The 56,350-nt window shown below is 72.4% G+C and carries 54 protein-coding genes (2 of these 54 running past the window's edge); 27 read left to right on the top strand and 27 right to left on the bottom strand.

Features of this window, described 5'->3' with window-relative positions; translation table 11 throughout:
• From ACRAKF_RS18900 to ACRAKF_RS18890, 3 genes are all read right to left on the bottom strand, one after another.
• A protein-coding gene (locus ACRAKF_RS18900) for a serine/threonine-protein kinase (protein WP_447038336.1) crosses the window boundary here: on the bottom strand, positions 1-1,447 show its 5' portion. It extends 563 nt beyond the left edge of the window; 1,447 of the gene's 2,010 nt are visible here — the first part of the coding sequence; it begins with the start codon at positions 1,445-1,447; the stop codon falls past the left edge of the window.
• A gap of 79 nt (positions 1,448-1,526) precedes the next feature.
• Positions 1,527-2,111 carry a MarR family winged helix-turn-helix transcriptional regulator gene (locus ACRAKF_RS18895; RefSeq protein ID WP_447038335.1) on the bottom strand — a complete coding sequence of 195 codons (585 nt, stop codon included), beginning with the start codon at positions 2,109-2,111 and terminating at the stop codon, positions 1,527-1,529.
• Positions 2,108-2,704: a DJ-1/PfpI family protein gene (locus tag ACRAKF_RS18890; RefSeq protein WP_447042058.1), complete on the bottom strand. Its 597-nt coding sequence runs from the start codon at positions 2,702-2,704 to the stop codon at positions 2,108-2,110. Before ACRAKF_RS18890 ends, ACRAKF_RS18895 begins: the two co-directional genes overlap by 4 nt.
• 192 nt (positions 2,705-2,896) lie before the next feature.
• Here ACRAKF_RS18890 and ACRAKF_RS18885 point away from each other — a divergent pair, with 192 nt between their 5' ends.
• The gene (locus ACRAKF_RS18885; protein ID WP_447038334.1) at positions 2,897-3,577 is read left to right on the top strand and encodes a DUF4956 domain-containing protein; all 681 of its coding nucleotides are present in this window, start codon (positions 2,897-2,899) and stop codon (positions 3,575-3,577) included.
• Positions 3,574-4,386: a VTC domain-containing protein gene (locus tag ACRAKF_RS18880; protein WP_447038333.1), complete on the top strand. Its 813-nt coding sequence runs from the start codon at positions 3,574-3,576 to the stop codon at positions 4,384-4,386. Before ACRAKF_RS18885 ends, ACRAKF_RS18880 begins: the two co-directional genes overlap by 4 nt.
• Here the strand turns inward: ACRAKF_RS18880 and ACRAKF_RS18875 are convergent.
• The 3 genes from ACRAKF_RS18875 to ACRAKF_RS18865 all read right to left on the bottom strand — a co-directional run bounded on the left by ACRAKF_RS18875 (position 4,319) and on the right by ACRAKF_RS18865 (position 7,113).
• Complete coding sequence (locus ACRAKF_RS18875) at positions 4,319-5,692, bottom strand: sensor histidine kinase (protein ID WP_447038332.1); 1,374 nt, start codon at positions 5,690-5,692, stop codon at positions 4,319-4,321. The genes ACRAKF_RS18880 and ACRAKF_RS18875 overlap by 68 nt on opposite strands.
• The gene (locus ACRAKF_RS18870) at positions 5,692-6,459 is read right to left on the bottom strand and encodes a response regulator transcription factor (RefSeq protein ID WP_447038331.1); all 768 of its coding nucleotides are present in this window, start codon (positions 6,457-6,459) and stop codon (positions 5,692-5,694) included. The genes ACRAKF_RS18875 and ACRAKF_RS18870 overlap by 1 nt, the downstream gene beginning before the upstream one ends.
• A gap of 255 nt (positions 6,460-6,714) precedes the next feature.
• The gene (locus ACRAKF_RS18865; protein WP_447038330.1) at positions 6,715-7,113 is read right to left on the bottom strand and encodes a hypothetical protein; all 399 of its coding nucleotides are present in this window, start codon (positions 7,111-7,113) and stop codon (positions 6,715-6,717) included.
• 16 nt (positions 7,114-7,129) lie between these two features.
• Between ACRAKF_RS18865 and ACRAKF_RS18860 the strand changes: the two genes are divergently transcribed.
• The 5 genes from ACRAKF_RS18860 to ACRAKF_RS18840 all read left to right on the top strand — a co-directional run bounded on the left by ACRAKF_RS18860 (position 7,130) and on the right by ACRAKF_RS18840 (position 13,144).
• On the top strand, positions 7,130-7,363 hold the full coding sequence (locus tag ACRAKF_RS18860; RefSeq protein ID WP_447038329.1) for a hypothetical protein: 234 nt from the start codon (positions 7,130-7,132) through the stop codon (positions 7,361-7,363).
• Between the two features lie 146 nt (positions 7,364-7,509).
• Positions 7,510-8,868 (top strand): aminotransferase class III-fold pyridoxal phosphate-dependent enzyme, encoded by a 1,359-nt coding sequence (locus ACRAKF_RS18855; RefSeq protein ID WP_447038328.1) that lies wholly within the window; start codon positions 7,510-7,512, stop codon positions 8,866-8,868.
• A gap of 282 nt (positions 8,869-9,150) precedes the next feature.
• Positions 9,151-9,849 carry a GntR family transcriptional regulator gene (locus tag ACRAKF_RS18850; protein ID WP_447038327.1) on the top strand — a complete coding sequence of 233 codons (699 nt, stop codon included), beginning with the start codon at positions 9,151-9,153 and terminating at the stop codon, positions 9,847-9,849.
• Complete coding sequence (locus tag ACRAKF_RS18845; RefSeq protein WP_447038326.1) at positions 9,846-12,257, top strand: dolichyl-phosphate beta-glucosyltransferase; 2,412 nt, start codon at positions 9,846-9,848, stop codon at positions 12,255-12,257. The genes ACRAKF_RS18850 and ACRAKF_RS18845 overlap by 4 nt, the downstream gene beginning before the upstream one ends.
• A gap of 236 nt (positions 12,258-12,493) precedes the next feature.
• Entirely contained in the window at positions 12,494-13,144 is a 651-nt protein-coding gene (locus ACRAKF_RS18840; RefSeq protein WP_447038325.1) for a hypothetical protein, read from the top strand.
• A 72-nt stretch (positions 13,145-13,216) separates the two neighbouring features.
• Here ACRAKF_RS18840 and ACRAKF_RS18835 read toward each other — a convergent pair whose 3' ends face one another.
• Entirely contained in the window at positions 13,217-13,978 is a 762-nt protein-coding gene (locus ACRAKF_RS18835) for an SLATT domain-containing protein (protein WP_447038324.1), read from the bottom strand.
• A 288-nt stretch (positions 13,979-14,266) separates the two neighbouring features.
• Here ACRAKF_RS18835 and ACRAKF_RS18830 point away from each other — a divergent pair, with 288 nt between their 5' ends.
• The 8 genes from ACRAKF_RS18830 to ACRAKF_RS18795 all read left to right on the top strand — a co-directional run bounded on the left by ACRAKF_RS18830 (position 14,267) and on the right by ACRAKF_RS18795 (position 20,910).
• On the top strand, positions 14,267-14,608 hold the full coding sequence (locus ACRAKF_RS18830; protein WP_076685220.1) for a YbaB/EbfC family nucleoid-associated protein: 342 nt from the start codon (positions 14,267-14,269) through the stop codon (positions 14,606-14,608).
• A gap of 77 nt (positions 14,609-14,685) precedes the next feature.
• Entirely contained in the window at positions 14,686-15,285 is a 600-nt protein-coding gene (recR, locus tag ACRAKF_RS18825) for a recombination mediator RecR (RefSeq protein WP_125514107.1), read from the top strand.
• Positions 15,278-15,937 carry a DUF5063 domain-containing protein gene (locus ACRAKF_RS18820; protein WP_447038323.1) on the top strand — a complete coding sequence of 220 codons (660 nt, stop codon included), beginning with the start codon at positions 15,278-15,280 and terminating at the stop codon, positions 15,935-15,937. Before recR ends, ACRAKF_RS18820 begins: the two co-directional genes overlap by 8 nt.
• Positions 15,938-15,967: 30 nt before the next feature.
• A complete protein-coding gene (locus ACRAKF_RS18815; protein WP_447038322.1) occupies positions 15,968-16,090 on the top strand; it encodes a hypothetical protein in 123 nt (40 codons plus the stop codon).
• A gap of 202 nt (positions 16,091-16,292) precedes the next feature.
• Positions 16,293-17,564 (top strand): aspartate kinase, encoded by a 1,272-nt coding sequence (locus ACRAKF_RS18810; RefSeq protein WP_447038321.1) that lies wholly within the window; start codon positions 16,293-16,295, stop codon positions 17,562-17,564.
• Positions 17,561-18,628, top strand: a complete 1,068-nt coding sequence (locus tag ACRAKF_RS18805) for an aspartate-semialdehyde dehydrogenase (RefSeq protein WP_447038320.1) — start codon at positions 17,561-17,563, stop codon at positions 18,626-18,628. Before ACRAKF_RS18810 ends, ACRAKF_RS18805 begins: the two co-directional genes overlap by 4 nt.
• Positions 18,629-18,940: 312 nt before the next feature.
• Positions 18,941-19,606 carry a SigE family RNA polymerase sigma factor gene (locus ACRAKF_RS18800; protein ID WP_447038319.1) on the top strand — a complete coding sequence of 222 codons (666 nt, stop codon included), beginning with the start codon at positions 18,941-18,943 and terminating at the stop codon, positions 19,604-19,606.
• Positions 19,603-20,910, top strand: coding sequence for a hypothetical protein (locus ACRAKF_RS18795; protein ID WP_447038318.1), 1,308 nt, complete (start codon positions 19,603-19,605; stop codon positions 20,908-20,910). The genes ACRAKF_RS18800 and ACRAKF_RS18795 overlap by 4 nt, the downstream gene beginning before the upstream one ends.
• Before the next feature lie 17 nt (positions 20,911-20,927).
• Here the strand turns inward: ACRAKF_RS18795 and ACRAKF_RS18790 are convergent, their stop codons facing one another.
• Together ACRAKF_RS18790 and ACRAKF_RS18785 are read right to left on the bottom strand one after the other, a co-directional pair.
• Complete coding sequence (locus ACRAKF_RS18790; protein WP_447038317.1) at positions 20,928-21,707, bottom strand: SURF1 family protein; 780 nt, start codon at positions 21,705-21,707, stop codon at positions 20,928-20,930.
• A gap of 56 nt (positions 21,708-21,763) precedes the next feature.
• On the bottom strand, positions 21,764-23,596 hold the full coding sequence (locus tag ACRAKF_RS18785) for a prolyl oligopeptidase family serine peptidase (RefSeq protein ID WP_447038316.1): 1,833 nt from the start codon (positions 23,594-23,596) through the stop codon (positions 21,764-21,766).
• Positions 23,597-23,666: 70 nt separating this feature from the next.
• Here ACRAKF_RS18785 and ACRAKF_RS18780 point away from each other — a divergent pair, with 70 nt between their 5' ends.
• Positions 23,667-24,491, top strand: coding sequence for a class I SAM-dependent methyltransferase (locus ACRAKF_RS18780; protein WP_447038315.1), 825 nt, complete (start codon positions 23,667-23,669; stop codon positions 24,489-24,491).
• Positions 24,492-24,516: 25 nt separating this feature from the next.
• On the opposite strand, the gene ACRAKF_RS18775 is transcribed toward ACRAKF_RS18780, so the two are convergent.
• Complete coding sequence (locus tag ACRAKF_RS18775; protein ID WP_447038314.1) at positions 24,517-25,050, bottom strand: GNAT family N-acetyltransferase; 534 nt, start codon at positions 25,048-25,050, stop codon at positions 24,517-24,519.
• Positions 25,051-25,630: 580 nt separating this feature from the next.
• On the opposite strand from ACRAKF_RS18775, the gene ACRAKF_RS18770 reads away from it, so the two are divergent.
• From ACRAKF_RS18770 to ACRAKF_RS18760, 3 genes are all read left to right on the top strand, one after another.
• Positions 25,631-25,879 (top strand): hypothetical protein, encoded by a 249-nt coding sequence (locus ACRAKF_RS18770; protein WP_447038313.1) that lies wholly within the window; start codon positions 25,631-25,633, stop codon positions 25,877-25,879.
• Between the two features lie 212 nt (positions 25,880-26,091).
• On the top strand, positions 26,092-26,388 hold the full coding sequence (locus ACRAKF_RS18765; protein WP_447038312.1) for a hypothetical protein: 297 nt from the start codon (positions 26,092-26,094) through the stop codon (positions 26,386-26,388).
• Between the two features lie 376 nt (positions 26,389-26,764).
• Entirely contained in the window at positions 26,765-27,640 is an 876-nt protein-coding gene (locus tag ACRAKF_RS18760; protein ID WP_447038311.1) for a chaplin, read from the top strand.
• Between the two features lie 210 nt (positions 27,641-27,850).
• Here ACRAKF_RS18760 and ACRAKF_RS18755 read toward each other — a convergent pair whose 3' ends face one another.
• Positions 27,851-29,293, bottom strand: a complete 1,443-nt coding sequence (locus tag ACRAKF_RS18755; RefSeq protein WP_447038310.1) for a carboxylate--amine ligase — start codon at positions 29,291-29,293, stop codon at positions 27,851-27,853.
• A 129-nt stretch (positions 29,294-29,422) separates the two neighbouring features.
• On the opposite strand from ACRAKF_RS18755, the gene ACRAKF_RS18750 reads away from it, so the two are divergent.
• The gene (locus ACRAKF_RS18750; RefSeq protein WP_447038309.1) at positions 29,423-30,640 is read left to right on the top strand and encodes a glycoside hydrolase family 26 protein; all 1,218 of its coding nucleotides are present in this window, start codon (positions 29,423-29,425) and stop codon (positions 30,638-30,640) included.
• On the opposite strand, the gene ACRAKF_RS18745 is transcribed toward ACRAKF_RS18750, so the two are convergent.
• The 8 genes from ACRAKF_RS18745 to ACRAKF_RS18710 are packed head-to-tail and all read right to left on the bottom strand — an operon-like array spanning position 30,634 to position 40,180.
• On the bottom strand, positions 30,634-31,737 hold the full coding sequence (locus ACRAKF_RS18745) for a GNAT family N-acetyltransferase (protein ID WP_447038308.1): 1,104 nt from the start codon (positions 31,735-31,737) through the stop codon (positions 30,634-30,636). The genes ACRAKF_RS18750 and ACRAKF_RS18745 overlap by 7 nt on opposite strands.
• Positions 31,734-32,441: a lipopolysaccharide biosynthesis protein gene (locus ACRAKF_RS18740; RefSeq protein ID WP_447038307.1), complete on the bottom strand. Its 708-nt coding sequence runs from the start codon at positions 32,439-32,441 to the stop codon at positions 31,734-31,736. The genes ACRAKF_RS18745 and ACRAKF_RS18740 overlap by 4 nt, the downstream gene beginning before the upstream one ends.
• Positions 32,438-33,583 carry a glycosyltransferase gene (locus ACRAKF_RS18735; RefSeq protein WP_447038306.1) on the bottom strand — a complete coding sequence of 382 codons (1,146 nt, stop codon included), beginning with the start codon at positions 33,581-33,583 and terminating at the stop codon, positions 32,438-32,440. The genes ACRAKF_RS18740 and ACRAKF_RS18735 overlap by 4 nt, the downstream gene beginning before the upstream one ends.
• Complete coding sequence (locus tag ACRAKF_RS18730; protein WP_447038305.1) at positions 33,580-34,368, bottom strand: polysaccharide deacetylase family protein; 789 nt, start codon at positions 34,366-34,368, stop codon at positions 33,580-33,582. Before ACRAKF_RS18730 ends, ACRAKF_RS18735 begins: the two co-directional genes overlap by 4 nt.
• The gene (murJ, locus tag ACRAKF_RS18725; protein WP_447038304.1) at positions 34,358-36,055 is read right to left on the bottom strand and encodes a murein biosynthesis integral membrane protein MurJ; all 1,698 of its coding nucleotides are present in this window, start codon (positions 36,053-36,055) and stop codon (positions 34,358-34,360) included. Before murJ ends, ACRAKF_RS18730 begins: the two co-directional genes overlap by 11 nt.
• Positions 36,052-37,488, bottom strand: a complete 1,437-nt coding sequence (locus ACRAKF_RS18720) for an O-antigen ligase family protein (protein WP_447038303.1) — start codon at positions 37,486-37,488, stop codon at positions 36,052-36,054. The genes murJ and ACRAKF_RS18720 overlap by 4 nt, the downstream gene beginning before the upstream one ends.
• A gap of 5 nt (positions 37,489-37,493) precedes the next feature.
• Positions 37,494-39,026 (bottom strand): exopolysaccharide biosynthesis polyprenyl glycosylphosphotransferase, encoded by a 1,533-nt coding sequence (locus tag ACRAKF_RS18715; RefSeq protein ID WP_447038302.1) that lies wholly within the window; start codon positions 39,024-39,026, stop codon positions 37,494-37,496.
• Positions 39,023-40,180 (bottom strand): glycosyltransferase, encoded by a 1,158-nt coding sequence (locus tag ACRAKF_RS18710; protein WP_447038301.1) that lies wholly within the window; start codon positions 40,178-40,180, stop codon positions 39,023-39,025. The genes ACRAKF_RS18715 and ACRAKF_RS18710 overlap by 4 nt, the downstream gene beginning before the upstream one ends.
• A gap of 402 nt (positions 40,181-40,582) precedes the next feature.
• Here ACRAKF_RS18710 and ACRAKF_RS18705 point away from each other — a divergent pair, with 402 nt between their 5' ends.
• From ACRAKF_RS18705 to ACRAKF_RS18690, 4 genes are all read left to right on the top strand, one after another.
• Complete coding sequence (locus ACRAKF_RS18705) at positions 40,583-40,822, top strand: chaplin (RefSeq protein ID WP_447038300.1); 240 nt, start codon at positions 40,583-40,585, stop codon at positions 40,820-40,822.
• A gap of 299 nt (positions 40,823-41,121) precedes the next feature.
• Positions 41,122-41,736 (top strand): hypothetical protein, encoded by a 615-nt coding sequence (locus ACRAKF_RS18700; RefSeq protein WP_447038299.1) that lies wholly within the window; start codon positions 41,122-41,124, stop codon positions 41,734-41,736.
• Between the two features lie 146 nt (positions 41,737-41,882).
• On the top strand, positions 41,883-42,185 hold the full coding sequence (locus tag ACRAKF_RS18695; RefSeq protein ID WP_447038298.1) for a hypothetical protein: 303 nt from the start codon (positions 41,883-41,885) through the stop codon (positions 42,183-42,185).
• 144 nt (positions 42,186-42,329) lie between these two features.
• Positions 42,330-43,061 (top strand): vitamin K epoxide reductase family protein, encoded by a 732-nt coding sequence (locus ACRAKF_RS18690; protein ID WP_447038297.1) that lies wholly within the window; start codon positions 42,330-42,332, stop codon positions 43,059-43,061.
• Positions 43,062-43,126: 65 nt separating this feature from the next.
• Here the strand turns inward: ACRAKF_RS18690 and ACRAKF_RS18685 are convergent, their stop codons facing one another.
• Positions 43,127-43,399 (bottom strand): chaplin, encoded by a 273-nt coding sequence (locus ACRAKF_RS18685; protein ID WP_447038296.1) that lies wholly within the window; start codon positions 43,397-43,399, stop codon positions 43,127-43,129.
• A 126-nt stretch (positions 43,400-43,525) separates the two neighbouring features.
• Complete coding sequence (locus ACRAKF_RS18680) at positions 43,526-43,741, bottom strand: hypothetical protein (protein WP_447038295.1); 216 nt, start codon at positions 43,739-43,741, stop codon at positions 43,526-43,528.
• A 196-nt stretch (positions 43,742-43,937) separates the two neighbouring features.
• Here ACRAKF_RS18680 and ACRAKF_RS18675 point away from each other — a divergent pair, with 196 nt between their 5' ends.
• Together ACRAKF_RS18675 and ACRAKF_RS18670 are read left to right on the top strand one after the other, a co-directional pair.
• Positions 43,938-45,152, top strand: coding sequence for an FAD-dependent monooxygenase (locus tag ACRAKF_RS18675; protein ID WP_447038294.1), 1,215 nt, complete (start codon positions 43,938-43,940; stop codon positions 45,150-45,152).
• Between the two features lie 281 nt (positions 45,153-45,433).
• Positions 45,434-46,333, top strand: a complete 900-nt coding sequence (locus ACRAKF_RS18670) for a DUF2382 domain-containing protein (protein WP_447038293.1) — start codon at positions 45,434-45,436, stop codon at positions 46,331-46,333.
• Positions 46,334-46,433: 100 nt separating this feature from the next.
• On the opposite strand, the gene ACRAKF_RS18665 is transcribed toward ACRAKF_RS18670, so the two are convergent.
• On the bottom strand, positions 46,434-47,060 hold the full coding sequence (locus ACRAKF_RS18665; RefSeq protein ID WP_447038292.1) for a hypothetical protein: 627 nt from the start codon (positions 47,058-47,060) through the stop codon (positions 46,434-46,436).
• A 120-nt stretch (positions 47,061-47,180) separates the two neighbouring features.
• Between ACRAKF_RS18665 and ACRAKF_RS18660 the strand changes: the two genes are divergently transcribed.
• Positions 47,181-48,440 (top strand): amidohydrolase family protein, encoded by a 1,260-nt coding sequence (locus ACRAKF_RS18660; RefSeq protein ID WP_447038291.1) that lies wholly within the window; start codon positions 47,181-47,183, stop codon positions 48,438-48,440.
• A 26-nt stretch (positions 48,441-48,466) separates the two neighbouring features.
• On the opposite strand, the gene ACRAKF_RS18655 is transcribed toward ACRAKF_RS18660, so the two are convergent.
• The 5 genes from ACRAKF_RS18655 to ACRAKF_RS18635 all read right to left on the bottom strand — a co-directional run.
• Positions 48,467-49,399 (bottom strand): FkbM family methyltransferase, encoded by a 933-nt coding sequence (locus ACRAKF_RS18655; protein ID WP_447038290.1) that lies wholly within the window; start codon positions 49,397-49,399, stop codon positions 48,467-48,469.
• 66 nt (positions 49,400-49,465) lie between these two features.
• Entirely contained in the window at positions 49,466-50,227 is a 762-nt protein-coding gene (locus ACRAKF_RS18650; protein ID WP_447038289.1) for a glycosyltransferase family 2 protein, read from the bottom strand.
• A gap of 3 nt (positions 50,228-50,230) precedes the next feature.
• Complete coding sequence (locus ACRAKF_RS18645) at positions 50,231-51,019, bottom strand: GntR family transcriptional regulator (protein WP_447038288.1); 789 nt, start codon at positions 51,017-51,019, stop codon at positions 50,231-50,233.
• A gap of 442 nt (positions 51,020-51,461) precedes the next feature.
• Positions 51,462-55,463 (bottom strand): nSTAND1 domain-containing NTPase, encoded by a 4,002-nt coding sequence (locus ACRAKF_RS18640; RefSeq protein ID WP_447038287.1) that lies wholly within the window; start codon positions 55,461-55,463, stop codon positions 51,462-51,464.
• Between the two features lie 619 nt (positions 55,464-56,082).
• On the bottom strand, positions 56,083-56,350 hold the 3' portion of the coding sequence (locus ACRAKF_RS18635) for a PIN domain-containing protein (protein WP_447038286.1). It continues 158 nt past the right edge of the window; only the last 268 of its 426 coding nucleotides appear in the window; its start codon lies off the right edge, out of view; the stop codon is at positions 56,083-56,085.

The following is a 56,350-nucleotide window of genomic DNA, read 5'->3' as shown; positions in this document are numbered from 1 at the left end:
AGCGGCCGTTGCGGCGCGGTGGCTCGGGCTGGCCGAAGGAAACGTACCCGGGGCCGTAGGGAGGCGTCGGACCGTACGCGGGAGGGGGCTGCTGTTGCCCGTGGCCATGGCCGGCCGGCGGCGGCTGGTGCTGCTGCGGATAGCCGTACGCCGGGGCGCCGGCCGGCGGCGCCGGCGGCGGGGCCTGGCCCGAGACCATGGTGGGCAGGTGGTCGAGAGGCGCGGCGCCGGGTGCGCCCGGGGGCGGGGGCGTGTGCCCGTCGGCGGCGGGCGCCCCGGCGGCGTTGCGGGCGCCGTTCTGCGCGGCTGTCGCTCCGGCGGCGGCCGCAGGGGAAGTCGCGGGCGGCCGCGGCGGCACCCCGCCGGGCGGCGCACCCGCGGAGGGACTCCTCCCCGGAGCCGCGCCCTGCGAGGAACCCTGCGGCGGCACGGAACCCGGCGCGGAACCCGGCACGGAACCCTGCGGCGATGACCCGTCCGGCGAGGCGTCCGCGGAGGCCGCGCCCGCCTGAGCCCTCGGCTCGTCCGGGTCCTCCGCGTCCAGCAACCGCACGGCGTGCCGCCCCAGTTGCGCGACGAGCGCACCCGGCAGCCACGGGTCGAGCGTGTGGCCGGCCTCGCTCAGCGTGTCCTGCGCGCCCGTGAGCCCCAGGACGTCGTCGAGGGAGGGCCGGGACGCGGGGTCCTTGCGCAGACAGGCGGCGATCAGCTCGGAGAGGCTCTCGGGGAGCCCCTCCAGGTCGGGTTCCTCCTGCGCGATGCGGAACATCAGCGCGTGCACACCGCTGTTGGCCGTGCCGAAGGGCAGCGCGCCCGACGCCGCGTACGCGAGGACGGAGCCGAGGCAGAAGACGTCGCAGGCCGGGGTGATCCGGTCGCCGCGCACCTGCTCGGGCGCCATGAAACCGGGCGAGCCGACGAGCGCCCCGGTGCGGGTCAGGCCGCCGTCGGTGACCGTCTCCAGGGCGCGGGCGATGCCGAAGTCGATGACGCGCGGGCCGTCGATCGTGATGAGTACGTTGGACGGCTTGAGGTCGCGGTGGACGATGCCCGCCGCGTGGATGTCCTTGAGGGCGTTGGCCAGGCCGGCCGCGAGGATGGTCACCGACCGCTCGGGCAGTGGCCCGTGGCCGTGCGAGACGACGCTTTGCAGAGAGGGCCCCGCCACATATCCCGTCGCCACCCAGGGGATGGCCGCCTCGGTGTCGGCGTCGAGCACGGGCGCCGTCCACGCCCCGCCGACCTGCCGCGCGGCCTGCACCTCCTGCCGGAAGCGGTTCCTGAACTCGTCCTGCTCCGCCAGCTCCTGGCGCACCAGCTTCACCGCGACCGTGCGGCCCCTGCCGGACCGCGCGAGGTACACCTGCCCCATGCCGCCGGCGCCGAGCCGTGCCAGCAGCCGATACGCTCCGATACGCTGCGGATCACCGGCCCCGAGCTTCTCCATCGCCGCACCATCCTCCCCCATTGGTGTGCAACACGGTGAGGATAGTGGGCGGGTACGACAGCGCGGACCGCTCCGCTCTCTACGGTTCCGTAACGGGTTCCGCCGCCAGGTCGGGGAGGGCGTCCAACGCCTCGGACAGGCGTTCCAACACCCGTACCGTTTCCCCTAGTTCGCGCCCTCCGAGCGCCGCCGAGAGCGAGGCCGCAAGCTCCGCGTGGCCCGGCTCGATCCTGGCCACGGCGGCCCTGCCCGTGGCCGTCGGCCGCAGCAGTTTGGCCCGGCGGTGTGCGGGGTTCGGCACGTACTCCGCGAGGTCCTCGCGCACCAGCAGATCCGCCACGCGCTGCACGCTCTGCCGGGTGATGCCCATCGCGCGGGCGATGCCCGCCACCGGCAGCGGCTCGCGCAGGACGGCGCCGAGCACCTGCCACCAGGCGGCGGTGAGCCCGGCCGGCCTGGCGAGCTCCTCGGAGCGCGCGAGGAACTGGCCGTTGAGACGGAAGACGGTGAGGGCCGCGCGGCTGAGCAGGTCCTGCTGCACGCGCCGCGCTTCGTCGGTCACGTGCTGCACTTCATCGGTCACGTGCTGCACTTCATCGGCCTCGTACTGCGCTTCGTCGGACACGCGCCGCGCTTCGTCGGGCATCCGCCGTTCTCCGCTCACGCGTTGAGCGTCTCGTAGGCCGCCGGGTCCGAGTCGTGGAAGAGCCGGTACCAGGCGTCGAGCTTCTCGCCGTCGAAGACGCCGCCGAGCCGCCCGAAGATCTCCCGGGCGAACGCGACCGGTTCGGTCGGGCCCGCCGTGATCAGGTCGCCGTCGGTGACCGCGTCCTTCTCCACGTACCGCTCGCCGCCCTTGTAGCCGGTCGCCGCCAGGTACATCGCCGCCGCGCTGGTGTGTGTCCGGTCGTCGAGCAGTCCCTCGCGGGCGATGCCCGCGGTGGCCCCGCAGATCGCGCCGACCGGCACCCCGGCGTCGAGGAAGGCGCGGGCGGTGCGCGCGAAGGGCGCGAGGTCGTCGCTGGTGTCCCAGAGGTCGGCGCCCGGCAGGATCAGCAGCGAGCTGTCCTCGGGACGCAGTCCGGCGAGCGCGAGGCCGGGCTGTACGCACAGGCCGCCGAGGGAGGTGACGGGCTCTGCCGTCAGGGCGACCGTGCGGATCTCGTACCCCGCGCGGGCGAGCCACGCGGTGGTGTGGCCGGTCTCCCAGTCGGCGAAGGTGTCGTAGACGGCCAGGTGTACGGGCTTGCGGGACATGGGGTCCTCCGTGAGGTGGATGTCGCTGCGGCTCATGGCGTCGTACGTAAGTATGCTGTCGTAATGGCAGCACGCTGTCAAGATGCGCTGTCAGGATGGATACCGCGCGGTGCGCTTCGTCATCCCGCGCGGTGCGCATCGTTAACGTCCACCAGGGGCGGCCTTAACCCGGCCCTCCCTAGCGTCCTGGGCATGGACAGCACACTGACCCTCAGCGCCCACCTGGCCCTCGATCTGGCCGCCGTCACGCTGCTGACCTTCGGCGTCTTCTATCCACGGCATCGGAGGCGGGAGCTGGTGCCGGCCTATCTCGCGCTGAACGTCGCCCTGTTCGCGGTCGTCGCGGGGCTCGGTACCGTGGGCGGCGACGGCGGCCTCGCGCTCGGCTTCGGGCTCTTCGGGGTGCTCTCCATCGTGCGGCTGCGCTCCGACGCCCTCCAGCACCAGGAGGTCGCGTACTACTTCATCACCCTGGTGCTCGGCCTGCTCTGCGGGCTGCCCGCCCTCGGGCTGCCCGTGGCCGCCGGTCTCGCGGCCGTGCTGCTCCTGGTCATGTACGGCGCCGACCACCCGCGCCTCTTCGCCGCCGACCGGCGGGCCGTCGTCACCCTCGACGCCGTGTACCGCGAGGAGACCGCCCTCCGCGCCGAGCTGGCCCGGCGCCTCGGCGAACCGCTCGGCTGGACCGTGCAGGAGATCGACTACGTACGCGATCTCATGGTGCTGGAGGTCCGGTTCCGCCAGCCGGAACCTTCCACGCGTGCCGGGGAGTTCACAGGGAAGACGTCACGACGCATCACGCACCAGGAACCACGACGACGCACGACCCGGTCCCGCACGCTCGCCCCCAGCCACCCGAAGGAGACCGTGTGAACCCCGCCGTACGCGCCATCGGCCGCGCCGCGCTCGCCGCGCACCCCATCGCGCTCGACGAGGTGAACGCACGGGCGGAGCTGCTGGCCCGCTTCGACAACAGCTATCTGGTGCCCGTCGACGTCTTCGGGGACCTCGCGGCCCTGCTGACCGACCCCCGGCGGCCCTGCGGTCCCTTCCGGGCGCTCAGCATCGGCGGGAAGCGCTGGTTCCGGTACCACTCGACGTACTACGACACCCCGGAGCTCGTCACCTTCCACGACCACCGCCAGGGCCGCCGCCTGCGCTATCGCATCCGGGAGCGGGTGTATCAGGACAGCGGCGAGCGGCAGTTCGAGATCAAGCTCAAGAGCGGCCGAGGCGAGACCGTCAAGCACCGGCAGCGGCTCGAAGGGGACGACCACGTCCTGGACGCGGCCCGCCAGGGGTTCCTCGCCGGGGTCCTGCGCGGTTCGTACGGCGTGGAGGCACCGGAGGGTCTCGTCCCCTCCCTGGTCACCGACTACCAGCGGGCGACCTTCGTGGCCGACGGCCAGCGGATCACGTGCGACGCCGGCCTTGTCGTACGGGACACCGCGACCGGCAGGACCGCAGAGGCCGACTCCGGACTCGTGCTCGTCGAGACGAAGACCAAGGGGCACCTGACCGAGGCCGACCGGATGCTGCACCGGTTCGGGGTGCGCGCCGCCGACTTCACCAAGTACTGCGGGGGGTATGCGGCGGTCCGCCCGGAGCTGGGCGTCAACAAGTGGGCGCGGGCGGTGCGGACGGCCTTTCCGCGCGGGGTGCGGGCGGGAACGCCAGGGTGACCTCGGCCCCGCCGTCCGTGCTCGCCGCCCCGAAGCGGCCGTGCGCCTCCTCGGCCGTGCGGCGGGCGATGTCCAGGCCGAGGCCCGTGGAACCGCCGCCGCTCGTGCCCCGGCCGGGGGAGGCGTGACCGGGGAAGCCGGGGCCCTCGTCGCGGACGGTCAGCACCGCCTCGCCCCCGGGGATGCCGCGCACGGTGACGTGGAAGGCCGTGCCCTGCGGGGTGTGGTCCAGGACGTTGCCGATGAGGGCGTCGATCGCCGCGGCGAGTTCATCGGCGGGGACGGGTACGGCGACCTCGTGCTCCGGGGCCGTGACGCCGGTGTTCCGCCCCTGGTCCTCGGCCAGCGGCCGCCAGAACGCGGCCCGTTCGCGGGCCACCGCCGCCAGGTCCGCGCGCGGCGCCTCGCGCAGGGGGCGCCTGGCCCGGCGGATCACGTCGTCGACGCTGCGTTCCAGGGCGGTGACGTCGGCCGCGATGCGCCGCGCCTCGTCGGTGTCACGGAGCGTCTCGGCGTCCAGGCGCAGGGCGGCCACCGGGGTGCGCAGGCGGTGGGCCAGGTCGGCGGCGTTCTCGCGCTCGGCGGTGAGCAGCTCGTCGATGCGGCCCGCCAGGCGGTTCAGCTCGCCCGCGATCAGGCGCAGCTCGGGCGGCCCCTCCGGGGTGGCGCGGGCGGTCAGGTCCCCGGCGGCCAGCCGGTCGGCCGTGCGGGCCAGGCGCCGGGTCGCACCGACGAGACGGGCCCCGAGCCGGTCGGCGAGCAGCAGCCCGAGGAGTACGAGGCCCACGCCGATGCCGGTGAGGACGAGCCAGGAGGCGAGCGTCCCGGCATGCAACTGCCGCTCGCTGAGCGTCACTTGTACGACCGCCGTGCCGTCCTTCGCGCCCTGCACGGGCACCAGGACCAGGCGCCCGCCGGACTCGGGCTCGTAGGTGAAGGCGCGGCCGGTCCGCGCGAGGCGGACGGGATCGGTGACGGCGGGGTTCTCCGCGTCCTTCGCGTCCTTCGCGTCGCCCGCCTTTGTTGTGTCGCGCGGCCCGATGACCGACCCGTCCGCGAGGACGAGCGAAGTGGCGGGCAGCCCTTGGCCGTTGACGCTCTCCACCGTCTGCTCGGCGGTCTCCCGCTCGTCGGCGGTGGCCAGGGAGGGCCCGATGGCATGGGCGACCCACTGGGCACGGGCGGTCGCCTCGGCCGTGGCGCGGTCGGCGGCGTGGGTCCGCGTCAGCAGGGTGAGCGGAACGAGCAGGGCGGTGAGGACGAGAGCGGTCGTGGCGGCAGTGAGCAGCAGCAGACTGCGGCGCATCAGGGGGCGCCTTGGGTGTTCGGGGGCGTGGGGGTGTTCGGGAGCGTGGGGGTGCCCGGGGGTGCAGGGGTGTCCGGCGGCGCAGGGGTGTCCGGGGGTGTCAGCTTTATGCCCACCGTTCGTACGGTGTGCAGGTAGCGCGGCTGCTGGGCCGTCTCGCCCAGTTTGCGGCGGAGCCACGACAGGTGGACGTCCACCGTCTTGTCGGCGCCGCCCAGCGGCTGCTGCCAGACCTCGGCCAGCAGCTCGCGGCGGGAGACGACCTGGCCCGGCCTCCGGGCGAGATGGGCGAGCAGGTCGAACTCGCGGGGCGTCAGGTCGACGGAGGCACCGTCCAGGGTGACCTCGCGGGAGGCCGTGTCGACGGTCAACGCCCCCACACGCAGCGGCTCCTCGGTCTCGGTCGCGCCGAGGCGGCGCAGCACGGCCTTGACGCGGGCGTCGAGCTGGGCGGCGCCGAACGGCTTGACGATGTAGTCGTCCGCCCCGTCCTCCAGCACCGCGACCATCTCCGGCTCGTCGTCGCGGGCCGTCGCCACGATCACCGGTACGTCGCTGACCGCACGCAGCATCCGCAGCACCTGCGCCCCGTCCACGTCGGGCAGCCCCAGGTCCAGGACGACCAGATCGGGCCTGCTGGTCACCGCCGCGTCGAGCCCCGCCATGCCGCTCGGCGCGGTCGCCACGGCGTGCCCCCTGTCGCGCAGGGCCCGCACCAGCGCGCCGCGCAGTTGGGGGTCGTCCTCGACGACGAGAAGATGTGCCATACAACCACCGTAGTCAGGGGCGAGCCCCGCTCCAAGGGTCCGTACGGTGGCCGTCCTCGGACAGCCGGCTGCCGTCCGAGGACGCCCTACCCGGCCGTCACTGGCGGGAACTGGAGCCCCACGGGCGCAATTACGCAATGAGCGCTAAACCGTATGAACGGCCCGCCGTCACTCTTTATCGACATACGACGGCGCACACTGATCGCGCCGTTCGCACCCGCTGTGACTCCGCCGCAGGGGCTTCTTAACCAGGCGTTAGGAAACGATGCTGCACAGTGGCGTCATGAGGAAGTGGCGGAGCGCCGCGGCGACGGCGGCGTGGGTGGCCGTGGGCACGGCGGCGGGGGCGCTGGGCGCCTGGCAGCTCGCCGGCGCGGACAGCGGGGGCGGCGCCGCGCACAGCAGACCGCTGGACGAGGCCGCGGTGGCCGAGGCGTTGGCGAGGGCGTCGGGTTCGGCCGGGCCCTCCAGCGGCTCCCCCTCGGGCGGTACGAAGGCTCCGCCCTCGCGGCAGCCGTCCGGCACGGCCTCGCACGGGCCGACGGGGGAGCCGCCGCAGTCGTCACCGAAGCCGCCGAAGTCCTCGCCGGAGCCGTCCTCGGAGCCGTCCTCGAAGCCGTCGCCGACCCCGGAGCGGTCGACCGTCCGTTTCACGGGCGGGGCGGCGACCGTGGAGTGCCGTACCGACGGCACGGTCTTCCTCGTCTCCTGGAGCCCGGCCGACGGTTTCCACATCGACGACGACGTGACCCGCGGTCCGTCGGCGGTGGCCCGCCTGGAGGCGGAACCGGCCGACGACGACGAACAGGACGACCTGCCGTACGAGATCCGCTGCACGGCGGAGGGCCCGCGGGCCCGGCTGGTCACGGACACGGAATCGGACACGGACACGGACGACGACTGAGCCCCGCCCCCGCCCGGGCGAACGGCACGACCCCCGGCGCAGGGCGGGCCCCCGGTGACCCGTACGACACTGTGTCGGGTTCCGGTTGGTCCGGCAGACAGGACGCCCATGTCGTGTCCACTCCGCGGACATTTACCCTCGGCCTCATGACCCCTCAGCCGAATCCCCAGGTCGGCGCCGCCGTGAAGGCCGCGGACCGCGCACATGTCTTCCACTCCTGGTCCGCACAGGAGCTCATCGACCCGCCGGCCATCGCCGGCGCCAAGGGCTCCCACTTCTGGGACTACGACGGCAACCGCTACCTCGACTTCACCAGCGGCCTCGTCTACACCAACATCGGGTACCAGCACCCGAAGGTCGTCGCCGCGATACAGCAGCAGGCCGCGACGATGACGACCTTCGCGCCCGCCTACGCCGTCGAGGCCCGCTCGGAGGCCGCACGCCTCATCGCCGAGCGGACCCCCGGCGACCTGGACAAGATCTTCTTCACCAACGGGGGCGCCGACGCCGTCGAGCACGCCGTCCGCATGGCCCGGCTGCACACGGGCCGGCCCAAGGTCCTCTCCGCTTACCGCTCGTACCACGGGGGCACCGAGCAGGCCATCAACCTCACCGGCGACCCGCGCCGCTGGGCCTCCGACAGCGGCTCGGCGGGCGTGGTCCGCTTCTGGGCGCCGTTCCTGTACCGCTCCCGTTTCTACGCGCAGAACGAGCAGCAGGAGTGCGAGCGGGCCCTGCGCCACCTGGAGGACACGATCGCCTTCGAGGGCCCGCAGACGGTGGCGGCGATCATCCTCGAAACCATCCCCGGCACCGCGGGCATCATGGTCCCGCCGCCCGGCTACCTCGCCGGAGTCCGCGAGATCTGCGACCGCCACGGGATCGTCTTCATCCTGGACGAGGTCATGGCGGGCTTCGGGCGGACCGGCGAGTGGTTCGCCGTGGACCACTTCGAGGGTGTCGTGCCGGACCTGATGACCTTCGCGAAGGGCGTCAACTCCGGTTACGTGCCGCTGGGCGGCGTCGCGATCTCCGCGGCCGTGGCGGAGACCTTCGCGCGGCGGCCCTACCCGGGCGGTCTGACGTACTCGGGGCACCCGCTGGCGTGCGGGGCGGCGGTCGCCACGATCCGGGTGATGGAGGAGGAGGGCGTCGTCGAGCAGGCGGCCCGGCTCGGCGCGGAGGTCATCGGCCCCGGCCTCGCGGAGCTGGCCGAGCGGCACCCGAGCGTGGGCGAGGTGCGGGGCGTGGGCATGTTCTGGGCGCTCGACCTGGTCAAGAACAGGGAGACCCGGGAGCCGCTGGTCCCCTACAACGCCACGGGCGAGGCGAACGCCCCCATGGCGGCGTTCGGAGCGGCCGCGAAGCGGCGCGGCCTGTGGCCCTTCATCAACATGAACCGCACGCATGTGGTCCCCCCGTGCAACATCACGGAGGCGGAGGCGAAGGAGGGCCTGTCGGCCCTGGACGAGGCCCTGACGGAGGCGGACGCCCACGTGGCGTGAGCCACAGGGGCGTGAGCCACAGGGGGGCGAGCCACAGGGGGGCGAGCCCCTACGTCCCCGCTCACCCGCCGAGTATCGGGCGGGCGAGCGGGTGAGCGGGTGAGCGGGTGAGCGGGAAAGCATCGCCGCGGAGCGGCGGGCCGGGAAAACCACAAACCGCCCAGGGGCGAGCCACCGCGTAGGCTGACGTGCCCGAAAGCTTTCGCAGCACGATCAGATACGACCACGCGAGGACCACTGGCCGGGCCCCAGGCCAGGCCACGCCAGGGGGAGGCCCAACCCATGCCCGGAAGCGACGGCCCCGCCGTCATCCGCAGCACGCTGCGCCAGCAGATCGCCGACGCCCTCCGCGACGAGGTGCTCGGCGGCCGCCTGGAGCCGGGCCAGGAGTTCACGGTCAAGGAGATCGCGGAGCAGTACGGCGTCTCCGCGACCCCCGTCCGCGAGGCCCTGGTGCACCTCACGGCGCAGGGCCTCCTGGACGCCGACCAGCACCGCGGCTACCGCGTCCACGAGCACACCCTCGCCGACTACCGCGCCATGCTGGAGGCCCGCGGCCTCATCGCGGACGGCGTCTTCCGCGTCCTCGCGGAGAACGGCCCGCCCCGCGAGGACATGGGCGACGCCCTGATCTCCGTACGCCGCCGCGGCGAAGAGGCGTCCCGCGCGGCCTGCGCGGGCGACCTGAACGTCCTGATCGGCTACGACCTCCGCTTCTGGCGCGAGCTGAGCGCCCTCTTCGGCAACCCCTACCTCTCCGAGTTCCTGCACCGCACGCGCGTGAAGTCCTGGGTCTGCGCGGTCACGCACCTGCGCCGCTGGAGCGAGAGCGAGGGCGGTGACCTGCGCGGCGTCCTCTGGTCGAGGCACACCGAACTCGTCGACGCCCTGGCCCGCCAGGACCCGTGCGGCGCCCACGAGATCGTGGTGGAGTACAACGTCCACTCCCTCGCCCTCATCGAGCGGCTGGCCACTGCATGAGCGTCGACCTGACGGTCGTGGTCCCCGCGTACAACGAGGAACAGCGGCTCGCCCCCACCCTGGACGCGATCCGGGACCACCTGGAGCAGACGTACCGCGGCGAGTGGGAGCTGATCGTCGTCGACGACGGCTCCACCGACCGCACCGCGGAGATCGCCGCGGAGGCGTCCGCCGCCGACCCCCGGGTCCAGCTCCTGAGCAGCGACCGCAACCGCGGCAAGGGGCACGCCCTGCGCGAGGGCGTCCTCGCCTCGTACGGCCGCCGCGTCCTGGTCACCGACGCCGACCTCGCCGCGCCCATAGAGGAGCTCGACCACCTCGACAAGGCGCTGGCCGACGGCCACACGGCCGCGATCGGCTCCCGCGCCCGCCCCGGCGCGAGCATCGGCGCCCACCAGCACCGCCTGCGCGAGCTCCTCGGCCGGACCGGCAACTTCCTCATACGTTCGGTCGCCGTGCCCGGCATCCGCGACACCCAGTGCGGGTTCAAGCTCTTCGACGGCGACCGCGCCCGCGAGGCGTTCGCCGCGTCCCGGCTGCGCGGCTGGGGCATCGACGTCGAGATACTGGCGTACTTCCGCCGGGCCGGCTGGCCCGTCGCCGAGGTACCGGTGCGCTGGTCCCACCAGGAGGGCTCGAAGGTCCGCCCGCTGGACTACGTACGGGTCCTCGCCGAGCTGACCGCGCTCAAGGCCCGCGCGGTCCGCGGCGCGGACGTCGGCGCCGCCCTGCTCTTCCTGGTCCTGGCGGTCATCCTCTACGCGGAGCGCTGGGTGGCGCCCGCCCACCGCTACATCCCGGACGCGCTCCAGGACCAGAACCAGTGGGAGTGGTTCTTCGCGGTGACGGCCGACAACGTCCGCCACCTGAACAACCCCCTCTTCACGACCCTCCAGAACTTCCCCGACGGCGTGAACCTCATGGCCAACACGGTCATGCTCGGCCTCTCCGTCCCCCTGGCCCCCCTGACCTGGCTCCTCGGCCCGGCGGTCGCCCTGAACGTGGCGATGACGGGCGGCCTGGCAGCCACCGCGTTCGCCTGGTACCGGCTCATCGTGAAGCGGCTCGTCGCGCACCGGGGCGCCGCCGCCGTCGGCGCGCTCCTCGCCGCCTTCGCGCCCCCGATGGTCAGCCACGGAAACGCCCACCCGAACTTCATCGTCCTGTTCATGATCCCGCCGATCATCGACAGGGCGCTGCGGCTCTGCGAGGGCACCCGTGTCGTACGGGACGGAGTCGTACTCGGCCTCTTCACGGCGTACCAGATCTTCCTGGGCGAGGAGCCGCTGCTGCTCGCCGTGCTGGGCATGCTGCTCTTCGCCGCCGCGTACGCGGTCGCCCACCGTGACGTGGCACGGACCGCCTGGCGCCCGCTCGCCCGCGGCCTCGGCATCGCCCTCGCGGTCGCGGTCCCGCTGGTCGCCTTCCCCCTGTACTGGCAGTTCTTCGGGCCGCAGAGCTACAAGAGCGTGCTGCACGGCGACAACGCGGGCAACAGCCCGCTGGCGTTCATCTCCTTCGCCGAGCGCTCCCTCGCGGGCAGTGAGCAGAGCGTCGACGGACTGGCCATGAACCCCACCGAGCACAACGCCTTCTACGGCTGGCCGCTGCTCCTGCTGGCCTTCGCGATCGTCGTACGGCTCTGGGACCGCGCGGTGGTCAAGGCGCTGGCGTTCACGGTGGCGGGCGCGGCGCTCCTGTCACTGGGGCAGAAGTTCCGCATTCCGCTGACGGACATCGTGCTGCCGGGGCCCTGGGCGGTGCTCGCCGACCGCCCGCTCTTCGAGTCCGTCATCGAGTCGCGCGTGGCGATGGTGTGCGCGCCCGCGCTCGGCATGCTCCTCGCGCTGGCCCTCGCCCGCCTGCCCGGGACCTCGCGCCCCCGCGCGTTCGCGGGCGGGGCCGCCGTGGCCCTCGCGCTGCTGCCGATCGTGCCCGCGCCGCTCGACGCCGTGGACCGGATCGACGTACCGCCGTTCATCGCGGACGGCACCTGGCGGAAGTACCTGGGCGAGGGCGAGACACTCGTACCGATCCCGGTGCCCAACCCCGGCGACGCCGAGGGCCTGCACTGGCAGACCACCGCGGACCTGGGCTTCCGTCTCCCCGGCGGCTACTTCAACGGCCCCTGGGGCCCGGACCGCGTCGGCATCTACGGTCCCTCGCCCCGCAACACCTCCAACCTCCTGCGCGACGTGGCCGACAAGGGCCGCATCGCGCAGATCACCCCCGCCTGGCGTGCGGCGGCCCGCGAGGACCTGCGGTTCTGGAAGGCGGGCGTCCTCGTGCTGCCCCCGCAGCGGCACGACGGCCAACTGCGCACCACGGTGGAGAGGCTCGTCGGCAGCCGGGCGCAGTGGGTCGACGGCGCCTGGGTATGGGATCTGCACAAGGGGGGAAGTAGCTAGGTCCTGGCGGGTCCTGGCGGGTCCTGACGGTCCTGGCGGGTCCTGTCATCAAGGGTCTGAGGAGCTCGTGGCCCGACTACGCTGCCTGCACACGCACGTACACGCACACGCACGTACACGCACACGCACGCACGCGAGGCACCGCACGGCATCACACCGCACCGCACGGCATCGCACCGCACGGCACCGCCCGTCCACTGTTCCGCCCCGCACCGACCCGATCCGAGGAGATCTACTTGGCCTGCGACCTGTGGCTGGTCCCGCTCGTCGACGTGTTGTGCCACAGCCCCGACAACCCCTTCGCGGAAGAGCTCGCCGTCTACGACAAGGCGCTGCACGAGGCCGGTCACCCGTCCGTCCCCGTCTTCTCGTACATGCCGGGCCTCTCCGGCGACGTGGCGCCGGTCGCCGGCTTCGACTACGACGCGCTGCATTTCCTGCGCCGCGCGTACCTGCTCCAGATCTGCGGCCTGGAGGTCACGCCGGTGGACGCGCTGGGCGGTGACTACGAACAGCTCCTGGAGATGTTCGACGCCACGGCCCAGCAGTCGCACCTGGTCTGGCACTACGACCACGCGGGCGCGTACGTCCCCGTGGACTTCCCGGTCCCGCTCTCCAACGACGAGCTCCTGGCGGGCGGCGGCCCGCTCGGCTCCTCCCAGGCACTCCTGCGCGAGCTGGAGTTCGTGGCCCCGTCCATCGGCATAGATCCCGCGAACCCGCCGCTGGCCCCGCGGCCCCCCGCGGGCCCGACGTCCCTGGAAGAACCGGCGGCCCCGCTGCCCCCGGACGAGAACCCCTTCGCCCGGGAACGCCACGTCTGGCTCGGCCTGCACGCGGCGACGACCCGGAGCCTGGCGCAGGGCTCAATGATCATCTACAGCTGAACAGCGGATACGGCTGAACAGCGGATACAGCTCAACAGCGGGGTGCCCGCGTCACCCGTCACTCGCTACTCGTCACCTGGGCTCCGGCGGCCGCTGCCGGGGCATGTTCGGCCGGGCCCCCGGCGGCAGCGGAATCCGGCCCGGCGAGGCGGGCGCCTCCCGGGCGGGCCCGGGGACCGTGGCCTGCATGACCAGCGGCACGGGCCCCGCCCGGAACTCCACCATCCAGTCCGACGTCTCCGTCCGGACGAGCTCGGTCACGTCCTCGGAGAATTTCCGCAGGACCAGCAGGCACCGCTCGGCGGCCTCTCCAGCGGTCCCCTCCGTGGGCCCGAGCACCTCACGGACACTCTCCGCCGCCCAGTCGAACTGAAGGGCCTGCAACCGCCGCTGCACGGCCTGCGCGGTCGCGACGTCCCGCATCCACCCTGACGTGAGCCCGAAGAACCGGTCACACCCCACGCAGGCCGCCCCGCCCAGGAGCGACACGAACCCCCAGGTGGCCACCCCGGCCACGGCCCCGGCCAGGTCGAGCAGCGGAAGCACCCCCGCGCTCACCGCGCCGAGCGCCGCCCCGCCCCGCAGCAGCCGGGCCCCCCGCCGCTTCCACCCCCGGTCGGTGAGGTACCACTCGGCGGTGTCGAGGGCCCCCCGCTCCACCCACCGGTACAGCTCGTCGAGCCGCGCGGCGGGCTCGCCCCAGTCGCCGAGGGGGAACGCCCGGCCGGTCAGATCCCCGATGCGCCGAGCACCGGCCCCCGCGCCCGTGCCAGGCTCCTGCCCGCCCTGCCCTTCGGGGGGCACCCCCTCGGGATGCATCTCCGGCTGGCTCACCCGGCACTCCTCTACGAGATCCCTGACTGTTCGCCGCGGCGGCGTAACGATCGGCGCTGCGGCACAGGTCGCTGCGGAGCCTCAGTACTACCGCCCAATGGGTGGCCCTCAGCACGCCTTCCCGGCTTTTCCGCTCGGATGGGCGCCTTGATCAGGTATAGGAAGACGCCTCGTCTCACTCGAAAGAGTGCTGGGGCGTGGCCTCCTCTGACCACGTAGGCTCGTTCCAAGCGGGTACCCCGCTTGTCGGCAGACGTTGATCGAACCGTGAGAACCCAGGAGCTGATCGTGATCCCCGGTGGTGGCCAGCCCAACATGCAGCAGCTGCTCCAGCAGGCCCAGAAGATGCAGCAGGACCTCGCGACCGCGCAGGAGGAGCTCGGCCGCACGGAGGTCGAGGGCCAGGCGGGCGGCGGCCTCGTCAAGGCGACGGTCACCGGCTCCGGCGAGCTGCGCGGCCTGGTGATCGACCCCAAGGCGGTCGACCCGGAGGACACCGAGACGCTGGCCGACCTCGTGGTCGCGGCGGTCCAGGCGGCCAACGAGAACGCGCAGGCGCTCCAGCAGGAGAAGCTGGGCCCGCTCGCGCAGGGCCTGGGCGGCGGCGGTATCCCGGGCCTTCCCTTCTAAGAACCCACCCGGCCAACTACCGTACGTATCAGGCAGCACCCAGCGGTACCCAGCAGTATCCCCAGAGAGGCGTTCCGTTGTACGAAGGCGTGGTCCAGGACCTCATCGACGAGTTGGGCAGGCTGCCCGGCGTCGGTCCCAAGAGCGCGCAGCGGATCGCCTTTCACATCCTCCAGACGGAGCCCACGGACGTCCGGCGGCTCGCGCACGCCCTCCTTGAGGTGAAGGACAAGGTCCGCTTCTGCGCGACCTGTGGGAACGTCGCGCAGGAGGAGCTCTGCAACATCTGCCGCGACCCGCGCCGCGACCTCTCCGTCATCTGTGTGGTGGAGGAGCCGAAGGACGTCGTGGCGATCGAGCGTACGCGCGAGTTCCGGGGGAAGTACCACGTCCTGGGCGGCGCGATCAGCCCGATCGAAGGGGTCGGCCCGGACGACCTGCGCATACGAGAACTCCTCGCGCGCCTGGCGGACGGCACGGTCACGGAGCTGATCCTGGCCACGGACCCGAACCTGGAAGGCGAGGCGACAGCGACGTACCTCGCTCGGATGATCAAGCCCATGGGCCTGAAGGTCACCCGCCTGGCCAGCGGCCTCCCTGTCGGGGGAGATCTGGAATACGCGGACGAGGTCACCCTCGGCCGCGCTTTCGAGGGGAGACGACTCCTAGATGTCTGACGCCACGCTGAACACAGTGACCGACAGCCCGGACGACTTCGCGGTGCAGATCTCCGACCAGGTCGCGAGCTTCATCGTCTCGGTCAGGGAGGTCGCGAAGGCCGACGAGCCGGAATCGGCCGTCCCCTTCCTCCTCCTGGAAGTCTCCCAGCTCCTCCTGGCCGGCGGCCGCCTGGGCGCGCACGAGGACATCGTCCCCGACGAGCGGTACGAGCCGGACATCGGCCCGGAGCAGGACGTCGACGACCTCCGCCAGCGCCTGGCGGCGCTCCTGGACCCGATCGACGTCTACTCCGAGGTCTTCGACCCGTACGAGCCCCGCAAGGCCCCGGTCCCGTGCCGCATCTCGGACGACCTGGCGGACGTCGTCGCCGACCTCGCCCACGGCCTGGCCCACTACCGCGCGGGCCGCACCACCGAGGCCCTGTGGTGGTGGCAGTTCTCCTACTTCTCCAACTGGGGCTCCACCGCCTCGGGCGCCCTGCGGGCCCTCCAGTCCCTGGTGGCCCACGTCCGCCTGAACCAGCCCCTGGAAGACCTGGACGGCCTGGACACGGACGAGGACCTCGCGGAGGAGACCCTCGAAGAGGCGGCGGGCAAGGTCATGGCCGAGGAGATCGCGGGCCCCCTGGGCCTCAGAACGGTGCAGTAGCCTTCGCGTTTTCGCAGGTCGGCCCGGAGCTTGAGCCTGCTGCCGCTCACCGGGCAGGCGGCCAAGGCGGCTGCCGCGCTCTGCCAGGACAACGGGCGGGCCCGGGGCGCAGCCCAGGCTCGGGTGCCCCGGGCCTCCGGCCGGATGCTGTGACGCGGCCCACTTTCCGGAGTGCGGTGCTCCGAAGCGGGCATGAGCCCAGCCGGGCGGCCGGGACGTACGTTCCGATCAGCGGGACGTATGCCGGGCCGATCAGGGAGTGGGCGGGACATCTCACCCTCTGATATGGGCCAGGCGAATTTCGGCCGCTCGTTAGACTGAGCCGACCGCACAACGGATTGAGCGAGGAGCGCACGTGGGCCTTGTCGTGCAGAAGTACGGAGGCTCCTCCGTAGCCGATGCCGAGGGCATCAAGCGGGTCGCCAAGAGGATCGTCGACGCCAAGAAGAACGGCCATCAGGTCGTTGTCGTGGTGTCGGCGATGGGCGACACGACGGATGAGTTGATCGATCTTGCCGGGCAGGTATCCCCGATCCCTGCCGGGCGCGAATTCGACATGCTGCTGACCGCCGGGGAGCGGATCTCCATGGCGCTGCTCGCCATGGCGATCAAAAACCTGGGCCACGAGGCCCAGTCGTTCACCGGTAGCCAGGCCGGCGTCATCACCGACTCCGTCCACAACAAGGCGCGGATCATCGATGTCACCCCCGGGCGCATCAGGACCTCGATCGACGAGGGCAACATCGCCATCGTCGCCGGGTTCCAGGGCGTCAGCCAGGAGGGAAAGAACATCACCACCCTCGGACGTGGTGGTTCGGACACGACGGCCGTCGCCCTCGCCGCCGCCCTCGACGCCGAGGTCTGCGAGATCTACACGGACGTGGACGGTGTCTTCACCGCCGACCCGCGTGTGGTCAAGAAGGCCCGGAAGATCGAACGGATCTCGTTCGAGGACATGCTGGAGCTCGCGAGCTCCGGGTCCAAGGTGCTGCTCCACCGCTGCGTGGAGTACGCCCGTCGCTACAACATCCCGATCCACGTGCGCTCGTCCTTCAGCGGACTGCGGGGCACCTGGGTCAGCAACGAATCGCAAGGGGACCTCACGGTGGAGCAGGCCATCATCTCCGGTGTCGCGCACGACACCTCCGAGGCCAAGGTCACGGTCGTCGGCGTGCCCGACAAGCCGGGCGAGGCCGCCTCGATCTTCCGCGCCATCGCGGACGCCGAGGTCAACATCGACATGGTCGTGCAGAACGTGTCGGCCGCCTCGACGGGCCTGACCGACATCTCCTTCACCCTCCCCAAGGCCGAGGGCCGCAAGGCCATCGACGCCCTGGAGAAGACGCGGTCGGCCGTCGGCTTCGACTCGCTGCGCTACGACGACCAGATCGCCAAGATCTCGCTCGTCGGCGCCGGCATGAAGACCAACCCCGGCGTCACGGCGACCTTCTTCGAGGCGCTCAGCGACTCGGGCGTGAACATCGAGCTCATCTCGACCTCCGAGATCCGCATCTCGGTCGTCACCCGCGCCGATGACGTGAACGAAGCCGTGCGCGCCGTGCACACCGCCTTCGGTCTCGACTCCGACACGGACGAGGCCGTGGTCTATGGAGGCACCGGCCGATGAGCCGTAAGCCGACGCTCGCGGTCGTCGGAGCGACCGGGGCCGTCGGCACGGTCATGCTCCAGATCCTGTCGCAGCACGCCGACATCTGGGGCGAGATCAGACTCGTCGCCTCACCGCGCTCGGCCGGCCGCAAGCTGACCGTGCGCGGTGAGGAGGTCGAGGTCCACGCCCTGGCGGAGGAGGTCTTCGACGGGGTCGACGTCGCCATGTTCGACGTACCCGACGAGGTGGCCGCCCAGTGGGCGCCGGTCGCCGCGTCCAAGGGCGTGGTCGTGGTCGACAACTCCGCGGCCTTCCGGATGGACCCGGACGTGCCGCTCGTGGTGCCCGAGGTCAACCCGCACGCCGCGCGCGTGCGGCCGCGCGGCATCGTCGCCAACCCCAACTGCACGACGCTCTCGATGATCGTGGCCGTCGGCGCGCTGCACGCCGAGTTCGGGCTGCGCGAGCTGGTCGTCTCCTCGTACCAGGCCGTGAGCGGGGCCGGACGCGACGGCGTGGAGACCCTGCGCCGGCAGATCGAGCTGGTCGCGGGCAGTGAGCTCGGGACCAGCCCCGGAGACGTGCGCAGAGCCGTCGGTGACGACACCGGCCCCTTCCCCGAGCCCGTGGCGCTGAACGTCGTGCCGTGGGCCGGGTCGCTGAGGGACGACGGCTGGTCGTCGGAGGAGATGAAGGTACGGGACGAGTCGCGGAAGATCCTCGGGCTGCCCGGGCTCCGCGTCGCCGCCACCTGCGTACGCGTTCCCGTCGTCACCACGCACTCCCTGACCGTCCACGCCCGCTTCGAGGACGAGGTCACCGTCGACCGCGCGCGCGAGATCCTCGCCACCGCGCCGGGCGTCGTCCTGTTCGACAACCCTGCCGCGGGGGAGTTCCCCACCCCCGCCGATGTGGTCGGGACCGATCCGACGTGGGTGGGCCGGGTGCGGCGCTCCCTGGACGACCCGACCGCCCTCGAACTCTTCGTGTGCGGGGACAACCTGCGCAAGGGCGCGGCACTGAACACCGCCCAGATCGCGGAGCTGGTGGCCAAGGAGTTCACGGCCCCCACCGGCCGGTAGCGACCCAGCGCGAAAGCGTTTGTGGGATCTGTGTAAGTTCTGTGTCCAACTTCGCGTCGCGGCGCCTTGAACTGGACCATCCCGGCGTTCGAAGATTCGCATGCGATCAATGCAACCGGCAGGGGGCGGGGGGCGTCTTTAGCGATCGCCTTCTAGGTGTGTCGTGAACGCCGCAGAAAAATGGGGCATAGGGGAAGAGCTGGTACGCATGGGGGCATTTGATGCATCGTCACGAGCGATGCCCGCGCGACTCGCCGCAAACGCGATGCCGGATGCGTACAACCCTGACTGGGGGAAGCGTGTCCAACAAGCGTGGCAGAGGTACTCGACTTCACAGCGGTACAGGCGAGAGGCGCGGCGGCGCTGCGTCCCCCTCGTCGTACCCGCGCGGCCGCCGGCGGCATGCCGGTGATCGCGCCCATGCCCGCTGCGCGGCCCGCCCGCATCCCGGCGCAGCGCGAGGGCGATGACTTGCGCGTGACCGCGGGCACCACCGTCGACCACCTCACCGAGACCTACCGCGCCCACTACAGGTCGCTGCTCGGCCTCGCCGCGCTGCTCCTGGACGACACGGCGTCCTGCGAGGACGTGGTGCAGGAGGCGTTCATCAGGGTCCACTCCGCGCGCAAGCGGGTGCGGGACCCCGAGAAGACGCTCGCCTATCTGCGGCAGACCGTCGTGAACCTCTCGCGGTCCGCGCTGCGGCGGCGCATCCTCGGGCTGAAGCTGCTCTCCAAGCCGATGCCCGACATGGCGAGCGCCGAGGAGGGCGCGTACGACCAACTGGAGCGCGACGAGCTGATCAAGGCGATGCGGGGCCTTCAGCGGCGCCAGCGCGAGGTCCTCGTGCTGCGTTACTTCGCCGACATGACCGAGGCGCAGGTCGCCGAGACCCTGGGCATATCGCTCGGCTCGGTGAAGGCGTACGGATCGCGTGGCATCGCGGCCCTGAGGGTCGCCATGGAGGCGCCGGCATGAGTGAGCGCGAGCGGGACGAGCAGGGCGGATCTGAGCGGCATGGCAGGAACGGCAACGTGAATCACGGCCCCGAAGAGACATCCGACGGGATCGCCTCCGGGGGTGCGCCCGGAACCGAGGGCGGGTCCGAAGCCGAAGGCGGGTCCGAAGCCGAGGCTGACTCCGGCGGCGCGGCCAGCTCCGGCGCGGCGGCCTCGGGGGAGGGCGACGGCTCCGCCGACCGGGTCCAGTCCCTGGAGAAGCACCTCGCCTCACGCGGCGCCGGCTCGGGCCCCACCACCGTTGCTCCCGCCTCGGACGGGGCGTTCGGCTCCGACGAGCTCGCCCTGCGGCGGATGATGCGGCAGGCCGTCGAGGAGATCGAGCCGAGCGAGCGCTCCCTCGATCACCTGCGGCAGGCCGTCCCGGCCCGCAGGGCCCGCAAGCGCCAGGCCGTCGTCGGCCTCGCCGCCGCCGCGCTCTTCATCGGCACCGCCGTCCCCGCGCTGCTGCACGTCACCAACTCCCGGGACGAGGCGGACGACCGGCCCGCGATCGCGGGCAGCAGCCAGGAGTCGCAGGGCGGCTCCGGCAAGAGCAAGAGCACCGAAGGCACCGCGAAGGGCTCGGGCAAACAGCCCGACAAGTCCAAGGGCAAGGAAAAGAAGGACAAGAAGGGCAAGAAGGAGAGCAAGGAGAAGGGCGGCTCGGGCAGCGGCGGCACCGGTTCGCCCGACCCCGCCACCTCCGAGGCCGCCACCTCGCCCGCCTGCTCGGCCGCCCAGCTCGGCGCCAGCGGTGTCGCGGGCACGGGGGACGGCAAGAGCGCGGTGTACGGCAGCTTCCGGGTCTCCAACACCTCCGACAGCAGCTGCACGGTCGAGTCCGCGGGTGCGGTCGGCGTGACGGCTCAGGGCGCGGCCGACCCCGCGCGGATCTCCGTCGTCGACCACACGGCGGGCGACGCGGCGAGCGACCTGCCGGACCCGTCCACGGAGGCGAGCCCGATCGTGCTGCGGCCCGGCGCCGCGTACGAGGTGCGGTTCGCCTGGGTGCCGTCGGACACGTGCCCCACCGACGGCGGCGGCGAGCCCACGCCGAACCCGACGCCCTCCGAGGACGGAGACGGCACCAGCACCGGCAGCCCGGAGGGCGGCACGCCCGACGGTACGGAGCCTCAGCTGGTCCGCACGGACGGCGGCGTGAAGGACGGCAGCGTCGTGGTCTCCCTGACCGCGGAGGCGGGCGCGCCCTCGGCGGGGGCGACGGTGCCCAACGCGTGCGCGGGAACGGTGTACCGCACGGGAATCCTCCCCGCGTCCTGAGCCCCGCGGCCCCCTCGCTAGGGGGCTTCTGTGGCCAGACCGAGGCGGGCGTCGCGGGCGAACTCCGTCTCGCGCCGGAACAGCCGGAACCACATGAAGACGACGAAGCCCGCGAAGACGAACCATTCGCCGGTGTAGCCGAGGTTCTGGAAGGCCTTCAGGTCCAGGCCGGTGTCGTTCGGGGCGGTCGCGGGGACCGACTTCATCCCGGAGTCCGCCTCGGCGAGGGTGACCCACGCGTCGTACACGTCGTCGCGTACGAGGTTGACCAGCGAGGCCGAGCTGATCGCGCCGAGCTGTCCGCGGGGGAGGCCGCCGGCCGCGCTGACGCCGTTCGAACCGGGGCTCTCGGAAGCCTGTAGGGCGCCCCGCACGGTGACCTCGCCCTTGGGCGCGGCGGGGGCCTTGGCGGTGCTCGCGTCGCCGGGGAGCCAGCCGCGGACCACCGGGAGTGACCTACCGCTGTCCGTGCGGAGCAGGGTGAGGACGTAGAAACCGGTCTTGTCGTTCAACTCCCGGTCGGGGACGAGGAGTTGCTGGCCATACCGGCCGGTGGCCGTGGTCTGCTCGCCCGAGGTGTTCTTGTCGACGGGCAGCAGCGAGTCGAGGGGGCGGGCCTTGGCCTCGGTGCCCGGTTCGGCCCGTGCCGCGGCCTGCCGCTCCGCGGACTCATGATCCTGTACGCGGTCCTCGAAGCGGCCGAGCTGCCAGGAGCCCATGAAGATGCAGAAGGGGATGGCCAGCACGACGAAGACGTTGATCCCCCACCAGCGGGGCGTCAGCAGAAACCGGTACACACCCCCACGGTACGGGGCCCTGCGGGCGGCCCGGCGGTGGGGGTGGCCCGCCGGACTCAGGCCGCCCGCGGGGGGAGATGGCGGGAGGCGAAGGCCAGCTCCAGGGAGACCTGCTTGATGCGTTCGTCCACGACCAGTGACCCGTGGCCCGCGTCATAGCGGTAGACCTCGTGGACCGCGCCCCGCGCGGCGAGACGGTCGACGTAGTTGTCGATCTGGCGGATCGGGCAGCGCGGGTCGTTGACGCCCGCCGAGATGTAGACCGGGGCCTTGACCTGGTCCACGTACGTCAGCGGGGACGAGGCCGCGAAGCGCTCGGGGACCTCCTCAGGGGTGCCGCCGAGGAGCGTGCGGTCCATGGCTTTCAGGGCCTCCATCTCGTCGTGGTACGCCGTCACGTAGTCCGCGACGGGCACGGCCGCCAGGCCCACCGCCCAGGCGCCGGGCTGGGTGCCGAGGCCGAGCAGGGTGAGATAGCCGCCCCAGGAGCCGCCCGCGAGGACCAGGCGGTCCGGGTCGGCGAGACCGGAGCCGACCGCCCACTCCCGGACGGCCGCGATGTCCTCCAGCTCGATGAGGCCCACGCGGTGCTTGAGGGCGTCCGTCCACTCCCGGCCATACCCCGTCGAGCCGCGGTAGTTCACCCGCACCACCGCGAACCCGTGGTCGACCCAGGCCGCCGGGCCCGCCGCGAACGAGTCGCTGTCGTGCCAGGTGGGCCCGCCGTGCACCTCGAAGACGGTCGGCAGGGGGCCCGTGGCGCCCGCGGGCCGCTGGACGAGGGCGTGGATGAGGCCGCCGGGCCCCTCCACCCACGCGTCCTCCACGGGGACGGACTTCGGGGCCTTCATGCCGGGCGGGTCGAGGACGACACCGCCGGAGGTCGAGCGCACGACCGGCGGCTCGGCCGCCGAGGACCACATGTACTCCACGGTGCCGTCGGGCCGGGCCGTCGCGCCCGTGACCGAGCCCGCGGGCGTGTCGATACGCACCAGCTCCCGCGAGGCGAGGTCGTAGCGGAACAGCTCGCCGCGGGCCTCGAAGCCGTGCGCGACCAGCAGCGCCGAGCCGTCGGGATACCACTCGGCGCTCACGTCACCCGGCAGACCGAGCGCGAGGTCGCTCTCCTCGCCCGAGGCGACGTCCCAGAGCATCGGCTCCCAGCGGCCGCGCCGCTGGTGCCCGACGAGGAGCCGCGTGTCACCGTCGACCGGCGCGAAGCCGAGGACCTCCAGGCCCAGCTCGACCGAGCCGCCGTCGGTGTCGTCGAGCTCGGCGACGGTGGAGCCGTCCAGCGTGATCACGCGCAGCGCGGAGTGCATCGCGTCGCCGTGCTCCGTGTGCTCGACGGCGATCAGGGTGCCGTCGTGGGAGAGGTCGCCCACGCCCGCCGACTCCCGGTGCCGGTACACCTCGACCGGGCCCGCGTCCGGGGCGCCGGGGCGCACGACGTGGATCGTCGAGCCCTCCTCGTCCGTGGAGCGGCCTATGACCACCGTCCCGCCGTCCCTGCCGAGGGCGAGGCCCGCGGGATACGAGGCGTCGAGGCCGGGGACCGCGGGCTCGTCGGGGCCGCCGGCGAAGGGCTGGCGCAGCCAGACGCCGAACTCGTCGCCATCCTTGTCGTTGAACCACCAGATCCACTCGCCGTCGGGCGTGAGGACGCCGTCCGTCGTACCATTCGGCCGGTCCGTCACCTGGCGCTGGGTGCCGGTCTCCCTGTCCCATGCGTACAGCTCATACGTCCCCGTCGCGTTCGACACGAACAGGGAGCGGTGCGGGGCGTCCTCCGCCCAGTCCGGCAGCGACACCCGTGGTGCTCTGAACCGCTTCTCCCAGTCCGGCATGGCTTGCGTCCCCGTGGCCTTCTCGGCACCCGTCTCGCTCATGCCCCCATACTGCCTGCCACCGCCCACAATCCGCTGGCGAGGGTCCCCAGCCTGTGGATAACTTTCCGGCATGTACTCCCCGACGCCCGAGGACTGGCGCGACACCAACAGGAAGCGCTGGGACGAGCGCGTTCCCATCCACCTGGCAGGCGACTTCTACGAGCTCGACGCCTTCCGGGCGGGCAAGGACCCCCTGCGCGACTTCGAGCTCGTCGAGGTCGGCGACGTACGCGGGAAGTCGCTGCTGCACCTCCAGTGCCACATCGGCCTCGACACGCTCTCCTGGGCGCGGCACGGGGCGGCGCGCGTCGTCGGCCTCGACTTCTCCGAGCCGGCCGTGGAGGCGGCCCGCGACCTCGCCGCCGAGCTGGGGCTGACCGCGGAGCAGGCCGCCTTCGTCGCCGCCGACGTGTACGACGCGGCGCAGGCGGTGCCCGACTCCTCGTACGACATCGTGTACACCGGCGTCGGAGCGCTCGGCTGGCTGCCGGACGTCGGGCGCTGGGCGGAGACGGCGGCCTCGCTGGTCGCGCCCGGCGGTTTCCTCTACCTCGCGGAGTTCCATCCGCTCACCGACATCCTCGATGACGCCACGGGCACGCGCGTGGAGCACGACTACTTCGCGCGCGAGGCCTGGGTGGAGGAGCGGCCCGACGGATACGCGGACGCCGGCACGCCGACCGTCCACAACCGCAGCGTCGAGTGGCAGCACCCGATCGGCGACGTGGTCTCCGCGCTCGCCGCCGCCGGTCTGCGCGTCGACTTCCTGCGCGAGCGCGACACGACCCTCTTCGCGCGCTTCGGCACGCTCGAACGGCGCGAGGGCGCCTACCGCTTCCCCGTGGACCGCCCGCGCATCCCGCTCATGTACACCCTGAAGGCGACCAAGGGCTGAGAGCCGGGCTCTGGGGTTCGGACCGTCACGGCAGGGGTGACGGCGGTCGCAGCCACCCCTCGCGGCCGGGGTCGAACTCGCCCAGCTTCACCCAGTCCCAGGCCTGCAGCACCTCACGCCCCAGGTCGTCGCCCCGTTTGATGACGGTGACGACGACGTCGGCGGTGTGCCGGGTCATGAGCAGCGTCCGCAGCCGCGTCGCGATGCCCGACCTGCGCTGGGCGGGACCCACCATCAGCTCGCCCAGGAGGAAGACCCGCCCCGACGCGGTCTGCTCCTGGATCTCGGCGGGCAGGATGCCGCGGAAGCCCTCCCACCATTCACCGGTGCGGGCCGCCCGGTAGCCGTAGAGGCAGCCGACCAGGCCCCCGGCCTCGGCGACGACCATGTCGAAGTCGGGCTGCTGCACGTCGTGCTCGAAGCGCCGCAGGAAGCCCGGGCGGTCGTGTTGCTCGGCCTCGGCCACCCTCCGATAGGCCTCCACATGGAGGTCGGCCACGGCCTCGCGCTGCTGCTCGGCCTGCCAGCGGCTCAGCCGCCGCAGAAACACCTCAGCCAATGTGTGCCTCCCGCCCCGCCCCGCTGAGGGCGTCTCCCCCCGCACCTGGACTCCGCATGGTGACAGGACGGAAGGACGAGGAGTAGAGGGCGGCGCGTTCCCGCCCCGGGACGTGGTGGGCGAAAACCACCCTTTCGCCCCAATGGCACCGTTTCGATTCTCGTCTGGACAGGAACGAAGACGGAGACCTCCAACGGAGGCGCCCCCCACTCTCGGCGAGGAACTATGGCTGACCGCACACGACCCTGGCAGCGGCTGGGTGCCATTCCGACGAGCAGACAACCCCCGGAGTGCCGCACCGACCCCATCTACGACGCGTTGCTCAGGAGCTGGTTCGCGCAGGGGCGGACCGTTCCCGGCCGGCCCGATCCCGAGTGGAGAAGGCTGGTCGAGCGCGACCCCTGGAACCGGAACTCGCGTATCGAGTAGACGGCTACCGGGTGAATACCACCCTTGTGGCGGAGTGGCTTCCGAGTTTCGCCGTCGTTTTCCTGATGCTGACACCTGTGGCGAGCTATTCAGTAGCGAGACCGCAGCAATCATCAGTTCCGGCTGAGAACACCAACAGTGGAGGTCCATCATGCGACGTCGCAAAGAATTCGCCGTGCTGTCCCTGTCGGCTGCTGCCCTCCTGATGGCGGGAGCGGGTAGCGCCCACGCGGACGACGAGCCCAAGTTCGAGAACAACACCCAGATTCTGTCCTGTCTGACCCTCGAAGTCCTGGACATCCCGATCGCTTCTTCGGCCAACAATAATATTGACTGCTCGGAGAACCGGTCCGAAGAAACCCACGACTACATGACGCACGTGGCACGTCAGAATTACTGACCCCGAATGGAGCAAAACCTTTCGGGAAGCCACTTCGTTCAACTGATTGGTGGCGCCGGAGGTCCGAACCGCCATTCCGGTGACTGAATGGTACAGCCGGTGGCGCCGGTGTTAGTACTGGGTGAAGACGTGTGATAGCCCAGTGGTAGGGACTTTCCGCTCCGACAAGGTGCGGAAAGACGATCAAAAGCACACGCCTCATAGGAGAAATCGTGAAGCTCAGCAAGGCCCTCATCATCACCGCCGCTGCGATGGCCATTGTCGGCGCCGGTGCCGGAGCCTCCCAGGCCGCAGACGACGACACCTCGAAGTTCGACAACGGCACCCAGATCCTCAGCTGCGACACGATCGAGGTCATCGACATCCCGATCCTGTCGGGCGCCAACAACAGCATCGACTGCTCCGAGAACTCGGAGGAGGAGGAGAAGACCAAGATCGTGCACATCGACGAGGACGACAACAGCTCCAAGGCTGCCGTCATCGTCCCCCGGAATGAGCACCACCGCTGATCCTCGTCTCCTGCCTGCCACCGCGCATGGTTGGGTGAACTGAGCCCGCGGCATTCCCTGGTGCGTTCCGCGGCACGGGCTCACTGAACAAGCTCTGTGCCGGGTCTCCCGCACCGCAGTGCCCGAACGGGCCGTCCGCTTTCAAGCGGGCGGCCCGTTCTCGTGTATCCGGTTCTCGCGCGTTCCGTTCCCGTGCGTTCCGTGTGGCATTCGGGTGAACTTTCATGGTCGGTCGACGTCCTGGTTTCCTCTCCTCTTCCTCACTCGTTGGGCAGGCGCGGGCGCCCCGGTGTCCGTCGACAAGTGCGCGAATGACTGAGAGAAAGTTCAATAGATGCGACAGGCCCTCAGTAAAGGCATGCTTTCCGCCGCGGCCGTGACGAGCATTCTGTCCCTGTCCGGCGCCTCCGCGTTCGCCGACTCCGAGGCGAAAGGAAAGGCACAGGACTCGCCCGGCGCCCTCGCGGGCAATACCGCGCAGGCGCCGATGGACGTACCGGTGAACGTCTGCGGGAACACCACCAACGTCGCCGCGGCGCTCAACCCCGCCTTCGGCAACAAGTGCATCAACGGGTCGGACCACCGTGAGTCCCACCCGCACCACGAGCAGCCTCCGCACCACGGCGGGCACCACCAGACGAAGCCCGAGTCGGAGCCGGAGCACGAGTCGGAGCCGCATGCGCGGCCTCCGCAGGACCGGCACGAAGACCCCCGTGGACACGAGGAACCCCGTGGGCACGACGAACCCCGTGGACACGAGGAGGGGGCGTCGAACACCAGCGAGGCCGTCGTCGTGGGCCACGCGTCCGACTCCCCGGGTGCCGGGTCCGGCAACACCGCGCAGACCCCGGTCGACGCCCCGGTCCAGGCCTGCGGCAACCACCTGGGCCTTGGCTCCCTGCTCTCGTCCATCTTCGGCAACGGCTGCGACGCCCCGGCGTCCGAGCCGGGCGAGAAGCACGAGGAGAAGGCGCCGCACGACCCCGCGCCGCACGGGCCCGGCGACGGGCACCGGGTCGAGCCCGCCCCCGTCCCGCTCGTCGTGCCGCCGTCGTCCACGCCCGCGCACAAGTCGCCGGCGCCGAAGCACGAGCCGCAGACCACGCGCGCCGACGACTCGGTCGACACGCGGGCGAAGCTGGCCGAGACGGGCGCGGACGAGGCGCTCTACGGCGCCTCGGCCGCGAGCGCCGCGCTGCTACTCAGTGGAGTGATCCTCTACCGGCGCCGCACCGCGTCGTCCCGCGGCTAGGCCGGCACGGGGCTCAGTCGCTCGCGCTGGAAGCCCGGCTTCCGTGGACCATCGCGAACACGGGAGCCGGGCCGGGTGCCGTCTCCGCGTCACCTGAGCCGAGATTAGGGGCGGGCACGGGCACGCGCGTGTGGCACGCCTGGCCGCGCCCGGCGTGCCACCCGATCCGATCAGCGCGGCGCACCCGGCCGCGCTCAGCAGGGCATGCCGTCAGGCATCGGTGACTGCTCGCTCCCTGTTCGTCGGGCCAGGGAGGCCGGTGCCGATGGGGTCGCAGGGCCCCGCGGGGCCGGGCAGGACCGCCGCGGGGGCGGGAGGGGGCGACACGGGGGCGTGTTCGGGCCGCCCGGCGGTCAGGGCCTGCCAGAGGCCCAGCGCCCGGCGGCGCAGCCCCGCGGCGAGGCGCCGCAGCACGTGGCGGCGCCACAGCCGGCGCATGGCCGCCCCGGGAGCGGGATCGTCGCCGCAGTGCCAGGCGAGTTCGCCCGGCGGCGACGGTTCGGGCAGGGCCGGCAGGGGGAGGGAGCGCAGGGCCGGCAGAGGCAAGGAGTGCAGGGCCCGCAGCGGCAGGGAGCGCAGAGCCGGCAGGGGCAGGGTGCGCAGGGCGGTGAGCGGCGCGTAGTTCTCCACCAGGAAGGTGCGGCCGACGAGGGGGCGCGGGGCGGGCACCGGCCGGTGGGTGAGGCCCAGGTGCAGAGCCCGCACCACATCTGTGCCCGTGCCGTCGGCGAAGAGGCGGAACTGGGCGCCGGCGCGCGGATTGAAGTCGATGAGGTGGAAGTCGCCGGTGCGGGCGTCCCTGCGGAAGTCGAGGTCGAAGATCCCGCGGTACTCCAGGGCCGAGACGAGCCGGGTCGCCGCCGACCACAGTCCGGGGTGCGCGATCCACTCGCCGCTCACCGTGAGCCCCGCCGAGCGCGGCCAGGAGCGGTGCTTGCGGCCCGTACCGCCGCCGCGTACGACGCCGTCGTGCCCGGCACAGCCCTGGACGAACCAGTCCGCGTCCCCGGCCGCCCCGGGCACGAACGCCTGGAGCAGCAGCGGGCTGCCCGCATCGCCGCGGCGCTCGAACAGGGCCACGGCCTCCCGCGCGGAGTCGATCACGGTGGTGCTGCGCAGGCCCGCGTCCTGGGGGAGCAGCCAGGGGCGGCTCCACTTGGCCACGGCGGGGAGTCCGGTCCTGCGCACGGCGCGGGCGGCCTCGGCGGCCGACTCCGGGGCCAGGGTGAACGGGTGGGCCACGCCCGCCTGTTCGCACACCTGCGCAAGGGTGGCCTTGTCCGCGACGCGCTCGGCGGTGTTCCCCGCCGGGCGGGGCAGCAGGTAGAGGTCGCTCAACTCCGCGTGCAGGGCGCTGACCGCGAGGGCGCCCGCGTCGTCCAGGGGGATCAGCACGGCGGGCCCGCGGAGGTGGCGTGCGACCCGCCGCAGGACGCGCGCCACCTCGGCGGGCGGCGCCCCGGGGGTGGGCGGCGGATGCATCCGGTGCAGATGTCGCGAGTGCCGTACGGGACTTCCGTCGTCGTCGGCCACCAGATGGACCTCCACGCCCGCGCGCCCCAGGGAACGTACGGCGCCCAACGTCCCATGGTGAAAGGGATTGCGGTCGATCCGCAGAAGGACCGCGGGAATCCGTGTGTCAAGAGGAAGCAATTTCGTCCTCCCTGCTCGATCGCCCTTGTGGGCGAGGTGGCGTAATCAAGGATTAGAAGCCCTATTGGCGCAATAGGAATACAAATGACGGTGCATCAGTATGTGAGTCCGGAAGAAGGAGGAGCGGTCATGGCCCCAGGGAGCGGACGACGCAGACAACGGCTGTCCTTCATCGCCGGCGCGATTGTCGCGTCGGTGGCCATCGCCGCCGCGCCGGCCCATACGGCGGGCGTCATGCGCGACGACGGGCCACCCGTCCCCTCGCCCTCGTCGAGCGCGCCCCCGGCATCGCCCACGCCGGGCGGGAGGGCACCCGCGTTCGGGGCCTATCTCGACTACGGGACGGACGGAGTCGAGCGCATGGGGGAGCTGAGCAAGTGGCTCGGCGGCATCGAACTCCTGGTCGGGCACACCTATCTCCCGGGCGACCGCTGGAGCAACATCGCCGGGGCGCCGAACTTCCTTGAGGGCTGGGCGGATTGGCGCAAGAAGAAGGACGAGAGGCTCTTCGTGCTCAACGTCCCCATGCTGGAGAGGAACGAGGAGCGCGTCGGGGACGCCGAGGTCGCGGCGCTGCTGCGCAGGGGGGCCGCCGGCCACTTCGACGATCACTTCCGGGTGCTCGCCCAGCGCCTGGTCGACCTGGGCGTGCCCGAGACGGTGATCGTGCTCGGCTGGGAGATGAACGGCACGACCTACACCCATCGGTGCGGCCCGGACCCGGAGTCCTGGAAGAGGTACTGGAACAGGATCGTCACCACAATGCGGTCGGTGGATGGACAGAAGTTTCAGTTCGACTTCACGCCCAACAGGGGGCGTGACGCCATTCCGTGGACGCAGTGCTATCCCGGCGACGAGTCCGTCGACATCATCGGCATGGATTCGTACGACCAGCCGCGCGGAATGTCGTTCGACGAGCAGGTCAAGGAACCCTATGGGCTCCAGGATCACATCGAGTTCGCGGCCGCCCACAAGAAACCCGTCTCGTACCCCGAATGGGGCCTGTTCCGCAACGGTGACAACGAAGAATACATGCGCGGCATGCTGGAATGGATGAAGGAAAAGAAGCCGCTGTACAACACCCTCACCGACTACTGCCCCCACGGCGTGTGGCAGTGCACGACCAACCCCAGTGCCTCCGCGGTCTACCGGGACCTTCTCTCCCAGGGGCTCGAAGACCTCGTCGAACCGGCCGAGTCGGCCACACTGGTCGGACCGGCCGAATCGGCCGACCCCGCGAAGCCGCCCGCGTGTTCCCCGACACGCGCCGGCCAGTGGGCCGGGCCCTGGCTGGGCAACAGGTTCTGCTTCCGGTTCGACTTGGCCAAGGGCAAGGGCGGCTACTGACCCCGCCGGGCCCGCCGCTCCCGCAGCCGCCGCTTCGCCCACTCGCGGGCCGACGCGTACCCGACCGCGGTGGACAGGAGCGGGGCGGTCCGCCTGCGGGCGAGGAGGAAGCGCTGGTTGGTGACCGGGTCGGGGCGCCAGTGGTGCTTGTACGGCTCGTTGCCGCGCAGCAGGCTCAGCGCGCGGCGCTGTTCGCCGCCGGTGTGCCGGGTGGTCGCGTCCAGGAGCATCGTGGCCACGTCGACCTTGCGCTCCCTGAGGCTGGGGTGGGCGCCGTACAGGTAGCCGCCGGCCAGCCTGCCGGAGAGCAGCGTCAGATCGGCGGCCAGCACCTCGCCGTCGAGCCGGAACTCGGTCACCACGGCCTCGCCCGCGGCCACCATCGGCCGCATCGATCGCAGCAGGTGCTCGCGGAAGCGCGGCTGGAGGTGCTCGGAGGTCACCTTCCTGCCCTCCCACTGGAGCTTGTGCAGGTGCAGCAAGGTGTGCAGGGAGGTCTCCACCTCGTCGGCGGGCACGACGCGGCTCTCCACGCCGAGCGCGGACAGCTTGCGGATCTTGGCGCGGGCGCGCTGGGCCCGCGGTGTCGGCAGGCGCTTGAGCAGCTCGTCCATGGGCAGCGCGGGGAGTTCGAGGCAGGGCGAGTCGGCCAGCGCCCGCTTCGGCCCCTCCCAGAGCCCGTAGACGCTCTCCAGGCAGGCGCCCGGCCGCACTTCCCCGAAGTCGATCAGCGCGGTCCCGGCGAGTGCGCGCAGGCCCGCCGCGAGCGCCCGCGCCCCCGCCTCGCGGTGGGCGTCGTCCAGGAGCACGTCCGTGAAGTCGGAGATCGCGCCCCCGAGCGGCTTCAGGACCGAGCCGCGTACCCGCATCAGCGGGGCCGCCGCGACCAGCCGCTCCCCGTCGCCGACCAGCACCACCCGCAGCCGCCCCGGCCGCCCGTAGGACCGCCACCAGGAGGAGAGCCACGCGTGGCTCTGGAACGGCGTGGCCGCCGAGCAGGACCGGTACAGCCGCCGCCAGGCGTCGGCGAGCGCCTCGAACTCGGCCTCGTCCGCGCACACCCGCGTCGTCAGGGCGCCGCCCCGCGCGGCCGTCACGGGGCGCTCCTGGCCAGGGCGGACGCGGGGCTCGGCACGGAGGCGCCGGGGGCCGCTTCCGTGCGTCCGCGCGGGCGTACGAGGAGGGCGAGGCCGCCGAGCAGGCCGCCCGCGCAGCCGCCGACCAGGGCGGTCACCCCGGTGGAGAGCGTGGAGGGCTCGGTCGGGTCGAGGGCCCGGGAGAACGGCAGCAGCTTGACCTGGGTGCTGTCCTTGGAGTGGTTGGCGCCCGTGGACAGGGAGCGGGCCACCGCGTTGGCCGCGAGGGCGGCGTTCGCGGGTCTCGTGGCCGACACGGAGATCGCGATCATCGGCGCGTCGGGCGAGGTGGCCACCTGGATGCTGTCCTGGAGCCTGGCGGGCGACATGCCCGCCGCAACCTGCGCGTCACCGGTCACGGCGAGCTGCTTCGCCACCCGGCCGTACGCCTGGGCGAAACCCAGGGCCGTGGCCGGGTCGGACTTGCCCTGCGGCACGGCGACCACGTAACTCGTGGCCGTGTACTGCGGCGTCTTGAGGACGCCGTACCCGGTGCCGGCCAGGAGGCCGACGAGCGCGCAGGCCGGCAGGGCACTCCAGCGGGGCAGCCGGGCGGCGCGGGCGCGCAGGGGGGCGAGACGGGCGCGCAGGGGCGCGAGACGGGGGCGCGGGCCGTCGGGGTGTGGGCCGTCGGGGCGCGGGCGCTCGTTCGGGGAGTCGCTCATCGAGGGGTCACCTCCAGGGTCTGGCCGGAGACAACCGACGTGTAGACACGCATCAGTTGGTCGGCGCTGCGGGTGATGCTGTAGTGCTGTGCCGCGGCCGGTACCGGGCGGCGCGAGGGGATGCCGCCGCGCAGGCCGTGCAGGGCCAGGGCGAAGGCGTCCGGCTCGCTCGGGCAGTGGGCGGCGTCGGCCCCGACGTCCGCGGGGAGGTCGTCGATGGCGGGGCACGACGAGTGGAGGACGGGCAGGCCACTGGCGAGCCCCTCCACGAGCGCGAGGCCGAAGGCCTCCTCGGGGGACGGCGAGGCCAGCGCGTCCATGGCGGAGAGCAGCGAGGGCAGGTCGGGCACGCAGTCGGCGGCGGTGCCCTCCTCGTGGCCCGCCTCACCGGCGAACCGCACCCGGTCGGCGAGGCCGAGCCGCTGGACGAGGCCCCGCAGCTCCGGCTCCGCGGGACCGGTGCCCACGAGCAGGACGATGACGTCGCGCGGCAGCCGGGCCACCGCGCGCAGCAGTACGTCGAACCGCTTGCCGCCGGTCAGCCGGCCCACGCCCCCGACGACGAACGCCGACTCCGGGAGGCCGAAGCGCTTGCGGACCAGGACGCGGGCGGCCGCGTCGAAGCGGAAGCGCCGCACGTCGATGCCGTTCGGCACCACCTGGATGCGCTGCCGCGGCACCCCCCAGTTGGTGAGGCGCCGCCCGACGGCGGGGGAGACGGCCACGGTCATCCGCCCGAGCCGTTCCCCCGCGAGGTACAGCGCGCGGACCCCCTTGGTCAGGGGCCTGCCCTCCATCTGCGACTCACCCAGGGAGTGTTCCGTTGCCACCACCGCGCGCACCCCGGCCATGCGGGCCGCGACGCGTCCGTAGAGGCAGGCCCGGTACAGGTGCGTGTGGACCACGTCGTACCCGCCGGTCCTGATGAGCCCGCTCAGCCGGGGCAGCACCTTGACGTCGCGGTTGCCGGCCATGCCGAGGTCGGTGACGCGGGTGCCGTCGGCCACGATGCCGCGCGCGACGGTGCCCGCGTTGGTCAGCGTGACGACGTCGCAGTCCGTCGGCAGATGGCGCAGCAGCAGGCGCAGTTGCTGTTCCGCGCCGCCCACGCCGAGCCCGGTGATGATGTGCAGGGCCTTCATGCCGTCACCGCCGAGGCGTCGAGCGCGCGGTGCCTGAGCCGGTTCGTGCGCAGCTTCAGGCGCAGCCGCCAGGCCGTGTCGCTCTGGCCGATGTGTACGCGGGGCAGCGCGAGGGGGCCGGTCAGCGGGCCGGGGGCGATGGCGCAGGCGTAGCGGTACCCGGCGTCGTGCACGGCCATGAGCACCCGCTCGTCCACGTGCCCGTACGGGTAGCAGAACCCCTCGGGTTCCTCGCCCGTCACGTCGGCGAGCGCCGCCCGGCTCCCCGCGGTCTCGCGCCGCAGCGTCCGGTCGTCGGCGGCGGTCAGGTCGACGTGGGTCATGCCGTGCGAGGCGATCTCCATGCCCTCGGCGGCGGCGTGCCGGATGCCGTCGGCGTCCAGGAGCGGCTTGCGGGGGCCGAGCGGGTCCCAGGCGTTCTCCCCGGCGAGGCGGCCCGGCAGCACGAAGACGGTGGCCGTGCACTCGTGGCGGCGCAGCAGGGCGAGGGCGTGTTCGGTGAAGTCGCGGTAGCCGTCGTCGAAGGTGAGGCCGACGAGGTTGTGCTGCCGGCCCCGGGCGCACGCCTCCATGAGGTGCCGCATCGACACCCCGCGCAGCCCCTGGCGCCGCATCCAGCGGAGCTGGGCGTCGAGGCGGTCGGGGGCCACGGTGATCTCGTACGGGTCGTCGGAGGGGTCCGCCACGGAGTGGTACATCGCCACCCACGCCGGGGTGCGGGGTGTCCGGAGCCGCAGGAAGGGCTCCGCGTCCGAGGGGGCGGGCGGGGTGAGGTCAACGGACATGACGCGGCTTTCCTGTCACTGAGCGGATCACTGAGCGGGTCACTGAGCGGAGTGCGGACGGCCAGGGCTGTGCCTTGAGGAGCAGCCCCAGGAGTACGAAGGAGACGGTGACCACCGCGCCGCTCGCCGGGACGGCGAGGACGGGCCGTCCGATCCCGCCCTCGGTGAGGGCGCCGAGCACCGTCGCGCAGGCGGCGGCCACGGTGAGCCGGGCGAGCTGCGGGAGCACCGCCCGCATCCTGACGGGCACGGTGCGCGGGCCGAGGCCGCGGAACAGGAGCAGGGCGGTGACGCAGATGCCGATGGCGTTGGCGGCGGCGATGCCGTGGACGCCCCAGGTGCCGACGGCCAGGAAACCGATGCCCGCGGTGGTGACCAGGCCGATGAACATCGCGTAGAGCGGGACCCACGTCTTCCTCGCCACGGAGAAGTGGGCTCTGGCGAGCGCGCCGACCATGGTGTGGCCGAGGAGGCCCAGCGCGTAGACGCGCATGACGGAGGCCGTGATCCCGGTGTCCCGTGCGGTGAAGTGGCCGCGCTGGAAGAGCAGTTCGATGAGGGCGGGCGCGCTCGCGATGACCGTCGCCGCGCCCAGGAGCACCATGCAGCCCGCGAGGACGAGGTCGCGCTCCACGCGGTCCCTGGCCCGCTCGGTCTCGCCGGCCGCCAGCGCGCGGGCGACGACGGGGAAGGTGACGGTGCAGAGCATGAGGGACAGCACCATGGGCATCTGCGCGACCTTCTGCGCGTAGTTCAGGTGCGAGATGGCGCCCGCGGGCAGCGAGGACCCGAGGAACCGCTCGATGAGCACCTGGGACTGACGGCACAGCGCGAAGAAGAGGACCGTCCAGATGAGCGCGGTCTGAAGCGTCGCCTCCGAGGCCGCGGCCGTGCTCTTGGCCGAGATCCTGGCCGTGTCCTCGGTGCGCCGCCGTAGCTGCCGCCAGAGCGAGGGCGCCTGTACGAGCGCCATGAGCGCGCCGCCCACCGCGACCCCGGCCGCCGCGGCCCGTACGCCGAAGGGGGCGGCCAGCAGGAACAGGGCGGCGATGATGGCGGTGTTGTACGCGACGTACACCGTCGCGGGGGCCACGAACCGCTGGTGTGCGCGCAGGGCCGCGCTGCAGTAGCCGGTGAGCCCGAAGGTGAAGGCGCACGTGGCGGTGAGCCGCGTGCAGTCCACGGCGAGCCGGGGGTCGGGCAGCCCGGGCGCGAGCAGCTCCACCACGGCGGGCGCCGCCGCGACGAGCAGCAGCGCGGCGCCCGCGAACCACAGGGACATCCGCGGCAGCGACGCCCGCACGAGATCGCGTACGGGATCGGAGTCCGGCTCCTGTGCCCGGCGGGCGAGGGCGAGGCTGAACGCCGGTACGAGGAAGAAGGCGAGCCCGTCCTCGATGAGCAGCGTGGCGGCCAGCTCGGGCAGGGTCCACGCCACGAGGAAGGCGTCCGTGTCCGTACCGGCACCGAAGAAGTGCGCGAGCGCCTGATCCCGCACGAGCCCGAGCAACGACCCGGCCACGGACAACGCGGCGGTGACCAACGCGGCCTTGGCGACGAAGGAGCCACCGGCTTTGCCCGACCCGGCCCCTGCCCCGGGGCCCGCTCCGGCCCCGGTAGCGGTGGGCGTCGGGGGCGGGGGGAGTGGCAGTGGCGGCTTCGGTGTTGTTCGTGGCGCGGTCGTCATCGCGGGGCCGCCTCTCGGCGTGAGGCCAGCTCTCGGCGTGAGGCCAGCTCTCGGCGTGAGCCCAGCGACCACCACGCCACCATGCCGAGCACGACCGCCGTCAGGACGGTGGAGGGCCCGCCGATGTCCGCGTAGAGGAAGTCGATGAGCTGCCGGATCAGCAGGCCGCAGGCCAGCAGCGCGCAGTCGAGGCGAGGACCGCCGGGGCTGCCGCCGAAGGGGCCGGCGCGCTCGCCGTGCCATCTGCGCAGACCGCGGACGAGGAGCGCCAGCCAGCCGCCGGCCAGCGCGAGCAGACCGAGCAGGCCCTGCTCACCCAGGACGAGCAGGTACATGTTGTGCGGGGAGAGCAGCGGCTGGCGGACGAAGTCGCTGCCCGCGCCCGCGGTGTCGCTCGCGGAGGACAGGGCGAGCGAGGCGTGGCCGTCACGGTGGTCGGGGAAGCCCTTGAGGCCCACGCCGGTCACGGGGTGCTCGCGCCACATGTCCGCCGACGCCGCCCACATCGTGTACCGGTCGGTGACCGACTGGTCGGGCGCGCCGGTGACCTCGGTGATACTGCTGAGCCGCTCCTGGAGCAGCGCCGAGCCGAGGCCGAACCCGGCCACCAGGACCACGGCCGCCGCGCCCCCGGCGAGCAGCACGCGGCCCGCGCGGCGCGCCCCGGCGAGGAACAGCACCGCGGTGCAGGCCGCCGCCGTGGCGATCCACGCCCCCCGGCTGAACGACAGGGCGAGCGGCACGGTCAGCAGCGCGGCACAGGCCACGGCCGCCGACCGCTGGCGCGGCGCGTACGGGCGGAAGGCGAGCGCGAGGGAGCAGACGAGCCCGTAGGAGACGACGGTGGCCATCCCCATGACGTCCGTGGAGCCGAAGGTCCCGACGGCACGGATGTCCTCGCCCGCGTACGAGGCCCCGGTGCCCGTGAGGTTCTGGTGCACGCCGAGCGCGCCCTGCCAGAGCGCCAGCGCCACCAGCGCCCAGGCGACGAGCCGGAGCTGGCGCGCGTCACGGATCAGGATGAGCACGGCCGCGGGTACGAGGACGAAGATCTGGAGGTAGCGCGCGGCCCCCGCGACCCCGGTCGCGGCCGACGAGGCGCCGAAGGCGGCGACGGTGACGCCGATGACCGGCAGCCCGAGGAGCACGGCGGCGGTCCTGGTCAGCGGGCGCCGCCCGGTGCGCACGAGGTGGACGACGCAGGCGGCGACCACCAGGGCGGAGACCGCGTCGGCCACGGTGCCCGTGCCGCCACCGCCTCCGGCAGCCTCGCCGCCGGCGGGCAACGGCAGCGCGAGCAGCGCGACGAGGAGCACCACCGGCAGGGCCGTGGCGTCGCGCCGCAGCCCGCGCAGGGCGGCGTCGAGCGACCGGGGCCGGGGCCGGGCCCGGGGGAGGGAGGGGGAGAGGGAGGGGGAGGGGGCGTGGGTCACGGGCCTCAGCTCCCCGTGCGGCGCACGAGGCAGCCGACGGTGCGCAGCAGGATGCAGAGGTCCTGCCAGAAGGACCAGCCGTCGATGTAGGCGTTGTCGAAGCGGCACCGGTCCTCGATGGAGGTGTCCCCGCGCAGACCGTGGATCTGGGCGAGCCCGGTGATACCGGTCGGCATCCGGTGCCGCTGCGCGTAGTGCGGGTAGGTCTGGCTGAACTGCGCGACGAAGAAGGGGCGTTCGGGGCGCGGCCCGACCAGGCTCATGTCGCCGCGCAGCACGTTCCACAACTGCGGCAGTTCGTCGAGGGAGGTGCTGCGCAGGAAGCGGCAGAACGAGCTCATCCGGTGCTCGTCCGCGACGCTCCACCGCGTGGCCGCCTCCTGCGGGTCGGCGGGCCGGTGGGTGCGGAACTTCAGGAGGGTGAACAGCCGCCCGTCCTTGCCGACGCGTTCCTGCCGGAAGATGACGCCGGGCCCCTCCGTGGTCCGCAGGACCAGTGCGCAGGTCAGGAGCGCGGGCGAGGCGACGATCAGCAGGACGCCGGAGACCGCGAAGTCCAGGAGCCGCTTGCACCAGCCCGTCCCGCGGTCCTGGGCGGGCGGCAGCGGGCGGCAGTGGAACCCCGCCACGCTGTGCCGGGCGCTCTCCCGGGGCGGGGCAAGGCCGGGCCCGCGCGGGTCGATCTCCCACAGGTCGCAGCCGAGGCCGCGCAGGGCGGGCAGCCGGTCGGCGAGCGCGGGGCCCTGGCCGGCGAGCAGCAGGACGGCGCGGACGTCGTTCTGGATGACGGCGCGGTGGAGTTCGTCCTCCGTGCGGAGCACCGGGAGTCCGGGCGCGACGGGCGGCTCGGTGCCGTCCTCCTCGGCGGCCCGCTGCTCCCCGGCCCCGGCCCCGGCCTTGGCTCCGGCTCCGGCCCCTGCCTCGTCCACGACGCCCACGGGCCGCATCCCGCAGCGGGGCCGGCGCAGCAGGGCGGCGGCCACGGCCTGGGCCTGTCCGCCGGGGCCGAGCACCAGGACGGGCCGGGGTCTTCGCAGGGCGCGGGCGCGCAGGTGCCGGTGGACCAGGGCACGCCCGCAGACGCCGATCAGGCACTGCGCCGCGGTCACCATGAGCAGCGTGCGCGGGGCGAGCGGCGGCGGGTCCACGGGCAGGGCGGGCGCGAGCGCCGCGACGAGGGCCCAGCCGAGCGCGACGCGTCCGCAGAGCGAGGGCACCTCGTCGAGCGTGGCGGGCAGGGCGGTGCACTCGTACAGGCGCCCCCGCGCGTTCAGGGCGAGGACGCCGACGACGAGCAGGGGCGCGAGCACGGCGTACTGCCGCGGCTCGTCGAGCAGGAGCATGCCGAGCAGCGCGGCGGCGACGTCGACGGTGACCAGGGCCGCCGCAGGGCGCCATCCGTGCGCGGGCCGCCCGGCAGGGGCCCCGGTGCGCGGGTCGAGGGCGCCACGGGGTGCCACGACGACGGGCGCGGCGGGGGCGTGCTGTTCCTGACGGGGTTGTCCTGAGGACGAGGCGACGGTTCGTTCGGCACTCACGTGGTCGTGAACTCCCTGTACTTGGTGGGCGCCGGGCCCAGCAGCTCGCGGTAGACCAGGTCGACCGCCGACGCGGTCCGCCGGGCGTCGTGGTGATCGAGGACATGACGGCGGCCCCGCCGCCCGAGCGCGGCCCGCAGCGAGCCGTCCCGCAACAGGGCGAGCAGGGCCCGGGCCAGCGCCGCCGGGTCCATGGGCGGTACGAGGGCGTGCGCGCGGTCGGCGGGCGGCAGGCTCTCCCTGGCCCCGTTCACGTCGGTGACCACCACGGGGCGGCCACAGGCCATGGCCTCCAGCGGGGCCAGGGCCATGCCCTCCCAGCGGGAGGGCAGGACGACCACGTCGGCCGCCCGGTACCAGCGGGCGGCGTCGTCCGTCGCCCCCGCGAACAGCACGGTCCTGTCCGCGAGCTCCCGCAGCCCGGCCGCGTCGGGCCCGTCCCCGACGAGGACGAGGCGGGCGGCGGGCAGCGCTTCGGCGACGGCGGCCCAGGCGCGGAGCAGGATGTCCTGGCCCTTCTGTCTGCACAGCCGGCCCACGCACACCACGAGGGGGGCCCGCGCGAAGGAGTCGGGCAGCAGCAGGTCGCGGGCGTCCGCCCGGCGGCCGGGGGTGAAACGGCCGACGTCCACCCCGTTGGGGATCACGGAGTACGCCCCCGTGACGCCCGCCCGGCGGCCGGTGAGCCACTCGGCCTCGCTGACGCAGATGACGCGGTCCGTCCAGCGGGCGGCGCGCCGCTCCCAGCAGCGGGTCAGCGGCGCCATGACGCCGCCGACCGCCTCGAAGGACCAGGCGTGCGGCTGGAAGACGGTCGGGACGCGCCCCCGCAGGGCGATGCGCGCGGCGAGGCCGGCCTTGGCGCTGTGGGCGTGCACGAGCGCCGGCCGTACGGAGGCGATGACGCGGGCCAGGTCGCGTACCTCGGCGGCCAGTTGTGGCCCCGGGGAGCGCGAGGCCGTCCACGGGTGGCCGCGCACACCGCCGTCGGCGGTGTCCCAGATCCGGGCCAGCGGGCCCTCGTCCGGACAGGCCACGTGGACGTCGGTGCCGGCCGCGGCCTGGGCGCGGGCCAGGTCGGTGACCACTTGGGCCACGCCGCCCTCCACGGGCTGGCTGACGTGCAGGATCCGCGAGCCCGGGGAGTGACGCATGACGGCGTTGGCCTTCCGACGTGAAGAGCTCTGAACCACAGCGGAGATGGAGTATTTGCGGAATGGAGATATTTACAGTGAATGCTCGTATCTGACGTATATGACCGAAATACCCCAAAGGGAAGCGCAACTGTAGCTCGATGGAGGAGCGCCTCCGCCGATCCCGGAACGTGTGTCGGATCGGTGAAGGGCGTGGTGAGGCGGGGTCGATGGCGACGACACGCGTATCCGGCGGGCACCCCCGCCCGCCGGTCGACGCGTCAACCTGCGTCCTCGCTGTCAGCAGGGCGCACATCCCACATCACTCGTCCGGGCGCACAACTCGTCGTCCGGCTCGGCAGTTGACCCCCGTATACGGGCATCCCGCCCGTACGTCACACCGTCGCCAAGGAGCAGCACCCCATGTCCCGTACCACCAAGGCCCTCGCCTTCTCCGCAGCCGCCGCAGCCGCCGTGGCCGGATCCGCGGGTGCCGCCGTCGCCGACGCCGGCACGGAGGGCATTGCCACCAAGTCCCCCGGCGCGCTCTCCGGCAACGTCGTCCAGGCGCCGATCCACATCCCCGTGAACGTGTGCGGCAACACGGTCAACGCCGGCGGTCTGCTGAACCCGGCGTTCGGCAACAAGTGCGTCAACCCCTGACGCGTCGCCCGAAGAACGGCCGTCCCCGCACGAGCGGGGGCGGCCGTTCTCGCGTACGCGGGCCGCTGTTCCCGCGTGCGGGGCCGGGGCGGACCGGCTGTGCGGTGCGGTGCGGTGCCCCGAATGGTGGGCCGCCGGACGGGCAACCCGACTACCCGTCACATACCGGCCCCACCTGCGCCGATGCCGCCTCGGGCGCGGCGGGGCCCCGGTCCGGGGGAGCCGCTCGGTTGCGGCGTGCGCGCGCCGCTCGCACGGTGATCAGAAGATCCCGACTTATCACCGAAAGGCTGTGACCTATGCGCGCTCTGCCCGTACGGCGTATCGCGACCACCACCCTGTGCGCGACGCTGCTCCTCGGCACGGCCGGCCCCGCGCTCGCCTCCGCAGACAACGCTCCCCGCGAGGAGACCCGGACCGCGCCCCGCGCACCCGTCCAGACACCGGAGACCATGCTGGCCGAGGCGAAGCGGCTGCATGACGCCGGCGGTGTCATCACTCCCGCGGCCGACCTGCTGACGGCGGTGCTGGAGGCCAAGGGCTACAGGCTCTCGGTGGCGCAGGCCGACAAGCACGCCGACGCCGTGCGGGCGGAGGTCCGCAAGGCCGCCGCCAAGCCGCACGCCCTCCCGGCCAAAGGCTCCGCCGCCAGGGCCCCGGAGCCCCCGGCGGGCAGCCTCCCCGCCCTGACGAAGACGATCGACAACCTGCTCAAGGCCACCACGTCCGGTGACGTCAAGGGCGTGCTCACCCAGGCGCCCACGCTCGTCACGGGGCTGCTCCAAGGGGTGCTCGGCGGCCTCGGCGGCGCCGCCCAGCCGGCCGCCCCGGCCACCGCCCCGCTCGCCCCGGCCGCCCCGGCCACCGCCCCGCTCGCCCCGGCCCCGGGACCGGAGCTGACGCCCACGACCTGAGCGGAGGAGGACGGCAGGCGGCCTTCACACGCGTGGCTCCGCTGAAGTTTCCCGGCCCAGGGGTTTCCGTACGGGCCCGTGCTCGTTGGTCCCGTGAAGCGTCACGACCCGACGGGCGACACGCGTTGCCACAGAAAGGAAGCACGATGAAGGCCACGAAGGCCATGAAGGCCGCCGCCGTCCTTGCCGGTTCCCTCGCCGTCGCCGGCTCCGCCGCGCCCGCGTTCGCCGCCGAACCGGCGCCCGCGGACCCGGCGCCCGCCGCCCCGAGGGCCGGACTCGACGCGCTCATCAGCGACACCCTGCACCAGGCCACGCCGGTGGGCACGACCATGCTCGACGCCGAGCACAACGAGTCCACGGTCAACGCGGTCAAGGGCGTCACCAACGGCCTGACCTACGAAGGCGGACCCGGCAAGCTCATCGGCGGCCTTCCCGTCGGCAAGTAGAGCGGCCCGCGGGAAACCCAGTTCGACCCGGCACCGCCCCGTGGCCCCGCCCGGGTGACCCCATCGTGTGATGGCCGCCCGGTCCTCCGCCACCTGGGTGACAACGGAGCCGGTCACGCCCCCGGCGTCTGTACGGTTCGCCGCATGATCCCAACTCCCGGCGGACAGCGCCCCCTTGGAGCAGCCGATCCCGGAACCCCGGCCGCGTCCCCGCCCCCGCCGACGCGCGCCGCGGACCTGCCGCGCCGGGTACCGGCACAGGCCGCGGGCGGCGCGCGCGCCGCGGCCACCGTGCCGCCCTCCGAGGAGCCCGGCCGGTGGTTCGGCGCGCTCCTCATGATCACCGGGGCGGCCGGACTGCTCTCGGCGTGGGTCATCACGTTCGACAAGTTCAGGCTGCTCCAGGACCCGGACTTCCGGCCGGGATGCAGCCTCAACCCGGTCGTGTCCTGCGGCAACGTCATGCAGAGCGAGCAGGCATCGGCCCTCGGGTTCCCCAACCCGCTCCTCGGCCTCGTCGCCTACGCCATCGTGATCGGCGTGGGCGCGAGCGTGCTGGCGGGCGCCCGCTTCCCGCGCTGGTACTGGCTGACGCTCCAGGCGGGCACGCTCTTCGGGGTCGGCTTCTGCACCTGGCTCCAGTTCCAGTCGCTCTACCGCATCAACGCGCTCTGCCTGTGGTGCTGCCTGGCCTGGGCCGCGACCATCGTCATGTTCTGGTCCGTGACGGCGCACAACGTACGGCGCGGTTTCCTTCCCGCGCCCCAGGCGCTGCGTACCTTCGCCGCCGAATTCGCCTGGGTACTCCCCGCCCTGCACATGGGCGTCATCGGCATGCTCGTCCTCACGCGCTGGTGGGAGTTCTGGACGAGCTGACAGCACGAAGCCCCCGGTGGACGTCCACCGGGGGCCGGGGGGCCGCTCTCGGCGGCCCCGGGAACTCACTTGCCGTGGCCGCCGTGGCCGCCGTGCTGGTCGGCGTTCACGCACTTGTTGCCGAAGGCGGGGTTCAGCAGGCCGACGACGTCGACGGTGTTGCCGCAGACGTTCACCGGGACGTGGACGGGAACCTGGACCACGTTGCCCGAGGCCACACCGGGGGAATCGGTGGCAGCGCCGTGCGCGCCCGCGTCCGCCAGGGCCATGCCTGCGCCACCGAGCACGACGGCACCGGATCCGAGGGTGGCGGCGGTGACCTTCGCGATGCGAGACATCACGTTCTCCTTTGACTTGGCAGAAGCGGCTGCCTACACGCAACCGCACGTCTGCTAACGCGAGTCGTCAACACGAAGTCACGGCGACGCCGCCACACAGGGCTGATCCGAACGACAGGCCCTGGGTCACACACGGCCGCCGACGACGCAGGAGCTGCCGTACCGCCAGTCGCAGTCGGGGGCGTCGACGACGGAGGCGTCCCGTACGGACTGTCCGCTCTCGGAAGTGGTGGTCGCCGCCGGGGCGGGCCCCGTGGGCGTGGCCGCCGCGGACACGATTCCCAGCAGGAGGACCAGGGCCAGGGCCAAGGTCACAAGCGGCCTGGTGAGCTGAGCCGACACGTCCGGTCTCCTCGTGATCGACGTAACCCGAGACAGAGTGATGGTGCACAGATGTCACTCAAGATCGCATGACGGCCACACCCGGTGAGGTGCGGTGGGGTGACGTGCGGCGACACCGGCCCCGGCTTCGGCGACGAAGACGCCCCGGATGGTTACGTTTTGTCACCGTTCCGCATCCCCGGTGACAGGAGCCCCTGTGAAGATCGATTGCGTCGGCGGAGGCCCCGCGTCCCTGTACCTGGCCGTCCTGGCGAAGCTCCAGGACCCGGCCCACGAGATCACCGTCCACGAGCGGCACGCCGAGGGCACCCGCCACGGCTGGGGCGTGACCTTCTGGCCCGACCTCCTGGAGGAGCTGCGGGCGCACGACCCCGAGTCGGCCGCGGCCATCGCCGAGCGGTGTGTGAGCTGGCGCGGCGGCTTCGCCCACGTCGGCGAGCGGACCACCGCCCACGACGGCGACCTGGGCCACGCCATCGGGCGCCACCAGATGCGGGCGGTCCTCGCGGACCGGGCCCGCTCCCTCGGCGTACGCCTGGAGTTCGGCAGGGAGATCGGCGGCCGCGGGGACCTGCCCGACGCGGACCTGATCGTCGCGGGCGACGGCGCGCACAGCAGGCTCCGCACGGCCCAGGCGGAGCACTTCGGCACGCGTGTGACCACCGGTGCCAACCGCTTCATCTGGCTCGGGACGACCCGCGTGTTCAAGGCCTTCACCTTCGCCTTCGTGGAGACGGAACACGGCTGGATCTGGTGTTACGCGTACGGGTACAGCGGCGGGCACAGCACCTGCGTGGTGGAGTGCTCGGCGGCCACCTGGGCGGGCCTCGGCTTCGACCGGCTCGCCCACACCGACGCCCTGCGCCTCCTGGAGAAACTGTTCGCGGAGCCGCTGGACGGCCACGGGCTGCTCGGGCGCGACGACATCGAGGGCCACGCGCAGTGGCAGGCCTTCCCGACGGTCACCAACGCCACCTGGTCCCACGGCAACCTCACGCTGATCGGCGACGCCGCCCACACCACGCACTACTCCATCGGCGCCGGCACCACGCTGGCGCTCCGCGACGCCGTGTGCCTGGCGGGGGAGCTCAGGGGCGTGGGCCCGCGGGAGCTGCCCGAGGCCCTCGCGCGCTACGAGCGCCGACGCCGACACTCCCTGCTCGCGGTCCAGAGCGCGGCCCGGCACAGCGCCCAGTGGTACGAGAACCTGCCCCGCTACATCGGCATGCGGCCGGAGCAGATGTTCGCGCTCCTCGGCCAGCGCCACTCGCCGCTGCTGCCCTATGTGCCGCCCCAGATCTACTACCACCTGGACCAGACGGTCGGCCGCCTCAACTCCCTGCGCTGGCTGAAGCAGCGGCTGGGCCCGCGAGTGGCGCGGGCTCTCCAGGGCCGCAGGCCGCAGTCCTGAACAGGCCGCAGTCTTGACCAGGCCGCAGTCCTGACTCCCGGGGCACGGTGAGTGCAAATGCCATGCGTTCACCCGAATGGCCCACTCGGGCCGGGGCGGATGTCACCGGCCCGATCGGCCCCGTTGCCGGGGTGGCGCGGCCTGACGGGGCGCTCCCCGTACGCTCCGTGACTCCTCGCCTTGCGGGGCGGGCTCCGGGGGCGCGCGATGGACCTGAGGCGTGCGTCGTCCCGTGGCGGATTGGTTTTCGCCCGTCGCATGCTCCAAGGGAGTGATCACCCATGACGCAGGGCGAGGCCTTCACCAACCCTGACGCACTCAAGGGCCTGACAGCTTATGACCGGACCGGCGAGAAGGTGGGCAGCGTCGAACGCGTCTACCTCGACGACCGCAGCGGCCGCCCCGAGTGGGTGACCGTCAAGACGGGCCTCTTCGGCATGAAGGAGAGCTTCGTGCCGCTGTCCGGGGCGCGCCTCCAGCAGGACGCCCTGCATGTCTCGTGCACCAAGGAGGCGGTGAAGGAGGCGCCGCGGGTCGACGCCGACGAGCACCTCGACCCCGGTCAGGAGCACGAGCTGTACGCCCACTACGGCCTGACCAGGCCCGGCAGGGCCACCACCGGCACCGGCACCGGCACGGGCACAGGCATGGCCGCCGGCATGTCGACGGGCGGGCGCCCGATGGCCGGAGCCACCGGCGGCCGCGAGTACGCCATGCGTGGCACGGAGCGTGACGACACCAAGGCCCAGGACATGATCCGCTCCGAGGAGCGGCTGCGGGTGGGCACCGAGGACGAAGAGGTCGGCCACGCCCACCTCCGCAAGACGGTGGTGAACGAGGACGTCACGACGTCCGTGCCGATCTCCCACGAGGAGGTCCGCGTCGTACGCGAGCCGATCCGCGAGGGCGACCGCTCGCGCGCCGACATCGGCGAGGCGGAGACGGAGGTGACCCTCCACGCCGAGCACGCGGTGGTGAGCAAGGAGTCCGTGCCGGTCGAGCGCGTCCACCTGGAGACCGAGCGGGTGACGGAGACGCAGGAGGTCTCCGGCACCGTCCGCAAGGAGCAGATCGAGTTCGACGACGAGACGAAGGGCGGCCGCCGCGGCATGAAGGGCGACCGCCGGGGCATGAAGGGCACCGACGACTGGCACGACCGCAAGCAGGGCCCGACCCACTGACCCCGCTCCGGCGGCCCGCCCGCCGCGACACGTGAGGGCCCTCACCACTCGGTGAGGGCCCTCACGCGTACCGCCCCTCTGCCGGGCGACGGGTGCGAGGTCAGAAGTGCAGCATCGACATCAGCTCCGGGCTCCGTACGCCCGGCTGTACGGAAGGGACGTCCGCGCCGGGCTGGATCCATCCGGCTCGTTCGGCCGCCGCGACGGCGGCCTTCTCCGCCGCGTCCGCCGCGGAGTTCAGTTCCTCGTCCGCGCCGAGGTGGCCGGCGCCCGCTGCCGCCGCTGCCGCCGAGGAGGCTTCGAGCGCGGCCCGGCACGCGGCGCGGGACGGTTCGCCGTCACCGTCACCGTCACCGTCGCCGTCGCCGTCGATGAGCTTCGCCAGTTGGGCGGCCTGCGCGGCGGAGGCGGCGGCGTTTCTGGCGCAGCGGGAGTCCGCGGCCGGGTCGGGCGGGGCCTCGGAGAGCATGGCGAGCGCCTGGGCCGCCACCCGAGCGGCGTGGGCGGCCTTCCAGGCGGTGTTCTCGTCGGCGGGTGAGCCGCCCCGCCGCTCTCCGGCGCCCCGCCGCTCTCCCGCGCCGCGCCCGATGCGGTGGCTGATGCGGTGGCTGATGGCGGCCGCCCGGGCCGCCGCGCTCTCGGCCCGCGCGGCGTGGCCTTGCCTGAGAGCGGCCGCCGCCGGTTCGCGCGCCCCACGGTCGCGTTCGCTCATGGGCCTCTCACTCATGGGCCTCTCCGCTGTTCGGTGGGAGACGGACGTGCCGGGCAGGGTGGCACGCCGGGGCGCAACAGACCAGACATGCGTGCGCTGTTGCCGTCGCAGGGGTGAGCCCATAACCTCGATCTGATGGGTCGTCAGAAACCGGCAGTGGCAGGGGGCACAGCAGTGGAGAACACCGAGGTCGGGGCCAAGGAACTCCCTCGCGTCATCAGCGTGGACGACCACGTGATCGAGCCCGCGCACCTCTTCGAGAAGTGGCTCCCGGGCAAGTACCGCGACCGGGGGCCGAAGCCCTTCACCGCGGGCATCGGAGAGCTGGAGTACATCGGCGGCAAGTACACGTTCACGACCGACCCGCAGGGCCAGGTCACCGACTGGTGGGAGTACGAGGGCGAGATCTTCCCGTACAAGCGCATCATCGCCGCCGTCGGCTTCTCGCGGGACGAGATGACGCTCGACGGCATCACGCGCGAGCAGATGCGCCGCGGCTGCTGGGACCCGAAGGCCCGCCTGGCGGACATGGACCTCAACCACGTCGAGGCCTCCCTCTGCTTCCCGACGTTCCCGCGCTTCTGCGGGCAGACGTTCTCCGAGGCCAAGGACAAGGAGGTCGGACTCGCCTGCGTCCGGGCGTACAACGACTGGATGGTGGAGGAGTGGTGCGGCGACAGCGGCGGAAGGCTGATCCCGCTGTGCCTCATCCCGCTGTGGGACGTCACTCTCGCCGTCGCCGAGATCCGGCGCAACGCCGCGCGCGGCGTGCGGGCCGTGACCTTCAGCGAGATTCCCACGCACCTCGGCCTGCCGTCGATCCACTCCGGCTACTGGGACCCGTTCTTCGCGGCGTGCGAGGAGACCGGCACGGTCGTGAACATGCACATCGGCTCGTCCTCGCAGATGCCGGCCGCATCACCCGACGCGCCCCCGGCCGTTCAGGCCGCCCTGAGCTTCAACAACGCGATGGCGTCGATGATGGACTTCCTCTTCTCCGGGGTCCTGGTCAAGTTCCCCCGCCTCAAGCTCGCCTACAGCGAGGGCCAGATGGGATGGATTCCGTACGCCCTGGAGCGCGCCGACGACGTATGGGAGGAGCACCGGGCCTGGGGCGGGGTCAAGGACCTGATCCCGGAGCCCCCGTCGACGTACTACTACCGGCAGATCTTCTGCTGCTTCTTCCGGGACAAGCACGGCATCGCCTCCATCGAGACCGTCGGCGTCGACAACGCCACCTTCGAGACCGACTATCCGCACGTCGACTCCACCTGGCCGCACACGAAGGCCGTGGCCGAGGACCACGTGGGCCACCTCCCCGAGGAGGTGGCGTACAAGCTGCTGCGCGGGAACGCCATCCGGATGCTGGACCTCCCGTTCGACCGGAACCTGTAGGCCGCCGCCGGTCGCCGCGGCCGCCGTCAGCGCAGGGTCTCGGCGTCGACGCGGGAGAAGACCAGTTCGCTCTCGCCGACGATCGGGCCGCGCCACCGCACCGGCGGCTCGGGCCGGCGCAGGGAGCGGGGGTAGTTCTCGGGCCGGTAGTCGGTGGGCAGGCGATAGGTGTGAAAGCCCTGACCGGCCATGGTCGACATCAGCTCGTCGATCGAGTCGCCCAGCGCGGCCATGCGGTCGGGGGTCACCTCCACGGCGATCTCCACATCGGTCCTGAGCCGCCCCAGGGCAGGAGCGAGGCCCCTGATGACACCGCCCTCTGCGCCCTCGACGTCGATCTTGATGACGCGCGCCCGGGTGAGTTCTTCCTCGTCCAGGATGTCGGGCAGCGGCCGGGCCGCCATGTCGAAGCTCGACTCGGCAGGACCGTCGTACGGGACGATCGAGTTCGCGCCCATGTTGTGGGAGCTGGCGAGCACGAACGTCAGCGTCTTGTGGCTGTCGGAGACCGCCGCGTTGACCGCCCGGACGTTGTCGCAGCCGTTGAGCTCGACGTGCCGCAGCACGCGGTCGTGGAAGCCGGGGGACGCCTCGATGGCCACGACGTGCCCCGTGCCGCCGACGAGGCGGGAGCCGAGGACCGCGAAATAGCCGATGTTGGCGCCCACGTCGATGAACGTGTCCCCGGGCCCGAGCCGGCTCTGGAGCCACCGCGTCATATGCGGTTCCCACACGCCGTAGAGGCTGATGAACCGCTGGATGAGGTCGCGTGAGTCGCAGGCGAAGCGGGCACCGAAGCGGGCTTCGACCACCCGCCGGCGGGGATGGTCGCGCAGGTACGTGTTGAGCCACCGGGCCGCGAGCGGCCCCTTGAGCAGTGACCCGGGCGCGTTGCGTACGTATCCGCGGCCGAGGGTGGCAAGAAGCTCTGACGTGCGGCGGGGCGAAGCGGGAGGCATAGCCGTGACCGTACGAGCCCCGCCACGGCCGCGGCAAGATCCGACGGGCCCGGCCCCGAGGCCCGGTCAGCCGGCGTCCAGGGGGTAGCGCCACTGGAAGCGGTCCAGCGCTCGCGCCCTGGCCTCGACCACGGCCATGCGGGCCTCGCGCTCGGCGGTGTCGACGTGCGCGGCCTGGCCGGTGACCTGGCCTTCCCACTTGCGGTACAGCAGGCCGACCTCGGAGGAGAACCAGCCGCGGGCGGTCGCGTTCAGGGCGAGCAGGAGGCCCGTGTCCTCGGAGGCCGGAAGGGCCATCCAGCCGCCCAGGGCCACGAGCAGGTCGCGGCGGACGAAGAGCGTCGCCGGATGGACCTGGGCGAGGTAGCCGTGGGACGCCCAGTGGTCGAGCACCGCCAGGCGCTCGATCGGCCCGTGCCCGGGGTCACCGGGGAAGCCGACGGTGGAGCCGTCGGGCAGCAGGTCGAGCGCGCGTGACGTCGCCCAGCCGAGGGTGCGATCGGCTTCGAGGGCCGCGAGGTCACGGGCGAGCGCGCCGGGCGCGAGCTGGTCGTCGGCGTCCAGGACCTTGACGTACGCGCCGTCCGCGCGGGCCATGGCGATGGTCCGCGCGACGCCGGGTCCGCCCGGGCGGCCCTGCCGGAACGTGACCCGGTCGTCGTCGGGGACATGCGGCGCGACCTGGTCGGTCGTCCCGTCCTCCTGGATCAGCCAGTGCCACTCCCACCCGGCGGGGAGTTCCTGCCCGCGCAGGGACTCGTACGCGTCGGGCAGGAAGCGCGCCGACGGCGCGTGGACGGCCGTGACGACGGTGATGCGCCGACGCACGGCTCACCACCTCTCCAAGCGGGTCGTGAAGAGCAACTCCGTGCGGTCACCGGGCACCGTGATGTCGGACAGCTCGACGACGCGCTCGTCCGTGTCGTACGTGGTCTTGCGCAGGACGAGGACCGACGTGCCGGGCGCCAGGCCGAGCTCCGCCGCCTCCTCCACCGTCGGGGGCCGGGCCGTCACACGCTCCACCAGGCGGTCGATCTCGATGCCCACCGTGAACAACTGGTTCCATGTCCCGCCGGGCCAGGGCTCGTTCGTCTCGTCCAGGAGGTCGGGGTTCTTCTCGACGAGATCGCGGATCAGGTACGAGGTGACGAGGTTGAACGGATTGCGCTCGGCGCTGTACCGCGTCCGGTAGGTCCGCTCGACGAGCACGGTGCCTTCGGCGACACCCATGGCCGACGCGATCCCCTCGGGCGCCCCGATCTCCCGGTACGCCGCGTGAAAGACGAGGTCGTCGGCGTCCAGGCCGGTGTCGTGCTCGGTCGCGCCCGACTCCAGACGCTGCCGCTCGGGTGCGCGGGCACGGTCCTTCTCCCACTGGTACCGCGTGTTCGTGCGCCGCACCATCACGCGGGGGCGGCGTACGAACGTTCCGCGGCCGTGCTGCTTCTCGATCAGCCCTTCCGCCTGGAGCATGCGGAGGGCCTGCTGCACGGTCGGCCCGCTGCGCCCGGAGCTGCGGACGAGGTCCGCCTCCGACGGCAGGCGGTCACCGGGCTTCAGCCGGCCCGCGCGAATCCGCGCACGGAGCTCGTCCGCGATCTCCTCGTAGGCCTTCGCCATCCGTGCACCGTCCCGTCGCAGTCCGCGCTGTGAGGATATGACTCCTCAAGAGGAGGATATGACTCCTCAAGAGGTCCTGACGTTACCCGCGTAGTTACCGCGATTCGCGTTACCGAGCTCTATCCGCGTGGAGCATGGCCCTACCATCCAGATGGCCGGAAGCATTCGAATCACGGGCGGGAACCGGGCGGGAACCGGGCGGGATTTGGGCAGGATTCGGGCGAGGTTTGGTCGGGAGGCCGGAATCATCGCCTCAATTCGGAAGTTCGAGGAACCCTCCGGACGTGCGAGATCACGAAAATGCCCGACCGCTGGCGACGGGGGATGCACCAGCGATCGGGCTATGCCAACAGTAACAAGGCCGCTCGTGCCGCGGGAGTCAACTGCCCATCCAAAATGCCGTGTTGTGATCGGGATCACGTGCCGCGGCTGCGTTACTCGACTACTCGTCGCACGGGGGCTCGTACGACAGACGGGGGAGATACTCACGCCATTTCTCGGGTGTCAGAACGCCCTGAGTGGTCGAGCAGACGCGGCGAATGGCGTCGTCCGTGTCCAGGTTCCACAACCGGACCGTGTCGGTCCCGCTCGACACTCCGAGCATGTCGCTCCGCGGACTGAACGACAGGAAGCTGCCGGTCTTGGCGTTGGGGCTCATCGACTGCCCGATGGGCGCGGCCTCGGCCGGGTCGGCGACGTCCCAGAGCCGCACCGTGTTGTCGTTGCCGCCGCTCGCCAGGGTGTCGCCGTCCCGGCTGAACGTCAGCGACACGACCGCGTCGGTGTGACCGGTGAGGGTGGGCCCCAGCCGGATCGCCCTGTGCGGGTCGGTCAGGTTCCAGAACCGGACCGTGCCGTCGTCGCTGCCACTGGCCAGGGTGTGGCCGTCCGGGCTGTAGGCGAGCGTATTGACGGGGCCCAGGTGCCCCGTGAGGGGTGCGCCGAGCGCGGTGGCATGACGCGGGACGGTCACGTTCCACAGCCGGATGGTGCCGTCCGAGCTGCCACTGACGAGGTCGCGCCCGTCCTTCCCGAAGGCGACGGAGTTGACGTAGCCCTTGTGGCCGGTGAGCGGCTTGCCGAGGGGGCGGGGCCGCGAGGGGACGCTGACGTTCCACAGTTGGATGGTGCGGTCGGTCTGCGGAGTCGCCAGTGTGCGCCCGTCCGGGCTGAAGGCCAGCGCCGCCGCGAAGCGTGTGCGCAGGGCGACGGGCGGCCCGTAGGCGACGGGCAGGGCCGGGTCGGTGACGTTCCACAGCTGTACCGTGCTGTTCCCCGTCAGGACCGCGAGCGTATGGCCGTCGGGGGAGAACGTCATCGTGCGTACGTCCCCCCCGGGCTTGAACGGCTTGCCCAGGGCGGTGGGCCGGCCGGGCCGCCGCACGCTCCACAGCCGGACCTTGTCGTCGCGCGCGGCGGTCGCGAGCACGTGCCCGTCGGGGCGGAACGTCCCGATGCGGCCGATCATGTCCGACGTCGGAATCGACCACAGCCGGGCCTTGCTGTCGCCGCTCCCGGTGGCGAGCGTGCGCCCGTCGGGGCTGAAACCGAGGGCGTACATCTCTCCGCTGCTGCCCGAGAGGTGCTCGCCGACCTGGGACGGGTGTGCCGGATCGCTGACGTTCCACAGGCTCGCCGTGCTGTCCGCGCTGGCGGCCGCGAGCATGGCCCCGTCGGGGTTGAACGCCACGGACCAGATCGGTCCCGCGTGACCGGTGAGCGGCGCGCCGAGCGGTTTCGCGCGGCGCGGGTCGGCCGTTTTCCAGAGCCGGATGGTGTCGTCCGAGCTGCCGCTGGCGAGCGTACGGCCGTCGGGGCTGAACGCCACGGAGTGCACCGTACTGGTGTGGCCGGTCAGCGCCTTGCCGAGTGGCTCCGGACGACGCGGATCGGTCATCTTCCACAGCCTGATCCCGCCGTCGTCACCACCGGCCGCCAGTGTCCGCCCGTCGGGGCTGATGGCCACGGACCGCACAGCCGCCGTATGGCCGGTCAGCGTGGCGAGCGCCTCCGGCCGGCCCGGGTCCTTCACGTTCCACAGCCGGACGGTGTGGTCGTCGTTGGCCGTGGCCAGAGTGTTCCCGTCCGGGCTGAAGGCGACCAGGTAGATGGCGCCGCCGCGGCCGGACAGGGGTTTGCCCAGCAGCCGCGGGTGGCGGGGGTCGCGCACGTCCCACAGCCGGATCGTGCCGTCGTCCGAAGCGCCGGCGAGGGTCTTGCCGTCCGGGCTGAAGACCGAGCTGCTGACCCAGCTCTTGGGGCCGGTGAGCGGTTTGCCCAGCGGTTTGGGGCGCGAGGGGTCGCTCACGTCCCACAGCCGGACGGTGCGGTCGTAGCTGGCCGTGGCCAGGAGCCGTCCGTTCGGGCTGAAAGAGGTGAGGTAGACGGCTCCCGAGTGGCCGAGGAGCGGCGTGGCCAGCGGTGCGTTCACGATCGAGATCAACCGGTTCCGCGTGGCCTCGTCGTCCGGCCGCATCTCGTGGGCCACGAGGTCGAGCTGAGCGGACAGCGAAGGGTCCGTGTTCTGGGCGCGGTCGGCCTCGGCGACCACCTGCTGGAACACGGCGTCGTCCCGCTGCCGCCAGGCGACCGCCGCCGAGATGACGGCCACCATCGCGAGCACGACCAGAGCCGCCACCGCGCCGCGGGCGATCCACACCGTACGCCGGCGCAGCTTGGCCGAGGCGGCCAGGAACTCCACGGCGCACCGGGTCAGGAAGGAGTCACCCGCGGACTTCGCCCAGACGCGGGCCTGCTCCAGACGGGAACCGCGGTAGAGCAGTGCCGTATCGCGGTCGGACTCCTCCCAGGCCTTGCCGTCCTCCTCCAGGCGCTGGCGCAGCAGGTGATCGCTTCTGTCCTCGTCGATCCAGTCGCGCAGCCGCGGCCAGGCGTGGAGCAGCGCTTCGTGCGTGATCTCCACGGTCTCCGCGTCGAGCGTCACCAGGCGGGCGCGGACCAGAGCTTCGAGGGACTCCTCCGTCTTGGCGGGGTCCGTCGACTCCTCCGCCAGTTGGCGCCGCGTCCCCCTCCTGCGCGTGGCCTGGGTGTCCTCGCCGAGGCGTACCAGCCGGAGCAGCAGCAGCCGCGCGGCCGTGCGGGCCGCCGGGTCGAGCCGGGACCAGGCACGCTCGGCGGTCGCCGCCACCGCGCCCTGGATGCCTCCCGCCGCGCGGTAGCCGGCCAGCGTGAGCCGCCCCGTCTTCCGCCGCTGCCAGGTGGCCAGCAGCGCGTGGGAGAGGAGCGGCAGCACCCCCGCGTCGTGGGCGCCGCGGGGGCTGTCCGTACTCACTTCCCTGACGATCAGTTCCGCCAGGCCCGGTTCGAGTTCGAGCCCCACGGCCTTGGCCGGGCCGGTCACCGCGTCGCGCAGCTCCGTGGCGGTCAGCGGCCCCAGCACCATGTGCCGGTGCTGGAGCGCGTCGGCCAGCTCCGGGTACCGCAGGCACTCCTCGTAGAAGTCGGCGCGTATGCCGAGGACCACGAGCGCGGGAGCGGGTTCACCGTCGGCGGGGGGCGAGCACGCGGCGTGGAGGAGCTGGATGAAGGTGCGCTTCTCCGCCTCGTCGGAGCAGAGGGTGAACACCTCCTCGAACTGGTCCACGATGACGACGGGACGGGCCGCCGAGGATGTCTCCCGCAGAGCCCACGCCGCGACGGACTCCCGCACCGCGGGCGCGAACGCCGGGGCGCCGGGTTCCACCGCAGGCCCCTCCACGCCGGAGGTGACCTGCGCCAGCTCGGGAATGTGGCGGATCAGCTCCGCGAGGGGATCACTTCCGGGCACGAGCTGAAGCACCAGGCCCGCCCGGGTCTCCTCGTCGCCGAGCGCTCCGTCCCGCAGTTCGGGCACCAGGCCGGCGTTGAGGAGGGACGACTTCCCGGCCCCGGAGGCGCCCACGAGCATGACCAGGCCGCCGGTCTTCTCCGCCGTGTGGAGCTGGTCGATGAGGGCGTCCGTGCTCCGCCGCCGGCCGAAGAACCACCGGGCGTCCTGCGGGCGGTACGAGGCGAGTCCTCGGTACGGGCACACGGCGGGGGCGTCCGGAGCCTCGGCCGGAGGCTGCTTCTCCTCTTCCGAGGACCCCGCGGCGCGGCCACTCACCGGGTCGGCCACCGCGCGCTCCCACAGGCGCTGCCACTGGGCCATGTCGTACAGGCCGGCGGATACCGGCGTGGGCCGCTCGCGCCGGGCCTCGGGGATCAGGACCTGGAGCACCGCCGCCAGGGCGGCGAACTGGGCGGGCACGTTCTTGGCCCGCCGCCAGTCGCTGATCCGCTGCGCCGACACCCGTACGGGCCGCCCGCGTTCGTCGACCCTTTGCAGCCGGACGACCGCCTCGGCCACGCGCTGGAGGGGCGGATTACCGGCTTCCCTGTACAGCAGAGCAAGGCGTTCCGCGAAGGCTGTGCGTGCCCCTGAGTCGGGACTCAAAGCCTCCACCCCTTACTTCCGCTGCGTGCGCCCATCCGGACCGGAAAACTCACTTTATACGGCTGACCTGCGGATAAGTGGTCCGGACAACACCGGAACCTGCCCGTGGGCAGCCCTGAGTGGCAGGATCGTGTCGCAGTAGCGGACCAACCGCGCAGCGTCAGGGCAGGCCACCGGCTTGGCGCCCGGAAAGGTGCGTCGGGACGCTGCAGATTCTCGGCTGGATTCCGCCGGAGTCGCCACCGGGCGGCGACGAACTCGCCGCATGACCTTTCAGATCTGTATAGCCAGCGATAACTGACCACCACTAGTCATCACTAGCCATAGTCGGCCATAGCGAGCCTTAGTCGGCCATGGCCACCCATAGCCGGTCACAGACGGATCAATTCCGCATTGACCGCAGATCTGACCCTACTTCGATCCGCGCCGATACGCCGACGCGACGTGGATCGACACCGTCCGCGTCGTTCGGTACCGGTCCCCACAGGGGAGGGACCGGTGCCGATACGACGCGGCGCGTGCGTGCCGGCGGGGGCGGGACGGCCGAGGATCACTGCCGCGACTTGTCCCGCTTCCGGGCCGGCGCGAGCCAAGCTGCGGGCCCTATGAGGGACGCGGGTCGGTCGGCTCACACCTTCTTGACGACGACCGTGTCCGGGACCAGCTTCTCCAGGTCGTCGACGTCCGAGGTGAAGACGGTGACCTGTCCCTTCTGCTGTCGCGCGATCACGGCGAGCACGGCGTCGATCGCGTACTTGTGGCCGTGCAACTTGGCATCGGCCAGGAGCCGGCGGGCCCGGCGGGCGTCGTCCTTCCCGATATCGGCGACTTGGAGCCGGGACAGTACCCAGTCCCAGCGCTGTTCGGTCGTCCTGCCGTCGTACGCCTCGACCAGG

It is taken from the genome of Streptomyces sp. DSM 118878, from assembly GCF_052936595.1.
Note: the sequence above shows the minus strand (reverse complement) of the source record. Positions and strands in the feature narration are given on the sequence as shown.

Excerpts from the sequence above, each read along its gene's own strand:
- ACRAKF_RS18870 (WP_447038331.1), bottom strand. The coding sequence starts at position 6,459 with ATGGCACATCTTCTCGTCGTCGAGGACGACCCCCAACTGCGCGGCGCG.
- ACRAKF_RS18795 (WP_447038318.1), top strand. The coding sequence starts at position 19,603 with ATGAGTGAGCGCGAGCGGGACGAGCAGGGCGGATCTGAGCGGCATGGC.
- ACRAKF_RS18645 (WP_447038288.1), bottom strand. The coding sequence starts at position 51,019 with ATGGCGAAGGCCTACGAGGAGATCGCGGACGAGCTCCGTGCGCGGATT.
- ACRAKF_RS18685 (WP_447038296.1), bottom strand. The coding sequence starts at position 43,399 with ATGTCTCGCATCGCGAAGGTCACCGCCGCCACCCTCGGATCCGGTGCC.
- ACRAKF_RS18700 (WP_447038299.1), top strand. The coding sequence starts at position 41,122 with ATGCGCGCTCTGCCCGTACGGCGTATCGCGACCACCACCCTGTGCGCG.
- ACRAKF_RS18660 (WP_447038291.1), top strand. The coding sequence starts at position 47,181 with ATGGGTCGTCAGAAACCGGCAGTGGCAGGGGGCACAGCAGTGGAGAAC.
- ACRAKF_RS18805 (WP_447038320.1), top strand. The coding sequence starts at position 17,561 with ATGAGCCGTAAGCCGACGCTCGCGGTCGTCGGAGCGACCGGGGCCGTC.
- ACRAKF_RS18695 (WP_447038298.1), top strand. The coding sequence starts at position 41,883 with ATGAAGGCCACGAAGGCCATGAAGGCCGCCGCCGTCCTTGCCGGTTCC.
- ACRAKF_RS18850 (WP_447038327.1), top strand. The coding sequence starts at position 9,151 with ATGCCCGGAAGCGACGGCCCCGCCGTCATCCGCAGCACGCTGCGCCAG.
- ACRAKF_RS18875 (WP_447038332.1), bottom strand. The coding sequence starts at position 5,692 with ATGCGCCGCAGTCTGCTGCTGCTCACTGCCGCCACGACCGCTCTCGTC.
- ACRAKF_RS18670 (WP_447038293.1), top strand. The coding sequence starts at position 45,434 with ATGACGCAGGGCGAGGCCTTCACCAACCCTGACGCACTCAAGGGCCTG.
- ACRAKF_RS18690 (WP_447038297.1), top strand. The coding sequence starts at position 42,330 with ATGATCCCAACTCCCGGCGGACAGCGCCCCCTTGGAGCAGCCGATCCC.
- ACRAKF_RS18785 (WP_447038316.1), bottom strand. The coding sequence starts at position 23,596 with ATGAGCGAGACGGGTGCCGAGAAGGCCACGGGGACGCAAGCCATGCCG.
- murJ (WP_447038304.1), bottom strand. The coding sequence starts at position 36,055 with ATGACGACCGCGCCACGAACAACACCGAAGCCGCCACTGCCACTCCCC.
- ACRAKF_RS18735 (WP_447038306.1), bottom strand. The coding sequence starts at position 33,583 with ATGAAGGCCCTGCACATCATCACCGGGCTCGGCGTGGGCGGCGCGGAA.
- ACRAKF_RS18885 (WP_447038334.1), top strand. The coding sequence starts at position 2,897 with ATGGACAGCACACTGACCCTCAGCGCCCACCTGGCCCTCGATCTGGCC.
- ACRAKF_RS18845 (WP_447038326.1), top strand. The coding sequence starts at position 9,846 with ATGAGCGTCGACCTGACGGTCGTGGTCCCCGCGTACAACGAGGAACAG.
- ACRAKF_RS18890 (WP_447042058.1), bottom strand. The coding sequence starts at position 2,704 with ATGTCCCGCAAGCCCGTACACCTGGCCGTCTACGACACCTTCGCCGAC.
- ACRAKF_RS18740 (WP_447038307.1), bottom strand. The coding sequence starts at position 32,441 with ATGAGCGACTCCCCGAACGAGCGCCCGCGCCCCGACGGCCCACACCCC.
- ACRAKF_RS18750 (WP_447038309.1), top strand. The coding sequence starts at position 29,423 with ATGGCCCCAGGGAGCGGACGACGCAGACAACGGCTGTCCTTCATCGCC.
- ACRAKF_RS18705 (WP_447038300.1), top strand. The coding sequence starts at position 40,583 with ATGTCCCGTACCACCAAGGCCCTCGCCTTCTCCGCAGCCGCCGCAGCC.
- ACRAKF_RS18855 (WP_447038328.1), top strand. The coding sequence starts at position 7,510 with ATGACCCCTCAGCCGAATCCCCAGGTCGGCGCCGCCGTGAAGGCCGCG.
- ACRAKF_RS18730 (WP_447038305.1), bottom strand. The coding sequence starts at position 34,368 with ATGTCCGTTGACCTCACCCCGCCCGCCCCCTCGGACGCGGAGCCCTTC.
- ACRAKF_RS18820 (WP_447038323.1), top strand. The coding sequence starts at position 15,278 with ATGTCTGACGCCACGCTGAACACAGTGACCGACAGCCCGGACGACTTC.
- ACRAKF_RS18770 (WP_447038313.1), top strand. The coding sequence starts at position 25,631 with ATGCGACGTCGCAAAGAATTCGCCGTGCTGTCCCTGTCGGCTGCTGCC.
- ACRAKF_RS18780 (WP_447038315.1), top strand. The coding sequence starts at position 23,667 with ATGTACTCCCCGACGCCCGAGGACTGGCGCGACACCAACAGGAAGCGC.
- ACRAKF_RS18665 (WP_447038292.1), bottom strand. The coding sequence starts at position 47,060 with ATGAGTGAGAGGCCCATGAGCGAACGCGACCGTGGGGCGCGCGAACCG.
- ACRAKF_RS18655 (WP_447038290.1), bottom strand. The coding sequence starts at position 49,399 with ATGCCTCCCGCTTCGCCCCGCCGCACGTCAGAGCTTCTTGCCACCCTC.
- ACRAKF_RS18710 (WP_447038301.1), bottom strand. The coding sequence starts at position 40,180 with ATGCGTCACTCCCCGGGCTCGCGGATCCTGCACGTCAGCCAGCCCGTG.